The organism is Uliginosibacterium flavum, assembly GCF_040566545.1.
In the GTDB taxonomy this organism is placed as follows: domain Bacteria; phylum Pseudomonadota; class Gammaproteobacteria; order Burkholderiales; family Rhodocyclaceae; genus Uliginosibacterium; species Uliginosibacterium flavum.
In genome coordinates this window covers 115,344-160,332 of the sequence record NZ_JBEWZI010000010.1, presented here as the reverse complement: position 1 = coordinate 160,332, position 44,989 = coordinate 115,344, and the positions used below count along the sequence as shown (strand labels likewise).

Genomic DNA, 44,989 nt, shown 5'->3' with positions numbered 1-44,989 from the left:
CCCGAGTCAGCAGCTTCGCCAGAGGGGCTGAGAAGCTGAAGGCGATTTATGCGTTATGAGTTGTGTGGAATGGTATGGGTTACGCCTGCGGCCAACCCGCCAGACCGGCCCAGACCTCCGCCAAACGCCGCCATTAACTCAGTCCCAAGCCCCTATTTCCCAGTCCTCATGCTCGAACTCACCCTCCGCGTCGCCCTGCGTAACCCGTTGCAACACAAGCTGCGCAGCGTGCTGACGCTGAGCGGCATCGTGATGGCGATTCAGGCGTTCAGCCAGCTCGGCACCATCGCCTCGGCTTGGTATGCGGGGCGACTGCTGGTCCGCGAACACATAGCACTTTAACGGCAATGCCTTCGTCGTCACCGAACAGAGCGGCGACGGCATGTGCCGCGGCTTCCCCGGTGGTGCCTGGCAACTCCCGGCCTATGTCAGCAAGGTGGTGACATAGGACAAGGCCAAGCGCTGAAGCCACTGCGCAAGAGCTGGCTGCAGAGCCGCATCTGGCGGACTTCTGCAGACTGGCATGCTGGACAGGCAAACGGGACGGTCCTCTTCAGGCAGGCATGCTCAAGAGGCATGTCACATGCGGCTTTGCGGGCAGCGGATCACCGAAAAGACGAATTCCACGACTTGCGACTTGCGACTCACGACTCGCGCCACTAAACTAGTCAGATAACTAGTCATCCGAGGTGCATCATGATCGCTTGGCCCGTCCAAGACGCGAAAGCGCGTTTCAGTGAGTTGCTGGATTCCTGCCTGGAAAATGGCCCGCAGGTGCTGACGCGGCGCGGGGTGGAAACCGCCGTGCTGGTGCCGCTGGCTGAATGGCAGCGCCTGAATTCGGCGGCGCGGCCCTCGCTGAAAGCGCTACTGCTGGCCGACACGGCGCGTGCCGAATTGCCGATCCCGGCACGCGGCAGCGCGCAACGCCGCACGCCGCCGGAACTCTGAGATGTATCTGCTCGACACGAATATCATCTCCGAGCTACGCAAACCACGCCCGCATGGTGCGGTGCTGGCCTGGCTGGAGGCGCAGGCTGATGTGGATCTGGCGCTATCAGCCGTGACGCTGGGCGAGATTCAGGCCGGCATCGAAATTACCCGCGAGCAGGACACGCCTAAAGCGGCCGAACTCGACGCTTGGGCCAATCAGCTCGCCGAGGTGTGGAACATCCTGCCGATGGACGCCGCAATTTTCCGGCAATGGGCGCGCCTGATGCACCGCGAATCCAACACGGTATATGAGGACGCGATGATTGCCGCGACGGCGCAGGTGCACAAGCTGACCGTGGTAACCCGCAATGTGCGCGACTTCGCCCGCTTCGGCGTGCCGGTTCTGAATCCGTTTGAGGAGTGAGGGCGCGGAGATCGCAAGTCGCGAGTCGAAAAAACCGACCTGCCCGCGACACCGCGCCTTGCGACTTGCGACTTGCGACAACCCACGAATGAAGCAAACATGAATAGCGACTGGCTGGATTTCAACAATACGGAAGACGAGACGATTGCGCTGATCCGCGCCAACGGCGCCCGTCTGCAAGTCAGCAGGCGCAACTGGATCTGGCCGGCCGCGCTCGTCTGGCTGCTGCTGATTGCGGGCGCCGCCTGGTATGTCGGTGGCAGCAGCAAGACCAGCGACGATATCGCGCTGCCCGTCTTTCTGATCGTCTTCGTCCTCATCGCGCTGGCGCTGCTGCGCAATTACCGTGGGCAATTGCAGCGTGCGGCCAAAGCGACGCCGCGCGAATTCCGTGTGGCGCTGCGCGAGGACGGTCTCGCCATCGAGGCGGAGACCGGCCACAGCCTGACCCACTGGTCGGCCATTGAAGGCATCGAGCGCCACGCCGATGGCATCCGGCTGTATTTGAAGGGTTTGCAGGCCCTGTGGCTGCCCGAGCGCTGCTTTGCCGACGCACACACGGCCACCGACTGCCTCGCCCGCATTGAGCAACACACGGGCCTGCAGGCTGTCGCCCGCATTGCTTTGCCTGCACCCGAAGTGCTCGCCGAGAAGCGGGGCAAACAAGCCCTGCTCGATCTGCTCGCCAATCTGCATGCGGGTCTGCGCTTCCTGCTGTTCAGGGCGAGCGCGCCCGGTTTGCTGCGCGTGTCGGTGCTGCAGATCGTGTTGCTGGTGGCGCTGGGCGTGCTGCTGGAGCTGGCTTTTGATCTGCTGCAGGTGGGCCTGGACGGTCAGTTCTACTGGAATGCTCTGCCCTACCAATTGTTCGCCGTGCCCTGCCTGCTGCTCTGCGCCTGGGCTGTATCCAATTGCGCGCCGTCGCCGCAGCGGATTCCGACGGCCGTGCTCGCAATTCTGACGCCCGCGCTGATCCTGCGCACGCTGTATCTGCTACTGGCGCTGCTACCCAGCACGAGCATGATTTACGTGCAGATTGTGCTGGCGGCTGCGCTGCCTTTCTGGGCAGGCTTTGCGGCCGTGGTGGCGCTGGTGCGCAGCCTCGATCTGGCGGCCGAGCAGCGTCTGGCTGCGGTGCTCGGCGTGCTCTTTCTCTTCGCGATGCCCTCGCTGTTCGAACTCACCCGCGCGCGCCTGTGGCTGCCTCCGTATGACGAGGAAAACAGCGCCAGCATGCGCAACTGGGAACGCGCCACCAAAGAAGCCGTCCTCTACGCCCAACCCGCCCTGCTCGAAGAAAGCCTGACAGCGGTGCGCAAGGGCAAGCCAGGCGTGCCGGAGCTGTATCTGCTGGCGCTGGGTGGTTATGGCTCGCAGGACGTGTTCATGCGTGAAGTCGAGAGTGTGGACAAACTGTTTGGCGAGCGTTTCGATACGCAGAACCGCAGCGTGGTGCTGATCAATAATCCGGCCACGGTGGAAGAGCGGCCGATGGCGACAACGATTGCCCTGCAACGCACGCTTGCCGAGATCGGCCGCAAGATGAACAAGGAGGAGGACGTGCTCTTCCTGTTCATGACCTCGCACGGCGCTGAGGATCACAAGTTCTCGCTGGAATTGTGGCCCTACAAGTTTGGCGAGCTGACCCCGCAAAGCCTGCGCGCCCAGCTGGATGCAGCGGGCATTCAGAACCGGGTGATCGTGGTGTCGGCGTGTTATTCGGGCGGCTTCATCGAGCCGTTGTCTGACCCGCACACGCTGGTGATGTCGGCCTCGCGCGCCGACCGCAACTCGCACGGCTGCAGCCACGAGGCGGACTGGACCTTCTTCGGCAAAGCCTATTTCGATGAAGCCCTGCGCGGCACGCGTTCATTTGAAGCTGCCTTTGCCAAGGCCAGCGCCGCACTGGCGACACGCGAGGCGGATGAAGGACTGACCGCATCGGAACCACAGATTGCCGTGGGCAGCGCCATCCGCCCGATTCTGCAGGCGATGGAACGTGGCTTGCCGCCAGAGGCCAAGGGGAATTGAGCTGAAGCAGAGCAAGCTGAAGAGCCGCATCGGGCGGGCCTCTTCAGCCAGCCTGCCCGAAGAAATCCGCCCGATGCGGCTCTACAGCCTGCCGTCAGCAGCGACCCGACCCTCTCCCCAACCCTCTCCCTGCCAGGGAGAGGGAGCCATCCGGGGCCGCGCAAGGGGTTTGCGACTTGCGACTTGCGACTTGCGACTTGCGACTTGCGACTTGCGACTTGCGAAGATTTACCAGTCCGCCATCTGCACGCCAATCCCCAGCGTGTTTTGATAGTGGTTGTAATCCATCAGGCTCTCGCCATAGCCGCTGAACCACTGCACGTAGCCACGCAACTGCGGTGAACGCGACAGTGGGAAACTCCAGCCCAATTGCACGGAGCCCCGATTTTCCTGAGTCTTCAGGTTGTTGCGCAATTGCAGATCCAGGCTGTGATTGCCGAATTTACGCCCGACAGCGAGATCGAAGCGGCCCAGGTACTGGCTGATGTCGGGATTGTCATCGTCGGTTTTTTCCTTGATGCGCAACCAGGGCCGCAGCGCCACGGCGTATTCACCGTGCTCGAAGATCAGACCGCCCATGAGGCGATTCCAGCTGCGCGAGTATTCCTGCCCACGCCCGTTGGACTGGTGATTCAGGCCAACGCTGGCACTGACCATGTTCCAGCCCAGAGCGGATCGATTCACCGGGTACTGGTACCAGATTTCAGGCTCGTAATTGGTTTCGCGGAAGGGCCGCGAGGCGTCGCTGTTGTACATCTGCCAGAAAGATCGCTGGGTATAGCCCGCGATCAGATCGCCGTCCGCACCAAAGGCATCGAGCAGCAGCGGAAACTTGAAACTCAGCTGAAATTTGGTTTCGATCTTCTGGGCGCTGACATCGCCCTCTGTCGATTCATTGCGGAAAGTTGCGTTGCTCGGGCGACGCTGATCGTAAGTGAGCGGCAACACGTAATTGAGACGGTGTGGGGTCAGCGCGTAGCGCTTGCCGTAACCGACGGTTTCTTCCTGTATCCGGCGAGTCACCACGGCGGTCTTCGGCGCGTTGCTCGGCGTCGTCTTGCACGCGGCTTTCAGTTCGGCCACGGTCATCGTGTCGCTGGCGCCGGCCAGGCGCTCCATCAGACAGCGATCCAGATCTGCATCAGCGTGTGCAGCCATGCTCATTGACATCAAACCCACACCCAGCAATGCCAGGCCATTCTGCTTGTTCATACCATTCCCTTTTCCAACCACAACCCGATAGTGGCACGAAGTTGGCGGCTCAGGCTGCAAGCCCGGCCGTTTGTCGCAACTAGCCGCCACTGCCCTTCCGGCCCCGGATTGTGGCAGCACAAAATGGCAAAATCACGCGCTTGAGATAACAGCCGGGAAAACCCGCATTTGCGGCGTTTTTACCGCGATTTTCGGGGAATACAACATGCCTCTTGGCAAAAAAGCACTCGTCGCGGCCGCTGCCGCAGTTATCACCCTGAGCGCAGCCGGAGGCTGGTGGTGGAAGGCGCATCGCAGCAGCACTGCCAGCGCGGGCGGCGACGCGGTAATTGCCCAGGCTGACGGGCCGTTTTCTGCCACAGCCTGCCAGCCGCGCCTGTTCGAAGATCAGCCGGCGCTGGCCGTGGTCTTCTCCGAGCCGGTCGAGCGTGGCCAGTCTTTCGACAAGATTCTGCAGGTGGTCGACCTTGGACGCATTGACGGCGCCGGCGAGAGCAGCGAAGAAAAAGCCGCCGCCAAAGTGGATACCGGCAAGAACGCCGCCCAGGTCGGCGACAAGATCGTGGCCGGCAACTGGGTGATCAGCGACAACCCGCGCGTGCTGTACTTCCCCTACATCAAGCCGCAACGCAATTACCGCATCAAGGTGGCCGACAGCCTGAAAGCAGCCAGCGGCACGAAGCTGGCCGAGGCCAAGGAATGCCAGGTCGCCACCGAGGAGATGCCACCTTCCTACTACTTCGCCAGCAAGGGCACGATCCTGCCGGCCAAGCAGAATGGCGGCCTGCCGGTAGTCACAGTGAATGTGGCGGAAATCGACGTGCAGTTCCTGCGCGTAGAGCCAGCGCAGTTGCCGCGCTTTCTGGAAACCGTGGTCGGCACGCGGCCACACGCCAGCGAGGACGAAAACAACGAAGGTGAGTACGACGGCGATTGCTACGACTGCTACAGCGAGAACAAGAAACTCCAGGGCCAGACTTCCAACTGGCAGTTGGACAAGCTGCGCGAGGTCTCCAGCAGCGTGTATGCCGGCCGCTTCCTGACCAGCGACAAGCAGAACGCGCGCAAGGTCACGCATCTGCCGGTCGAATCAATCAAGGAGCTGCAGGAGCCGGGCATCTACATCGCGGTGATGAGCCAGCCGGGGCGTTTCCGCAGCGAATATCAGGTCACCTATTTCTACGTCACCGACATCGGCCTGCACGCACACCGCAACGGCAAACAGATGGACGTATTCACGACCTCGCTGGTCAGCGGCAAGGCCATCAGCGATGTCGAGCTGGAAGTCGTGGATGCCAACGCCAAGAGTCTGGCCAAAGGCAAGCCGGACGGCGACGGCCATGCCGCCCTGAGCGGCGTGCCGGACAGCGCCCACCTGCTGGTCGCGCGACGTGGCAAGGAAATGGCGGTGATCGCGCTGCGCGAGCCGGCCCTGGATCTGTCGGAATTCGAGATCGGCGGCCACCTGCCACGCGACGCCAAGCTCTTCCTGTATTCGGGCCGCGATCTGTATCGCCCCGGCGAGAAGTTTGAAGTCTCGCTGCTGGCCCGCGATGCCGCCGGCCACGTGCTGCCGCCCGCGCCCATCCAGGCCATGCTCAAACGCCCCGATGGCAAGAGCGTATCCACCATGACCTGGCAAGCCGACAGCAAGATTCCTGGCTATCTACGCCGCACGATCAACCTGCCGGCTGATGCGCAGACCGGACGCTGGAGCATCGAGTTGCGCGCCGATCCGGCCGCCAAAGCTGCCGATACGGTATGGACCTTCCAGGTTGAGGAATTCCTGCCCGAGCGCATGAAACTGGACCTGAAGAGCGACAAGAAAGCCTTGAGCGGCAATGCCGAATTCACCGTCGCAGTACAGGGCGATTACCTGTTCGGCTCGCCCGCCGCAGGCAACCGCCTGCTCGGCAGCGTGGCACAGGAACGCGAGATCAATCCTGTCGCCAGCCAGTGGCCGGGCTTCATCTTCGGCGACTTCGCCGATGACAGCCGCAAGAGCCGCAGCGAGATCAGCGAAACCTCGCTGGACGATCAAGGCCATGCCAGTATCGACATTCCCTTCGATGCCAAGGGGGCACGCTCGCCGATGAGCATCCGTGCCGCACTCAGCCTGCTGGAATCCGGCGGCCGCCCGGTGGTGCGTTCGATTGAACGCGTGTGGTGGCCCGCCGCGCAACTGATTGGCGTACGCCCGGAATTCGATAGCAATGTCGCGCGTGAAAACAATCAGGCCAGCTTCGAGCTGATCCGCGTCGGCACGGATGGCAAGTTTGCCCCGGCCAATGAAGCCGCTTTCCGCCTGTACCGCGAAGATCGCCAGTACTACTGGCGCTTCGACGATCAGAAGGGCTGGAACTCCGGCTTCACCGAAACCGAGGAACTGGTGCAATCCGGCAAGGTCGCGCTGAAACAGCGCGGCAAGCTGGCCCTGCCCGTGGGCTGGGGCCGTTACCGCCTCGAAATCGCCGATGCGCAGACAGGCCAGACGCTGCGCTACCGCTTCTACGCGGGCTGGAACGCGCAGGACGCCGAAAGCGTCGGCAACCGCCCGGATCGCGTGCAGCTGAAACTCGAAGGCGCGCCAGTCAAATCCGGCGACAGCGTGAAGCTCAACATCGTGCCGCCGCATGATGGCGAGGCGCTGATCGTGGTCGAAGCTGACAAGGTGTTGTGGACCAAGCGCGTGTCCGTCTCGACATCGGGCACCAGTGTGACGATCCCGGTCGACAAGGCCTGGGGCCGCGCCGATATGTACATTTCGGCCGTGGTGTTCCGCCCGGGCAGTCAGGGCGATCGCGTCACTCCGGCGCGCGCGCTGGGTCTGGTGCATCTGCCACTGCAACGCGAGGATCGACGCCTGAAGGTGCAGCTCACCGCGCCGGACAAGGTGCTGCCCGAGAAGAAGGCCACGGTGAAGGTGAAGGTCGATAATGCCGCTGGCAAGCAGGCCATCGTCACGCTCTCGGCCGTGGATGTGGGCATCCTCAACATCACCCGTTTCAAGACACCGGACGCCTTCGACTTCTTCTTCGGCAAGCATCGCTACGCGCCGGAACTGGTCGACCTCTACGGCAAGCTGATCGAAAAAATGGATGGCGACAAGGGCAAGCTCAAGTGGGGCGGCGACGCCGGCATGCGCGACAGCAAGAGCATGCCGAAGAAGGTCAAGCTGGTCGATCTGTTCTCCGGCCCGGTGGTGCTTAACGATAAGGGTGAAGCCGAAATCACGCTGAACGTGCCGGACTTCAACGGCACCCTGCGCCTGATGGCGGTCGCCTCGACACCGGACAATTACGGTTCGGCCGAGCGCGAAATGGTGGTGGCAGCACCCATCGTCGCCGAACTCGCCACGCCGCGTTTCATCTCGGCAGGTGACACTGCGACGATTGCCCTGGACGTAACCAATCTGTCAGGCAGCGCCCAAGACATCAGCATCAAGCTCAGCAGCGAAGATCCGCTGCGCATCAAGGATGGCGAGCGCACCGTATCGCTCAAGGACAAGCAGCGCAGCACCCTGCGCTTCGCGGCCGAGCCGACCGATGCCTACGGCCTGGCGCGCATCCGTCTGGAAGTGAAAGGCAGCGGAGCCAAGCCGATCAGCATCGTGCGCGAATCGGCCCTGCAGGTGCAGCCGCCAGTGCCCCTAGTGCGTGAAGTGCGCCGCGCCAAGATCGAACCGGACGGCAGCTTCAAGCTGGACGCTACGCTGATCGACAAGTACTTCAAGGCCTCCAGCACGGTATCGGTGACGGTTTCCAACAAGCCGCCGTTGAATGTGGGCAGCATCGTCAAGGGACTCCTCAACTACCCGTATGGTTGTCTGGAGCAGACCACCAGCGCGGCCTATCCGCACCTCTTCATTGATGAAGCGACAGCCAAAGCCATGGGCATCGAGGGACGCACGCGTGAACAACGCGCGGCCTTCATTGAGGGCGCCATCGGCCGCATCGCCGGCATGCAGGGCGCCAAGGGCGGCTTCACACTGTGGGGCAGCGGGCCGTATGAAACCTGGCTGACGCCGTATGTCAGCGGCTTCCTGATGGATGCACGGGCACAAGGCTTCAACGTGCCGGATCCAATGGTCAAACGCACCCAGGAATGGATGCTGGCGACGCTGCAGACCGCGCCGAACAACTTCCCGAGCGTACCTGCCACGCTCAAGGCCGATGAGCAGGGCCGTTACAAGTCGCAGGATTACGAACTGCTGCGCAACGGTCATCAGCGCTTCGCCGAGATGGCGCACATCGCCTTCATGCTCGCCCGCGACCAGAAGGCGCCGCTCGCCACACTGCGCATCCTCCATGACCAGTTCCGTGATCGCGCCAAATCACCGCTGCCGCTGGTGCACCTGTCGCTGGCGCTGCAGATGATGGGCGACTCGGCCCGCGCCAAGGTCGCGCTGGACGACGCCATGACGCGCCGCTACGGCATCCAGCCCGAAAACCTCAGTTACTGGGGCGAATGGCTCGGCGACTACGGCAGCCGCACGCGTGATCTGGCGCTGTCCTACGCCCTGCTCACCCAGTACAAGGTCAAGCATCCGCGTGTGGAGAATGTGCTCTTCGATCTGGTCGACGGCTTGGGCAATCGCTCATGGCTATCCACGCAGGAACGTCTGGCTTTGTTCATGGCTGCCAACGCGCAGGGAGTCGGTGACGCAAAAGCCGAATGGACGGCAATCCTCAAGCAGGGCGAAGCCGCCGCGACGATGACTTCGCGCAGCAGCGAGATCCGCAGCATCAGCGTCGCCGCGCTGGCCAAGGGCGTCAGTCTGGATAACAAGAGCAGCATTCCGCTCTTCGTCGAGATCGAAGCCGCAGGCTACCCGCTCAAGTCACCCGTACCGAAGAACGACGTGATCGAGCTTGCCCGTGACTGGTTCAACACCGACGGCAGCGCCTGGCGTGGCGGCCCGCTCAAGGTCGGCGACATGCTGATCGCCCGTGTTTCCGCCACGGCCAAACAGGCCATCGAAGACGGCATGGTCATCGACCACATCCCGGCCGGGCTGGAGGTCGAGAACCTGAATCTGTCGCAAGGCCCGCAGGCCGGTGAATTCACGATTGGCGGCGTCAATATCGAGCAGGCCATGAACGACGAGCGCATCAAGCACCGCGAGTACCGCGACGACCGCTTCGTGGCCGCCGCCAAACTCGGGCCGCAGAAGCTGAACCTGTTCTACATGCTGCGCGTGGTTACGCCGGGTGTTTATACCGTGCCGGCCAGCTACGCTGAGGATATGTATCGGCCGGAATTGCGCGGGGTGGGCACAAGCGCCGCGAACATCACAGTGACGGACCCCAAGAACGCCAAACAATAAGAAGGAATAGCGAAGGGAGCCAGGGCCGCAAGAACCAGACTTTTGGTCAATAGAGCCCTGCCCCATTCGACACATGCGGAGCTTGCTCAGGCAATGGATACTACAGAGAACCCGGTTTTCGTGACGCAGTTGGCATCAGGTAGAAGTCAGCGCTTCAAGCGACAACCTCTCGTCGGTAATCACTGTCATCGCCCCCAAGGTATCGGGAAAATAGAATCCATAAATACCCAAGGGCTTTGATTCAGCTCCGCCCCGGGCTTCAGTACAAGGAAGAATGAAATGGGAATTTTCGACCAACTCCGCTCCATCCTCGGCAAGTCCGAGCCCAGCGCGGCGAACGCCAATGCCAATGCCAATGCCAATGCCGACACGGACATCACGCCAATCCCCCTGGAGCGCCGCTGCCGGCCACGCGTGAATGCACGCGAAGGCACGCGCGTGCTGGTAATCGATGATTCGCCGACCATCGTTGCCGTGTTCCGCAAGATCCTGCGCACTGCCGGTTATGTCACGCTGGAAGCGATGGATGCCGAGCGCGGCGTGGAAATCGCCCGTAGCGACCGTCCTGACCTGATTTTTCTGGATATCGTGCTGCCCGGCATGAACGGCTTCGCCGCCCTGCGCCATCTGCGCCGTGACCCGCAGACGCGTGATATTCCGATCATCATGATCAGCGGCAACGAACAGGCGACCGAGCAGTTCTTCGGCACGCGCATCGGTGCGGATGATTTCATGAAAAAGCCCTTCTCGCGCTTCGAGATCTTCGCGCGCATCGAACGCCTGCTCGACGAAAACCTGATCCCGCGCCGGGCACTACCGAATCTGGAAGCGCCGCCAGTTGCCGCTCCGCCGGCGAATGTGCCGCATCAGCAAAGCGCCTGAGATTGCTTCGCACTGCAGTATTGATGATCGAGCAGATACGACGAGCCTTCGCCAGCGAACTGGTAACGCCGTATCTGACGCCGGAATTCATTGAGCAACACCCGAATCTCATGGAAATTCGGGGCGCCGCGCCCGACGTCATGAGCACAGTTCCTGCCTATATGCTGTGGTGTGCCGCGCATCCAGGCGATACAAGTCTGATCACAGACTGGACAGTCAACGCGCTGGCAGAATTCGGCCGCAGCAAAGATCCGCAGAGTGCCTGGCTGAATTTTCGATTCCGTTGCACACAGGAGCAGAGGCAAGTCGTTGTCTGTTTTCTCGAATGGAGCTTGAACGAAACCCCGTTTTTGAACGAAAAACAGATTGAGCGCGCACGCCGAAACTGGCAACACGCGTCCTGAAGCCTATTCCAGCCAAATCAGTGAAGCCTGCCGCCCGGACTGAGTTCCGTCGCGACGCGCCGAGAAGAAGCTATCCGCCTCGCGAAACGTACAGCGATCCCCGCCGTAAATCTGCGTCACGCCCGCAGCCAGCAGACGCTGGCGCGCGAGCCGATACAGGTCGGCCTGCCACTTGCCCTCGGCTTTGCCCGCGACAAAAGCCGACGCGGCTTCGACAGAGTGCGCAAGGAAAGCCGCGCGCACATCCTCGCCGACTTCAAACGCGTCCTGCGAAATGGCCGGTCCGAGCCAGGCCATGACTTCCACAGCGGGCACCTGCATGCTTTTCAGCGAGTTTTCCAGCACACCACCGGCCAACCCCCGCCAGCCCGCGTGCGCAGCCACCACGGCCGTGCCATTGATGTCGCACAGCAGCACCGGCAGACAATCCGCCGTCATCACCGTACAGATGCGATAAGCCATGCGTGCCACGGCCGCATCGGCCTGCGCATCCGGACAGGTGCAGGCCGCATTCACCACTGTTGCGCCATGCACTTGCTGCAGCCACAGCGGCTCCATCGGCAGATGTTTACCGAGCAACTCGCGGTTCTGCTGCACAGACTCAGGCACATCGCCGACGTGTTTGGCGAGGTTCAGCGCGGAGTAAGCGCCGGCGCTGACGCCACCGTGACGGGTCGTCGAGAAAGCACGCACGTTTTTGGGGGCAGGCCAGTCGGGCGTGATGAGGTGCAGATCGGACATGGCGAGAAATCCGGTTTCGTAGGTGCGACTTCGGTCGCACGTCACGCTCGGCTGGCCGACTGAAGTCGGCCCTACAGAGACGTCGCTTCGATAATGCAAGGAGCGTCTATTTGCGGTATTCCGCCGAGCGCGCGTGTGCCTGCAGGCCTTCACCGTAGGCCAGCGTGGCAGCAATCGGCGCCAGTTCAGCCGCGCCAGCAGGCGACATGTGGATGATGCTGGTGCGCTTCTGGAAGTCATAGACGCCCAGCGGCGAGGAGAAGCGCGCACTGCGCATGGTCGGCAGCACGTGATTCGGACCCGCACAGTAATCACCCAGCGACTCGACCGAGCAATGCCCGACGAAAATCGCGCCAGCATGGCGGATTTTGGCGACCCAGGGCTCGGCGTCTTCGACAGCCAATTCCAGATGCTCAGGCGCGATGCGATTGGCGATCACGCAGGCTTCATCCAGATCGGCGACCTTGATCAGCGCGCCACGATTCTTCAGCGAGGCGGCAATGATGTCCTTGCGCGGCATCTCAGGCAGCAGCCTCGTGATCGACTCAGCCACCGCTTCAATGAATGCCACATCGGTACATAACAGAATGGATTGCGCCACTTCATCATGCTCGGCCTGGGCGAAGAGATCCATTGCTACCCAGTCCGGATTGCCCGTGCCGTCGGAGATGATCAGCACTTCGGATGGCCCGGCGATCATGTCGATCCCCACCGTGCCGAACACGCGGCGCTTGGCTTCAGCCACATAGGCGTTGCCGGGGCCGACGATCTTGTCGACCTGCGGAATGCTCTGCGTGCCATAGGCCAATGCGCCAACCGCCTGCGCGCCGCCGATGGTGAACACACGATCTACGCCGGTAATCGCCGCAGCTGCCAGCACCAGCGGATTGCGCTGGCCGTGCGGAGTCGGCGTGACCATGATCAGTTCGCTCACGCCCGCCACCTTGGCCGGAATCGCGTTCATCAGCACCGAGCTCGGGTAACTCGCCTTGCCGCCCGGCACGTACAGCCCGGCGCGATCCAGCGGCGTCACCTTCTGGCCCAGACGCGTGCCATTGGCTTCCGTGTAGCTCCAGGATTCAAGCACTTGCCGCTGGTGATAGTTGCGCACCCTGTCGGCCGCACACTCAAGCGCAGCGCGGCTCTCCGAGGGCAGGCCTTCGAGAGCGGCCAGCAGCGCGGCTCTTGGAAGCTCCAGTGCAGAAATATCCGCCACGCCCAGGTTATCAAAGCGATTGGTGTAATCCACTACGGCTGCATCGCCATGCATGCGTACGTCGCGCAGGATCTGCACCACGGCCTGATGCACATCATCGGAGGTGCTGCCGTCATAGCGCAAAAGCGTATCCAGCGCCTCGTCGAAATCCGGCGCAGCGGAGTTCATGTAGCCGATTGTGTTTGCCTGAATCATGGCTTCACGGCTCCGGCAAAAGCCTCGATCACCGGCTGCAGCAGTTCGCGCTTCATCTTCAGCGCAGCCTGATTCACGATCAGGCGCGAACTGATCTGCATGATTTCCTCAACCTCGACCAGATGATTGGCGCGCAGCGTGCCGCCCGTGGATACCAGATCCACGATGGCATCAGCCAGGCCGACCAGCGGGGCGAGTTCCATCGAGCCATACAGCTTGATCAGATCGACGTGCATGCCTTTGGTGGCGAAGTGCTCGCGCGCAATCTTGATGTATTTGGAGGCCACGCGGATGCGCGCGCCGCGCTGCACGGCAGCGACGTAGTCGAAATCAGCCCGCACCGCGACACTCATGCGGCACTTGGCAATGTTCAGATCCACCGGCTGGTACAAGCCGGCGCCGCCATGCTCGATCAGAGTGTCTTTGCCGGCAATGCCCAGATCGGCCGCGCCGTATTGCACATAGGTCGGCGTATCCGAGGCGCGCACGATCACCAGGCGCACTTCCGGGCGATTGGTGTCGATGATCAGCTTGCGCGAGGACTCGGGGTTCTCGGCCGGCTCGATGCCCGCGGCTGCGAGCAGCGGCAGGGTTTCCTCGAAGATGCGGCCCTTCGACAAGGCCAGGGTAATGCCGGTAAATCCACTCACAATTGCCATCCTCAGTTCGTGCGGCGCACGCGCGCGCCCAGTGCGGCCAACTTCTCTTCCAGCCGCTCGTAACCACGATCCAAGTGGTAGATGCGATCCACGATGGTTTCGCCTTCTGCCACCAGACCGGCAATCACCAGACTGGCCGAGGCACGCAGATCGGTGGCCATTACCGTGGCGCCCTGCAGTTTCTCGACGCCCGTCACGAAGGCCGTGCTGCCGTCAATCTTGATGTTGGCGCCCAGGCGCTGCAGCTCCACGGCGTGCATGTAGCGGTTTTCGAAAATCGTCTCGCGGATGATCGCCGAGCCCTCGGCCACGCAGTTGAGGGCCATGAACTGCGCCTGCATGTCGGTCGGGAAGGCCGGATACGGCGAGGTGCGCAGGCTCACGGCCTTCAGACGCGCCGGCGCCTTGAGGCGGATCGCATTGCGCTCGCAGGTGATGTCACAGCCCGCATCCATCAGCTTGTCGATCACCGAATCGATATAGGCCGAAGAGGTCTGGGTGACGCGTACATCACCACCAGTGACCGCAGCCGCGCACAGGTAAGTGCCGGTCTCGATGCGGTCCGGCATGATGCGATGGGTGGCGCCGTGCAATTTCTCAACACCCTTGATGCGGATCACGTCGGTGCCCGCGCCCGAAATCTGCGCGCCCATGGCGACCAGACAACTGGCCAGATCGACCACTTCGGGCTCGCGCGCGGCGTTTTCGATCACCGTCACGCCCTCGGCCAGACAGGCCGCCATCATCAGATTCTCGGTGCCGGTCACGGTCACCATGTCGGTGAACAGGCGCGCGCCCTGCAGGCGCGGCGACTTGGCCAGCACATAGCCATGCTCCACACTGACCTCGGCGCCCATGGCCTGCAAGCCCTTGATGTGTTGATCCACCGGACGCGCGCCAATCGCACAACCGCCGGGCAGACTCACCTTGGTCTCGCCGCAACGCGCCACCAGCGGGCCGAGCACGAGGATCGCCGCGCGCATGGTCTTGACCAGCTCGTAGGAGGCGACCGGATTGGTGATCTCGGCGGCATTCAGGGTGACCGTGTCACCACTGCGCTCGACCTTCACGCCCATGTCGGCGAGCAGATGCAGCAGCGTGCCGATGTCTTTCAACTGCGGCACATTGGTGAAGGTCATCGGTTCGGCGGTGAGTAGCGCCGCACACAGAATCGGCAGGGCCGCATTTTTCGCGCCGGAAATACTGACTTCACCACTCAGGCGGTAACCGCCTTCAATCAAAAGCTTATCCATGACGACTCAATCAAAGGGTTTTCTGGAACTCGGCCCACTGGGCCGGGGTATAGGTAGTGAGCTGCAGGGCGTGAATCTCGTTGCCCATCAGGCTGCCCAGCGTGGCATACACGGCCTGATGCTGGCGCACGCGCATCTTGCCTTCGAATGCGGCGCTGACGACGATGCCGGAGAAATGCACGCCATCTTCGCCTTCGATGATGACGGCTTCGCAGGACAGGCCCTGCTCGATCAAACGCTGAATTTCACTGGCTTGGAACATTTTTCAACCTCTTAATTTATAGCCGCTGCGCAGCATCTTCAAACACAGCCCCGCTACCCCCACAAACGCTCCACTCACCACAGCAAGGCTCAACCAGGGCGAGGCGTCAGAGGCGCCAAAAACACCGTAGCGAAAGCCGTCGATCATGAAGAAGAAGGGGTTGAAGTGCGAAAGTGTTTGCCAGAAAACCGGCAGGGAATGAATGGAGTAGAACACGCCGGAGAGCATGGTCAGCGGCATGATCAGGAAATTCTGGAAGGCACCCAGCTGGTCGAATTTATCCGCCCAGATGCCGCCGATCACACCCAGAGTGCCCAGCAGTGCGGCGCCTAAAACTACAAAGACCAGTGCCCACAGCGGATGCGCAATACCGGTCCAGCTGAAGAACAGGGATGCCAGCCACACACCACTGCCCACGACCACACCGCGCACGATGGAGGCGATGACGTAGGCGCCATAGAACTCCAGCCAGGAAATCGGCGGTAGCAGCACGAAGATGATGTTGCCATTGATCTTGCTCTGGATCAGCGAGGAGGAGCTGTTGGCGAAGGCATTCTGCAGCACGCTCATCATCACCAGACCGGGCACCAGAAAACTCGTATAGGTCACGCCCTCGAAAGGCTGGAGCCGCCCTTCCAGCACATGGCCGAAGATCATCAGATACAGCACCGAACTCAGCACCGGCGCGGCGACGGTCTGGAAACTGACTTTCCAGAAACGCAGCATTTCCTTGTAGAGCAAGGTTGTGAAGGCGGCGCTCATGCCGCGGCTCCCTGCATGATCTCGACGAACGCCTGTTCCAGATCCGGCCTGGCAATTTCAAGGTCGAGGATTTCAGCGCCGGCCTCGCGCACACTCGCCAGCAGGCTTTCGACCTGAGAATGGCTCGCAAAGGGAATCTCCAGCACCCCTGCCTGAAGAACCCCACCCAGCGCGGCTAGCGAGACAGGCAGATTGGAGAGGCCCGCCACGCGCAGCTTCAGCGCATGGTGGCTGACACGACCCAGAATGTTCGGCGTGGTATCGAGCGCCACGACGCGACCGGCCTTGAGCATGGCGATGCGCCCGCACAGCTCTTCGGCCTCTTCCAGATAATGCGTGGTCAGCACGATAGTGTGACCGGCTTCGTTGAGCTTGCGAATGAAGGCCCACAGGGTCTGGCGCAGCTCGACATCAACGCCGGCCGTCGGCTCATCCAGCACGATCACCGGCGGCTTGTGCACCAAGGCCTGCGCGACCAGCACGCGACGCTTCATGCCGCCGGAGAGTTGGCGCATGTTGGTATCGGCCTTGTTGCTCAGATCGAGGTTCGCGAGCAGCTCGTCGATCCAGTCGTCGTTGCGACGGATGCCGAAATAGCCGGACTGGATGCGCAGCAGTTCGCGCACCGAGAAAAAGGGATCAAACACCAGTTCCTGCGGCACCACGCCGAGAGCTTGTCGGGCCTGACGATAGTCGCTCGCAACATCGTGGCCCATCACGCGGATCGAACCGGACGTGAGACGCAGCAAACCGGCGAGCGCAGAGATCAGCGTGGTTTTACCGGCGCCATTGGGGCCGAGCAGGCCGAAGAATTCGCCCGGCTGGATATCGAGGTCTACACCAGCCAGAGCCTGCAGCGCGCCAAACTGCTTGACGGCCCCGCGCACCTGGATGGCGGGAGAGTCAATGCTGGACACTGGCGTCGCGATCCGTCTCGGAAGGAAAAAGAATCGGTGCCACACCGTACAGGCTGGCGAGACTCACAAAGGCGCCAGGAGCTTCAACAATATGCAAGGTCTTGCCGGCAGCCTGTGCCGCACGCAGCCAGCCCAGCAACACAGCCAGCGCAGACGAATCCACAGCCGTGATGCCCGACAGATTCACGATCCGATCAGCGGCAGCCATCAAGGGCTCGCCAGCCGGCAGCAAGGCCGGAGCGGTCTGCTGATTCATTGCGCCCTCGATGAAGAGCTGGCCGTTGCGTTCGCTGATCATTATTTTTTGGCTTCGAGTTGCTTGTTTTTCTCGCGCAAACTCTTGATCAGGCCATCAACACCTCCCGCCTTGATTTCCTGCGCGAATGTTTCGCGGTAATTGGTTACCAAGCTGACGCCCGCCACCATCACGTCATAGACCTTCCAGCCCTCGGTTTTCTTCTCCATGTCGTAATCGATCGCAACCGGCTTGGCGCCCGGCTGCTTTATTTCGGTCCGCACAATCACATCAGTTTCCTCCGGCTTCATGCGCAGCGGTTTGAAATCGATGGTCTGGTTCTTGTACTGCGCCAGTGCATTCGAATAGCTGCGCACCAGCAGGGTCTGGAATTCGGCTGTCAACGCGGTCTTCTGCTCGGCGCTGGCATTGCGCCATTCTCGCCCCATAGCCAGTGCTGTCATGTGAGTAAAGTCGAAATGTTTGACGACCTTGGTCTCGACCAGTTCGAAAATCTTTTTTTGATCACCAGCCTGAATCGCCTTGTCCGTCTTGACGATTTCCAGCACCTCGCTCATCACCGTGCGTGCCAGCACGTCCGGCGCCTCCTGCGCCATCGCCTGAATCGCAAACACACTCAACAATACACACAGCAAGGGCTTGAACATTGTGATTCCTTTGTCAGAACTCATTCACTATCGACCGGAGCCTGAGTTTGCACATCCACCAGCACCAGATCAAACAGACCCGGCTGATCGAGCGCGCCCAGACTTTGCACAGGCATGCCTGGCGCCAGACCGAAATCCTCTTTTTCACGCGGCGGGTTGCCATCAAAAATCTGGCTGCGGCGACGCTGCAGATAGAAATTGCGCATGAACACATACTTGTCGAGGGAGGCTTCATCCAGTGCGTTTTCGGCACCCAGATACTGGGAGCGGGTGTTGACCAGTTTGGTTCCGGTCAAACTGTTGCGCACTGCCACGCGCGGGATCAACGAGTTCGGGTTGTAAGCCAGTCGATCCACAATCAACCCCCCGGTATCGCGCACAGTACTAGGCCCGAACAGGGGCAACACCATGTAAGGCCCACTGCCCACGCCCCAACTTCCCAGCGTCTGGCCGAAGTCTTCATCGTGCTTTTCCAGCCCGAATTCACTGGCGATATCGAAGAAGCCCAGAATCCCGATAGTCGAATTCACCGCAAAACGGCCAAAATCACCGGCGCCATCCTTCGGCTTGCCTTGCAGCAGATTATTCACACCAATCCACAGATCCTCGACGTTACCGAAGAAGTTGGAAATAGTCGTCCGTACCGGCAAAGGCGTTGCCGCCTTGTAGCCTTGAGCCACGGGTTTAAGTGCGTAGGTATCCACCTTGTCGTTGAACACGAAAACCTTGCGATTCACGCCCTCCCACGGATCGGCCGGGTTGCCACCGGTCGACGCACAACCGCCCGTCAACAAGGAGAAAAGAAACAGAAAGACCAAACCGCTAGTTTTCACGCAAACATCCTCTGAGTTACTTGTCGCTCGCAGCGCCTTTTTCGGCAGCGCTAAACATGAACTGACTGATCAGCTTCTCCAGCACTACGGCTGACTGGGTCTTCTTGATGACCCCCCCCGGCTCGATAGTTGCCGTGTCTCCACCGGGCTCCAGCCCGATGTACTGCTCGCCAAGCAGGCCGGAGGTGTTGATCGTCGCAAACGTATCCTTGGGAAACCGGTACCGATCATCCATATTCATGGTCACCAGCGCCTGATAATTCTCGGCATCCAGCGTGATCGAACTGATCCGGCCGACCACTACACCGGCACTCTTGATAGGCGCACGTGCCTTGAGGCCGCCGATATTGTCGAAGCGCGCTTGCAGTACGTATGGATTTTGCAATTTGCTGCTACCCAGATTACCCACGCGCATGGCCAGAAACAACAACGCCAGCAGACCGGCCACCACAAAAACACCCACCCAGATATCAATAATCGTGCGACGCATGTCATCAGCCCCTGAACATCAGCGAGGTCAAAATAAAATCCAGCCCGAGAATGGCCAGCGAAGAAGTCACCACTGTCCGAGTGGTAGCGCGCGACACGCCTTCGGCGGTCGCATCAGAATCGTAACCTTCAAAAACCGCAATCCATGACACGGCAATCCCGAACACCACGCTCTTGATCACGCCATTCAGAATGTCGCGTTGAAAGTCCACCGAGGCCTGCATCTGCCCCCAGAAACTACCTGAGTCCGTACCAATCATCACTACGCCGACCAGATAACCGCCCAGCACGCCCATTGCCGAAAACAGCGCCGCCAGCAGCGGCATCGACAACACCCCGCCCCAAAAACGCGGAGCCACCACACGGGCGATCGGATTCACCGCCATCATATCCATTGCATCGAGCTGCTCGGTCGCCTTCATCAAACCGATTTCGGCGGTAATCGCCGAACCGGCCCGGCTGGCAAACAACAAGCCGGCCACCACGGGCCCCAGCTCACGCACCAGCGACAGCGCCACCAGCACGCCCAGCGCCTCTTCCGAACCATAGCGCGCCAGCGTGTCGTAGCCCTGCAAGCCCAGCACCATGCCGACAAACAAGCCCGACACCATGATGATGATCAGCGACATCACACCGGAAAAATAGACTTCGCGCAGGGTCAGATTGACCCGGCGGAAGCTGCTACCGGAGAGCAGCAGCAACATGCCGAAGAAGCGCGCAGCAAAGCCCAGACGCCACACGGCAGCGATCGCGCGTTCGCCAATGAAGCCGAAAAAAGACAGAAAACGATCAAGCACCCTGATCTCCCAGTAAAGCTTGCTCGTAGGTATTGTTGGTGGCGTACTGGAAAGGAACCGGGCCGTCGGCCTCGCCCCACATGAACTGATGCACCCACGGGTCGGTCGAGGCCTGGATTTCAGCCGGTGTCCCCTCGGCAACCACCTTGCCTTCGGACAGGAAATAGATGTAGTCGACGATCTTCAGGGATTCCTGCACATCGTGAGTCACCACGATGGAGCTCGCCCCCAGCGCATCGTTAAGCCTGCGGATCAGCTGCCCGATCACCCCCAGCGAGATCGGATCAAGACCGGCAAAGGGCTCGTCATACAACATTAATTCAGGATCGAGAGCAACGGCACGCGCCAAGGCCACGCGCCGCGCCATGCCTCCGGACAATTCGCTGGGCATCAACTGCGCCGCGCCGCGCAGACCTACCGCATGCAGCTTCATCGACACCAGATCGCGAATGATCACCTCGGGCAACTCGGTGTGCTCGCGCATCGGAAAGGCGACGTTGTCGAACACCGACATGTCGGTGAACAAGGCGCCAAACTGGAACAGCATGCTCATGCGCCGACGCAGCGCGTACAGACCAGTACGATCCAGTTCCGGCACGCTTTCGCCGCACACCGTAAGCTGCCCGCTCTTGGGTTTGAGCTGGCCACCGATCAGGCGCATCAGGGTCGTCTTGCCACAGCCCGAACCGCCCATGATGGCCACAACCTTGCCGCGCGGCACCTTGAGGGTCACGCCATGCAATACGTCAGTTGCGCCATAGCCAAAACGCAAGTCACGCAAATCCACCAGGGAAGAGGCATTACTTGGGGTATTCAAGATTTTCTTATTCCGACGAACGCAACTCGATTGGAGGCGGATTTTAGCATGCCATCACTTCACCAATGACTGGCGCGTCGTGCACACAACGACGTGACGTGATCTGCTCTGAAGCAAAATATACATACATTCGTGCATGTATGTAAATCTCTTTGAACAAATTTGATCCAACGGAGAACGTTGCAATCAAATCACCCGGCCGCTCCAAAACCAATCACACATCAACGCATCGTTGAGATACATGCCGCCAGCACTCCAGCCTTCGCAGCAACACCGTAGCCGGATGCGCTACACTGCGCCGCAAGCACTGAAAACACTAAGGGACCGCACGCTGCCGCATGACATCCGCCTCACGCCCAAGTCTGCTCATCGTCGATGACGACCCGCTGATCCAGAACAGTCTGGCTTACCTGCTCGCACGGGATTTTGAACTCGTCGTCGCCAGCGACCGCCCGCAAGCCCTGGCGCTGCTACAAAGCGCCGGCGCGCCCGATCTGGCCTTGCTGGATCTGGGCCTGCCACCCCACGTGAATCGTGCTGACGAAGGCCTGGCGCTGATCAGCGAGCTGCTGGCGCTCGACCCGTTATGCAAGATCATCGTCCTCTCCGGTCAGGACGAAGAAGCCCACGCCCGCCACGCCCTCACCCTGGGCGCACTGGAATTCCTCGCCAAGCCGGTCGCCCCCGAACAACTGCGCGCGGCCTTGACGCGTGCCCTCAGCCTGCGCCAACAGGAAAGCCGGGAGCTGCTGCAAAGCGCCGCCCTGCCGCGCATTCTGGGTCAGAGCGCGCCCATCCTGGCTGCCCGTGAACAACTCCAGCACTACGCCGCCACGCGCTTCCCAGTGCTGATCGAGGGCGAATCGGGTACCGGCAAGGAAATCGCTGCGCGCGCCCTGCACGAACTCGGACCACAGCGCGACAAGCCCTTCGTCGCCCTGAATTGCGCTGCAATTGCTGCCGGCCTGATCGAAGCCACCCTGTTCGGCCATGCCCGCGGCGCCTTTACCGGCGCGGTCGGCGCGCAAGCCGGCTACTTCGAGGAAGCTGGCGAAGGCAGCCTGTTCCTCGACGAGATTGGCGAATTGCCGCTGGATCTGCAGCCCAAGCTGCTGCGCGTACTCGAGTCGGGCGAATATCAGCGCGTGGGCGAAACTCAAACCCGCAAGACTCACGCCCGCGTGATCGCCGCCACCAACCGCGATTTGCGTTTCGACGCCCGCGCCGGGCGCTTTCGCGCCGACCTGTTCCACCGCCTCAGCGTGCTGCGCGTGGCCATGCCGCCGCTGCGCAGTCTGGGCGATGATCGCAGCCTGCTGCTCGAACATTTTCTGAACGACTACACCCGCCAGATGGCGGTCAGCCCGTGCCGGCTGGATACGGAAGCCCAAGCCTGCTGGTTGGCCTATGACTTCCCCGGTAACGTGCGCGAGCTGCGCAACATCGTCGTGCGCCTGCTCAGCCGCCACGCCGGCCAGCTGGTCGGGCGCGCCGCACTGGAGGCTGAACTGGATGCCGACAGCCTGCCGGAGACGCCTGCCCAGCAAGCTTCTCCAGCCATTCAAAGCGGAGATCTGGCCGCGCAGATCCAGGCTTCCGGCGGCATCGTGCTGGACGAAGCCTTGCGCCGCGTCGAACGCGACTACATTGCCGCCGCCCTGCGCGCCGCACGCGGCAACATGGCCCAGGCCGCCCGCCTGCTCGGTCTCAACCGCTCCACCTTATACAACCGCATCGAAACCCTGGCCCGCTACGGCGAAGCCATTTTCCCGTCTGACACGCTTTCGGACTGAAACCATGTACCGCGAACACTTCGGACTCCAGCAAGCCCCTTTCCGCATCACGCCGCAAACCGAGTATTTCTACGCCGGAGCGCAGCGCGGCCCGCTGCTCGACGCCCTGCTCTTCGCCCTGGAAAGCGACGAAGGCATCATCCGCATCAGCGGCGAAGTCGGCACCGGCAAGACCATGCTGTGTCGCATGCTCATCGAACGCCTGCCGCCCGAAACACTGATCATCTATATCGCCAACCCCAGCCTTAGCCCGGCCGAACTGATCGCCACCGTGGGCCACGAACTGGAGATTGACACCGCGGACGGTCACGGCCTGCTGCGCCAGATCGAACATCGCCTGATTGGTCTCTACGGCGAAGGCCGCCGCGTCATCGCCATCATCGACGAAGCGCACGCCATGCCGCGCGAATCGCTCGACCAGATCCGCCTGCTCTCCAACCTGGAGACGGGCACGCGCAAGCTCATGCAGATCGTGCTCTTCGGTCAGCCGGAGCTCGACGAAATCCTTGAAGAGCGTGCCATGCGCTCGCTCCGAGAACGCATCACTCAGAGCTTTTTCCTGAAACCACTGGATCACCATCAGATCCGCGACTACGTCGATTTCCGCCTGCGCGCCGCCGGCTATCGCGGGCCGGACCTGTTCAATACCCAGGCGCTGGAACGGATTGCGCGCGCTTCCAAGGGGCTGACCCGGCGCGTCAACATCCTGGCCGACAAAACCCTGCTCGCCGCCTTTGCCGAAAATACCCACACCATCACTGACAAACACGTCAGCGCCGCCATCCGTGACGCCAACTATCGCAATGCCGAACTACCCGTACGCAAGATCCTGATGAGCCTGGGCGGCCTCGCCCTGTTCAGCGTCAGCGCCCTGGTCGCCTGGCAAATGATTCCGGCAGAGACACGCGAGGCCGCACCAAGCAGTGCGCCCTCATCCGCAACGCCTGATGCAAGCAGCGAAGGACAGAACTCCAACCCTCCTGTAGAGCCGCACACGGCAACGATCTTCGAGCAGACGGCCGCAACACGCACGCCCATCAAGGCTCTTCAGCCTGCCACCCCGCAGACACCCGCCAGTAGCTCCTCTCCAGCCAGGATCATTAGCAGCGCGCCGCCCACTGCCAGCAACCCGGAACGCTACGCCCCGATTCCCGAACAACTTGGCCCGATTGCGCGCGAACGCCTGCTCGCCTCACGCGCCGACATGGACAAGATCGCCGACACGCAATGGTTCATCCAGTTGCGCTCGATTCCGGCCTCCAATGCGCCGACACTGGAAAGTTTCATCCCCAGCGCCAACAAAGCCATCGACCCGGCGCAGCTGCGCCTCTTCGTGGTGAAGAATGACCCGAAGCAAACTATCGGCGTGATCTATGGCGCTTACGCGAATGCGCAGGAAGCCTATGTCGGCTTGGCCAAGCTCCCCGCCTGGATCAAGGCCGGTGGCGCCTTCGCGAGGCCTTACAAGGCACTGCGCGCAGACAGCAAAAAGGCCAGCGCAAATGCGGTGGCCTCGGGTCCGGCAAACGGGAAGTAAACTTACTGAGTCTGTTCCGACGGCAAAGCCAGCAGCGGCGGAGGCGTCAGCGGCGCGGCTTGCGCTTCGGAAACCAGACGGCGCCCGCCGTTAAAACGCTTCATCCAGTAACTCTGATCCATGGCTTCCACGCGTACCGCGCTACCACGCGCTGGCGCATGCAGAAACTTGTTATCACCCAGATAGATGCCAACGTGCGAGAAGGCGCGGCGCATGGTGTTGAAGAAGACCAGATCGCCGGGCTTCAGATCCGGCGTGCCAACCTTGTCACCGAGCCGCGCCATTTCGGCCGCCGTGCGCGGCAGATTCAGGCCCAGCGCATCGCCAAAGACCTTGCGCACCAGCCCGCTGCAATCGAAGCCGCCGGTTTCCGGGCTGTTGCCACCAAAGCGGTAACGCACGCCGAGATAACCGAAACCCTTGTCGATCAGGGTGCTGACCTTGCCTGCAGACGCCTCGGCCGGCTGCGTTGCGGCAGGCTCGTCGGCTTGTACCACTTGTGTGGCAATCAGCAGGCAAAACGTCATCAGGAGGCGGGAGGGCAAAAAGTGCATGGGCCGGACTATAACCTTCGTATCGCCGAAGTGTAAACCTTCGCCAGCCGAAGATCGGCCATTAGCCCGGCTTATCCTCGCCAATCCGCATGCTGCCTTGCTCTTCAGGCATGCAGCCTGAAAAGCAAAGCGGGGCAAGCGTCTCCAGACCGCTCGCCCCGCAGAGGCTTTATTCACGCCGCACAGCCAAACATCTTGCCGTCCGGCGACCTGATCAAAGGATTTCCGCAGCGTAATCCGCGAGGCGCGAACGCTCGCCACGCTGCAGCGTGATATGCCCGCTGTGCTCCCAGCCCTTGAAGCGATCCACCACGTAAGTGATCCCGGAACTGCCCTCGGTGAGATAAGGCGTATCGATCTGCGCAATATTGCCCAGACAGACCACCTTGGTGCCGGGGCCGGCGCGGGTGATCAGCGTTTTCATCTGTTTGGAGGTCAGATTCTGCGCCTCATCAATGATCAGGAATTTGTTGAGGAAGGTGCGCCCGCGCATGAAATTCAGGCTCTTGATCTTGATCCGAGTGCGGATCAGATCGCGCGTCGCCGCCCGGCCCCACTCGCCGCCGTAGCCGCCGCCATCTTCCGGGCTGCCATTGAGGACTTCGAGGTTGTCTTCCAGCGCGCCCATCCACGGCCCCATCTTCTCTTCCTCGGTGCCGGGCAGGAAGCCGATGTCTTCGCCCACCGGCACGGTCACCCGGGTCATGATGATCTCGGCGTAGCGCTTGGTTTCCAGCACCTGTGTCAGGGCCGCAGCCAGGGTCAGCAAGGTCTTACCAGTGCCGGCCTGACCGAGCAGGGAGACGAAATCCACTTCCGGATTCATCAACAGGTTCAGCGCGAAGTTCTGTTCGCGATTGCGCGCCACGATGCCCCAGACATTGTTCTTCTGGTGCGCGTAATCGATCAGCGATTCGAGCACCACCGCCGGGCCATCCTTCTGCTTGACGATGGAGTAGAAGGGTTTGTCGCCCTCCTGATAGACCAGCTCATTGACCACCATTTCGGCGCACAGCGGGCCACGCACCTTGTAATACGCGCGTCCGGCCTCTTTCCAGGACTCCATATCCTTGCCGTGGGTATCCCAGAAATTCTCGGGCAGCTCGGTCATGCCGGTGTAGAGGAGGTCCGTATCCTCCAGCACCTTGTCGTTGAAATAGTCCTGCGCCTCCAGATCCAGCGCACGCGCCTTGATGCGCATATTGATGTCTTTGGACACCAGGATCACATGCCGATCCTTGCGCGTTTCGGTAAGGAACATCACCACCGACAGGATCAGGTTATCCGCTTTGGCCGTCGGCACGCTGGCCGGCAGGGTCGCGTTGATCGCCTGGGTCTGCAGGAATAGCCGGCCGGAAGCTTGTCCGCGCGAGGGCACGGTCAGCGGAATACCCTGATCGATGTGATGCTCGCAGGTGGTGACCACCTCGTCCATCGTTCGGCTAGCCTGGCGCGCATTGCGCGAGACTTCGGACATGCCCTTCTTGTTGTTGTCGAGTTCTTCCAGCGTCATCATCGGCACGAAAATATCGTGCTCCTGAAACCGGTACAGGCTGGTTGGATCGTGCATCAGCACGTTGGTATCGAGCACAAACAGTTTGGTCGGCGGGATTTTCACTGCGGCTTTGCGGGTGGCCATGTCTGCTTTCTTCAAAGATAGAGGAATGGGGTCCAGCAGGGCGAAACATCCGCCCAAAACCAACTACAAACTACGGGTGAACTCCAGAACTTCCTGCACGTGGCCATCTACCTTGACCCCGCGCCATTCGCGCGCCAACTTGCCGGCCGCATCGAATACGAAGGTGCTGCGCTCGATGCCGCGCACCTGTTTGCCGTACATATTTTTCAACTTCATCACGCCAAAGGCGTCACAGAGTTGCTCGTCCTCATCCGCGAGCAGTTCAAAAGGAAACTCGAACTTGCACTTGAAGCCATCGTGAGACTTCACGCTGTCGCGCGAGACGCCGAAAACCACCGCGCCAGCGGCCACAAAGTCAGGATGCAGGCGCGCGAAGTCGATGCCTTCCGTGGTACAGCCAGGAGTGTTGTCCTTAGGATAGAAATACACGACGAGCTTTTTGCCTTGTTGCGCCGCCAGTGAGATGGACGCGCCGCCGGTGGCCGGCAGACTCAGATCGGGGGCGAGCATTTGTGTCATTTTTTTGCTCCTGAGCATCGGGGTAAAACAAACAACGGCTCAAGCGTATCGGCATTTTCAGGGCCTCGCAACAGCCCTGCAGACCAGTACTGCCAAGCCCTTGATTCCTCAGACAGAAGCTTCAAGCAGAAGTGCCGCCGCCACCTTGCGCCCCTCGCCAGCCAGCAGGTTATAAGTGCGACAGGCCGAGCCGGAATCCATGATCTCGAAGCCAATGCGCGCCTCGATCAAGGGCCGCAAGATCGCCGGTGCGGGAAAGTGCTGGCGCGCACCGGTACCGATCAGCACCAGCGCCGGCTTCAAGGCACACACCGCCTCCAGGCTTTCCGCCGTCAGTGCGGCGAAACCACGCAGCGGCCAGTCCTGCACCGACTCCGGCGTCAGGATCAGGCTGCTCTCGTGGCGCTGGCCGTTGATGGTGAAAGACGTGGCGTCGTAAGACGCAATCAGGAGCAGGTCGGAGATGATTTCGCGGTTCAGTTTCATACATTAACCCAGGTTATCCGTTAGGCAGCCCTTCGGGCCTGCGCGAGCGCTGGCGGGCGGTTTGCGGCCTTTTTTGCAGCTTGCTCGGCGTCCATGGAAACAACCATGGACTTCCCCCAAGCCACAAAACTGGCTCGCAACCTGCCTCGCCATCATCTCGCGCCCTAATGAATAATCTGGGTTAAAAGTGTATTGGCAAAAGGGCCGCGCCAGTCCTTCCAGCTTGCCGCTTCGGGGTTTGACGAGGTTTCGCTATCATAGGAGGTTTACGGGGGATTTTCCCCGCCACAGGAGCATGGAGCAGCATCATGAAACACGGCCAGAACTTGCACGTCGCGACCCACGAAACGCACCGGACTTCTGCTGAAGCCCCGGCCCGCGCCGTCGCGAAGTCTGCCAAGCTGGCCAATGTCTGCTACGAAATCCGTGGCCCGGTGTTGGAACGCGCGCGCCAGATGGAAGAAGAAGGTCATCGCATCATCAAGCTGAACACCGGCAACCCGGCCGCTTTCGGCTTCGAAGCGCCCGAAGAGATCACTCAGGACATGATCCGCAACATGGGCAATGCGGCCGGCTACGTTGACTCCAAGGGAATCTTCCCGGCGCGCAAGGCGATCATGCATTACACGCAGGAGAAGAAGATTGCCAATGTGCATGTCGACGACATTTACATCGGCAATGGCGCCTCCGAGCTGATCGTGATGGCGATGCAGGCCCTGCTCAACAACGACGACGAAGTGCTGGTGCCGGCGCCCGATTATCCGCTGTGGACTGCCGCCGTGAATCTGTCCGGCGGCAAGGCGCGGCATTACCTGTGCGACCCGAACAACGGCTGGCTGCCCGCGATTGACGACATCAAGAAAAAGATCACGCCGCGCACCAAGGCCATCGTCGTGATCAACCCGAATAACCCGACCGGCGCCGTGTATCCGGATGACGTGCTGCAGGCCATCATCGAACTCGCCCGCCAACACAATCTGGTGGTCTGTTCCGACGAGATCTACGACAAGGTGCTCTACGACGGCGTGACCCACACTTCGATGGCTGCGCTGGCCGACGACGTGCTGTTCCTCACCTTCAACGGCCTCTCCAAGAACTATCGCGCCTGCGGTTATCGCGCCGGCTGGATGGTGGTGTCTGGTGAAAAGCGTTACGCCGCCGACTACATCGAAGGCCTGAACATCCTCGCCACGATGCGCCTGTGCGCCAACGTGCCGGCGCAGTACGGTATCCAGACCGCACTCGGCGGTTACCAGTCGATCAACGATCTTGTCAAGCCGACCGGCCGCCTCACACGTCAGCGAGACATCGCCTACGAGGCCTTGAGTTCGATGCCCGGCGTCAGCGTCGTCAAGCCCAAGGGCGCGCTCTACATGTTCCCGCGCTTCGATCCGAAGATGTACCCGATCGTGGACGACCAGCAATTCGTGCTCGAACTGCTCGAAGCCGAGCGCGTGCTGCTGGTGCAGGGCACCGGCTTCAACTGGGCCACGCCGGATCGCATCCGTGTGGTCTTCCTGCCGAACTCCGACGATCTCACCGAAGTCATGGGCCGCATCGCCCGTTTCCTCGACGGCTACCGCAAACGTCACGGCCGCTAAACATGGCTGCCGGACAATCAAACACTCCCGACAATCTCAAACGAAAAGAATCAGCATGAAACCGATCAATGTAGGCCTGCTTGGCATTGGCACCGTAGGTGGTGGTACCTGGACCGTTCTCTCCCGCAACGCCGAGGAAATCGCGCGCCGTGCCGGTCGCCCGATCCGCATCACGGCCGTGGCTGACCGCGATGTCGCCCTGGCCCAACGTGTCACCGGCGGCGCAGCCCGCATCACGGCCGATGCCTTCGAACTGGTGCGCGACCCGGAGATCGACGTCGTTGTCGAGCTGATCGGTGGCTACGGCATCGCCAAGGATCTGGTGCTGACCGCTATCGAGAACGGCAAGCACGTTGTCACCGCCAATAAGGCGCTCCTCGCCGTGCATGGCAAGGAAATTTTCGCGGCCGCGCAAGCCAAAGGCGTCACCGTCGCCTTCGAAGCCGCTGTCGCCGGGGGCATCCCGATTATCAAGGCGCTGCGCGAAGGCCTCTCGGCCAACCGCATCGAATGGGTGGCCGGCATCATCAATGGCACCACCAACTTCATCCTCTCCGAGATGCGCGACAAAGGCCTGCCTTTTGCCGACGTGCTCAAACAGGCACAAGCCCTCGGCTATGCCGAAGCCGACCCGACCTTCGACATCGAAGGCGTGGACGCCGCCCACAAGATCACCTTGATGAGCGCGCTCGCCTTCGGCATCCCGGTGCAATTCGACAAGGCTTACGTCGAAGGCATCACCAAGCTCGAAGCCACCGATATCAAATACGCCGAACAGCTCGGCTACCGCATCAAGCTGCTGGGCATCGCGCGTCGCCGCCAAGCCGGCATCGAGTTGCGCGTGCACCCGACCCTGATCCCCACCAAGCGCCTGATCGCCAACGTGGAAGGCGCCATGAACGCCGTACTGGTGCAGGCCGACGCCGTCGGTTCCACGCTGTACTACGGCAAGGGCGCGGGCGCCGAGCCCACGGCCTCAGCCGTGATCGCCGATCTGGTGGACATCACCCGTCTGGCTACCGCCGGCGCCGAGCACCGCGTGCCGCACCTCGCCTTCCAGGCCGACCAGCTCGTCGACCTGCCGATCCTGCCGATCGAAGAAGTGCAGACCGCCTACTACCTGCGCATGCGCGTGGAAGACAAAACCGGCGTGCTCGCCGACATCACCCGCATCCTCGCTGACGGCAAGATCTCCATCGACGCCATGCTGCAGAAGGAGCCGGGCGAAGGCGAATCGCAGACCGACATCATCCTGCTGACCCATCTGGCGATTGAAGGCCAGGTCAATGCGGCGATTGCGCGGATTGAAGGGCTGGCGACTGTGGTCGGCAAGGTCACGCGGATTCGTTTGGAAGAGCTGAACTGATTTGAAATCATGCGTGGGCTCTCCGAGCCCACCCTACACGAGCACACCATGCAATACCTCTCCACCCGCGGCAACAGTCCGCAAACGACTTTCTCCGACATCCTGCTCGGCGGTTTGATGCAGGACGGCGGCCTGTCGCTGCCTGCTGAATATCCTCAGATCACGGATGCCGAACTGACGGCGATGCGCAGCATGAGCTACGCCGAGCTGGCCTTCACCCTGCTGTCGAAATTCGCCACCGACATTCCGGTGGAAGATCTGCGCGCGCTGACCGCCAAGACTTACACCGCCGAGGTGTACTGCAACGGTCGGCCGGATTCGGATGCGCAGCAGATCACGCCGCTGCGCAAGCTTGAGACAAATCTGTATCTGCAGGAGCTGTCGAACGGCCCGACCCTGGCCTTCAAGGACATGGCGATGCAGTTGCTCGGCAACCTGTTCGAGTACGTGCTGGCCAAGCGCGGCGAGGAGATCAACATCCTCGGCGCGACTTCGGGCGACACCGGCTCGGCGGCCGAATACGCGATGCGCGGCAAGCAAGGCGTGCGCGTTTTCATGCTCTCGCCGGATGGGGCGATGAGCGCCTTCCAGCGCGCTCAGATGTATTCGCTGCAGGACGCGAACATCTTCAACATCGCCGTGCGCGGCATGTTCGACGACGCGCAGGACATCGTCAAAGCCGTCTCCAACGATCTGGATTTCAAGGCCCAGCACAAGATCGGCGCGGTGAATTCGATCAACTGGGGCCGCGTCGCCGCGCAGATCATTTACTACTTCAAGGGCTATCTGGCGGCCACCACGTCGAACGACCAGGAAGTGAATTTCGCTGTGCCTTCGGGCAATTTCGGCAACATCTGCGCCGGCCACATCGCGCGCATGATGGGCCTGCCGATCCGCAAGCTGATCCTGGCGACCAACGAAAACAACGTGCTCGACGAATTCTTCCGCACCGGCGCCTACAAACCGCGCAAGACCACCGATGTGAAGGTGACCTCCAGCCCGTCGATGGACATTTCCAAGGCCTCGAACTTCGAGCGCTTCATCTTCGATCTGGTCGGCCGCGACCCGAAGGTGGTGGCCGAGCTGTGGAAGGCCGTCGATTCCGGCGGCTACTTCGACCTGTCCGCCACGCCTTACTGGGCGCGCATCGAAGAGTTCGGTTTCGTCTCCGGCGCCAGCAGCCACGCTGACCGCCTCGCCACGATCCGCCGCGTCTACAAGGACTACGGCCTGATGATCGACACCCACACGGCGGACGGCATCAAGGTGGCGATGGAACATCGCGATGCCGACATCCCGACCATCGTGCTGGAAACCGCCCTGCCCGCGAAGTTCGAAGAGACCATCATCGAAGCGCTGGGCGAGAAACCCTGGCGTCCGGCCAGCATGCAGAACATCGAAGCCCTGCCGCAGCGCGTCGAAGTGATGGACGTGAATGTGCAGGCAGTGAAGGACTTCGTCGTCAAACACGCAAGCTGAGGAGCCGCACTGGACGGGCATCTTTGGGCGGGCAGTCCGAAGATGCACACCAGCATTGGCGATACAGCCAGAATACCTGAAGAACCAATACAGGTGCGGCTCTACAGGCATACGAATCAGAAAACCAAAACACCAAGGGCCGCAATTTGCGGCCCTTGGTGTTTTATTGCGTGCGGGAATAATCAGGTTTCCAGCACGTAAGTCCCGGGCGCGGCGCCCAGCCTGTGTTTCGACAGTTTGCCTGGTTCAGGCGCCGCCACCAGCTCGCCGGACTGCGGCGCCAGCCAGGCCACCCAGTCTTCCCACCAGGAACCCGGCGTCGATTCGACATTCGCCAGCCAATTGTCCGCACAATCGGTGCGATGCGCCTGCTCGGCGCGGAATGTCCGCTTGGGCGGATTCACCACCGGATTGATGATGCCGAAGATGTGACCGGAACTGGACAGCACATAGCGCTTGGGTCCACGCACCAGATTCATCACACGGAAAGTCTGGCGCCAGGGCGCAATGTGATCGTCCTCTGCGCCCACGGCGTAAAGCGGTTGCTCAATGCGCTCCAGATCAATCGCCTGTCCGGCGATGCTCAGGGCGTCGCGCTCGATCAGGCGATTATGCAGATATAGTTCCTTCAGATACCAGGAGTGCATCTCGGCCGGCATGCGCGTGGTGTCCATGTTCCAGAACAGCACATCGAAAGCCGGCGGCTTTTCGCCATACAAGTAGCCGTGCACGTAATAGTGCCAGATCAGGGTGTTGGAGCGCAGCAAGCGGAAAGCCGAGGCCATTTCCTTGCCTTCGAGAATCCCTTTTTTCTTCATCGACTCGGTCAGATACGCCACGCTGCCTTCGTCGATGAACACCTCGATATCGCCTGGCTCGGCAAAGTCTACCAAGGTGGTCAACAGTGTCCAGCAGGCCACCGGCTGTTTATCGGCGGGATACTGGCGCGTTGCCCAGGCCATGTAAATACTCAGCGCCGTGCCGCCAATACAATATCCGGCGGCAGTAACCTGATCGGCCTTGGAAAGCGTGCGTGCTGTACTGACTGCGAAATCGACACCTTCGGTGATGTAATCCTCAAAGCGGACATCCTTCATCGAGATGTCCGGATTCTTCCAGCTGGTGATATAGACGTCAAAACCCTGATCAAGCAGATAGCGCACCATGCTCTTCTTGGCCGTCAGATCAAGGACGTAGAACTTGTTGATCCAGGGCGTGACGATCACGATCGGCTTGGTGTGCAGCTTGGGCTGGGTCGGCGCGTACCGAATCACCTCCAGCATGCGATTGCGTGCCACGACCACGCCCGGCGTCGTTGCCAGATTCTCGCCAACCTTGAAGTCATCGGGATTGGTCATGCGGATATCACCAGCGATCACATCGTCGATGAAATTCTTCATCCCCGCACGCGCGGAAGCGCCGTGCGTCTCGACCGCCAGACGCAAGGCGGCCGGGTTGCTCCACAGGAAATTGGTCGGAGCAACCGAGTTCAGATACTTCCTCCACCAGAAGGCAGCACGCCGGCGCTCATTGTCCGCCTGACCCGGCGTCTGATAGAGCATGTCCTGAATGCGGCGCGTGACCAGCAGGTACCACTCCTTGGAAATGTCCCAACTCGCATGATCTGTCCATGCAGGGTCCGAAAAACGGGAATCATCAGGCTGCGGCGCAATCGGATCTTCACTTGGCATACCCACAGCGCGCCGGGTCGCATGCTCGGCAACTGCCATAACATCGGAGGAAAACCCAATGAGATGCTCAATCAACTCCTGCGGATGCAGCATCCAGGCCAACTGAGCATGCGCCAAAGGCACGAACATGCCCAAAGGATCAATCCGGGAGTCAATCTTCTTGTTCCACTCACGATAAAACGGCCGTACAGATCCGGGAGCAGATCCATCCTGACTGGCATTCATTTCTTGCCTCCTTCCAGAAAAGCCTAAAATGAATCATGGCAGAAGGGTTTCTGCTAAGCGAGCTGACCTTAGGGTGGCATCGCATCGGCAGGCAAGCCTAAATACAGCAACCAACTCAGGAGGCCCTATGTACAAGCATCTATTGATCCCGACTGATGGCTCCGAACTATCGAATCGCGCTGTTGCCAGCGCTATTGAGTTTGCTCGCAGTCTCAAGGCCAAGATCACCTTTCTGTATGTGCAGCCGGAGTTTCCGCTGCCCATCGCGGGCGAGGGCGCAATGCTCGCCCCGGAAAGTCGCGATGAGTTTGCGCAAAGCACCCGCGAACAGGCTGAGCGGATTCTTGCCGAGGCTGCCGTTACAGCAAAAGCCGCCGGACTTGAAACCAGCACGACAACCGAAGTCAGCGACATCCCCTATCAAGTCATCATCAACACGGCCCAGAATCGGGGCTGTGATCTGGTCTTCATGGCTTCGCACGGACGCAAGGGTTTGGCAGGCCTGTTGCTTGGCTCGGAAACCCATAAAGTACTGACTCACTGCAAGGTGCCAGTACTCGTCTATCGATGAAAGACAGGGAATGAATGTAATAAAAAGGCCGCTTCATCAGCGGCCTTTTTCACAATCCCGAGTCTCCGGGAAGATTGATATTTTCGCTTGTCCGGGCAAAAAACAGCGTGGCTGCCGAAGTAGTGGCACACAAAGCCCAGAACATCAAAAAACCCACTGAATACGTTGTAGTACTTGAGTAATGCACGGGCTGACCAAGCAAATAGAGCTCCTGCGGATTAACCAGAGTGAAGAATATGATTTCTGCCACACCGGCAAGCAAAAAAGAAGGCCACAGAATCAGGATCAAACGGTTCGTCAGCGTTACCGCCATTACGCAGCTCCTTTGTCAGTTAATCAGGGCTTAAGGTGAACAGGCTCCGCCAAGGGAAGACTGGTTTCGGCAAACAACTGCCAGACACCCCCCTCGTCTTCCAGCTTAACATTCCATCGCCCCTCCCGAACAGACCCTAGCTCGCCAGTGTAGACGGCACCTTCACGCTGCAGCAACAACTCGCGATCAAGGTCTGCCCGCGCCGGATTAATCAGACTCAAACGAAGCTGTGCGGCAGGTTCAATCTCGCGACTCGACTCCAGTGTCAGGATCAGGTGGCCTCCTGACTGCCGCAAGCTCGCACCGAGCCCCAGCTGGGCTGCACGCTCCTGACGCGCGAGCACACGATTGATGGTCAACCCTTTTTTATAATAATCCTGCGCCACCAAACCATCATCAGTACGAGAGGCTAGCGCCCAGGTAGCCAGGCCTGCCACCACCGCCGTCATCGGCAGGCTCATCAACAACCACGGCCATGGCTCCCTGTACCAGGGGCGAAGGGGCAGGACGGCTTGTATCGGTCGGCTCATTTTTACTTTCCAGGGGCGATAAATACAGCTTTTTCATGCACGCGCAACTTCGCGTCATCTTCAGCCTGAAGATCGAAATAGACAGGATGGGCGCCCTTTTCCAGCGTATCCATCGGAACTCTGACACGCACCATCAAGGTCTTCTTCTGGGCAGGGGCTATCGTCAGGTCGGACTCTCCATCCAGCAATACGCCCTCAATCCCCGACACGCTCAAGTGCACGCGGCGTGACTGCTCGGCCATGTTCATCACATGCAGGATGTAAACGTTCTCGAGCAAGGATCCTTCCACTTCACGCACGAGAACCGTACGATCCTTGATCACATCCATCCGCAAGGGCTTGCGCGTCACGACGCCCCAGACCAAAGCAATACACAGCGCGCACAGCACGGTCACATAGATCAGGATGCGTGGCCGCAGTACATGCCGAATGATGTCGCTGCGCCCCCAGTGCTTCTTGAGCGCATTTTCAGTGGAGTAACGAATCAGACCGCGCGGCAATTCGATCTTGTCCATCACCTGATCGCACGCATCAATACACGCGGCACAACCGATGCATTCGTACTGCAAGCCCTTGCGGATATCGATACCCGTCGGGCAGACCTGCACGCAAATACCACAATCGACACAATCACCCTGCCCGGCAGCATCGGCGCCCTTGCGACGCGGACCGCGCGGCTCGCCTCGCTCCTGATCGTAGGTGATGACCAGGGTATCCGGGTCAAACATCACGCTCTGGAAACGCGCGTAGGGACACATGTATTTGCACACCTGCTCTCGCATCACCCCAGCCATCAAATAGGTGAAGCCGCCGTAAAACAGGACCCAGAATAATTCCCAGCCACCCAACGAGGCATTCACAAGCTTCGGCATCAATTCGGCGATGGGCGAGAAATAGCCTACGAACGTGATGCCCGTCCAGAATGAAATCAGGATCCACACCGCGTACTTTGCCGACTTGAGTAAAAACTTGCGGCCACTGGTCGCGCCGGCATCAAGCTTCATGCGCTTGGCGCGATCACCCTCGATGACTTTTTCAACCCAGAGAAAAATCTGCGTATAGACCGTCTGCGGACAGGCATAGCCACACCACAGGCGCCCTGCCACAGCGGTAAACAGAAACAGGGAGAGGGCCGAGATGATCAGGATAACCGCCAGATAAAACACATCCTGCGGCCAGAATACCCAGCCAAACACGTAAAACTTCCGCTCGGCCAGATTGAAGAGGACGGCTTGGCGTCCATTCCAGGGCAGCCAGGCCAAACCGTAAAATACAATCTGGGTGAACCACACCAGCGCCCAGCGCCACGCGGCAAAGAGCCCGGTCACTGCGCGCGGATAAACTTTTTGACGAACTTCGTAGAGCGAATCCAGATCTTCAGCGGCACGCGCGCGTGCATGCACCCTGACTACCTGCGCAGCAACATTCAGCCTGGCCTCAGAGTCGGCGTTGGCATCGGAATGACTGTTTTCGTGACTCATGCTGCGCTCTCCGCACGCAGCCATATCAGCTGCAAATGCTTGCCCCGAAAGGCAAAACCGGGGCGCCTTGCGCGCCCCGGCAAATCCTTATTCCAATTCAAGATAGAGACGAGACGCTAAGACGAACCGCAGACAGTGCTATGGCACGGCAAGGCGAAGTCAACAAAGTATCGTTTCTATCAGGAATTGGAATTACTTGTTTTGATTCTTCGACAGACTCAATACATACGCGGACAGTATATGGATCTTGTCTTCACCCAAGAACTCTTTGAATACAGGCATCTGATTCTGACGCCCCTTGCTGATAGTTTCGGTCAGCGCAGTCTCCGAGGAACCCCACAACCAGGTACGGTCGGTAAGATTTGGGGCACCAAGAGCAGGATTACCCTTGCCTTCTGCGCCATGACAAGCCACGCAATTCTGCATGTACGCAGCCTTGCCGCGCTGCGCGCGAATCGAATCACTGGCCAGAGCAGACAATGAACGAACGTAATGGACGACATCCCGGGTGCCATCAGCCCCCAACACAGCCCCCCACGCCGGCATCACGCCCTGGCGCCCGGCAGTGATCGTCGCCTTGATCGTTTCCGGCTCACCACCATACAACCAGTCATTGTCAGCCAGATTCGGAAAGCCTTTGGCACCACGCGCATCGGCACCATGGCATTGCGAGCAATAGGTCAGGAACAGGCGCTGTCCCATGGCCTGCGCCTCGGGATCTGCCGCCACCGCAATCAGATCCTGCTTGGCGTACTTGGCGTAAATCGGTTTGAACTTGGCCTCGGCAGCCTTCACCTCGGCTTCGTACTCCGCCTTCTCGCTCCAGCCCCAGTAACCCTTATATGCGCCAAGGCCGGGAAATAGCAGCAGATACGCGACGGCAAACACCAGCGTCATCCAGAACAGATACAGCCACCAGCGAGGCAGTGGGTGGTTATATTCCTGAAGATCCTCATCCCAGATGTGGTGATGCAGGGTGACAGGCCCTTTCTCACGCTTGGTCATGTTGGAAATGAGAATCCAGGCACAGAAAGCCAAGCTTAAACCTACCAGCACCACAATGTAGTAATGCCAGAAATCGCTGACGAAATCACTCATGATGCTTACCCCTGAGTATGCGAGCGAGAAGCAGGCTGGCTGCCCACTTCATCATCTTCTTGAAATGGCAACATGGCGGCCTCATCGAAACCCTTCTTGGCTGAGTGGCTGTATGCCCACAACGCAATGGCCACGAAACACCCGAAACCAAGAGCAGTCATCAATGAACGTACGCTATCGATATCCATGATCGCCTCCGGAGCTCAGTTGTTGTTCTTGATGGCCGTGCCCAAACCCTGAAGGTAGGCAATCAGCACATCAAGCTCGGTCTTGCCCTTGACCTGTTCGGGCGCAGCAGCAATTTCCGCATCGGTATAGGGCACACCGACCATGCGCAAGGCCTTCATGCGCGCCTGAACGTCGTCCACCTGCGCAGGACGATCCAGCCAGGCAAACGCTGGCATGTTCGATTCCGGCACCACATCACGCGGGTTGAGCATATGAGTGCGGTGCCAAACATCAGAATAACGTCCGCCAACACGCGCCAGATCCGGCCCTGTGCGTTTGGAACCCCACTGGAACGGATGGTCATACACAAACTCACCGGCCACAGAATAGTGACCGTAACGCTCGGTTTCAGCCCGGAAGGGGCGAATCATCTGCGAGTGACAGTTGTAACAACCCTCACGGATATAAATGTCGCGGCCCAGCAAGCGCGCCGGATCGTAGGGCATGACACCCTCCACGGCTACCGTTGTCGACTTCTGGAAGAACAGCGGGACAATTTCCACCAAACCACCCACGCTGATCACCAACAAGGTCAGCACGACCAAGAGGGGGACGCTCTTTTCGATCAATTCATTATTCAGTTTCATGTCGAATCCCCTCAGTGTGCCGCAGCCGGAGCCAGCACCGGTGCGTTCACAGCCTTCTGGCCGGCAATCGTGCGCACCATGTTATAGAACATGATGAACATGCCACCCAAATAGAGCAGACCTCCCAGGAAGCGGACAATCCAGTACGGATAAGTTTCCTTGACCACTTCGATGAAAGCCCACTTGAGCGTGCCATCGACGTTCATGTCACGCCACATCATCCCTTGCATCACCCCGGCGATCCACATTGACGATATGTAGAGAACGATGCCGATAGTCGCAATCCAGAAATGCAGGGTAATCAAGCGCGTCGAATACATCTCGGTCTTGCCATACAGGCGCGGCAGCAGATAGTAGATCGCACCGATGGACACCATCCCGACCCAGCCCAAAGCGCCCGAGTGCACATGACCAATCGTCCAGTCGGTGTAGTGAGACAAGGCATTCACCGTCTTGATCGACATCATCGGGCCTTCAAAGGTCGACATGCCATAAAAAGACAGCGAGGTGACGAGGAATTTCAGGATCGGATCGGTGCGCAATTTGTCCCAGGCACCCGACATTGTCATGATCCCGTTGATCATGCCGCCCCAGCTTGGCGCAAGCAGAACCAGAGAAAACACCATACCTACCGACTGAGCCCAGTCAGGCAGGGCGGTGTAGTGCAGATGGTGCGGACCGGCCCACATGTAAGTGAAGATCAGTGCCCAGAAGTGCACCACCGACAGTCGGTACGAGTACACCGGCCGGCCGGCCTGCTTGGGCACGAAGTAATACATCATCCCGAGGAAGCCTGCGGTCAGGAAGAAGCCCACCGCATTGTGACCATACCACCACTGGATCATCGCATCCTGCACCCCCGCGTAAGCGGAGTAGGACTTCATCATCGAGAATGGCACTTCAGCTGAATTAACGATGTGCAACACTGCCACGGTCAGGATGAAGGCACCGTAAAACCAATTGGCAACGTAAATATGCGGCGTTTTGCGCTTGACCAGCGTACCGAAGAACACCACCGCATAGGAGACCCAGACAACCGCAATCAGGATGTCGATAGGCCATTCCAGTTCGGCGTACTCCTTGCCGGAGGTATAGCCCAGCGGCAGGGTAATGGCTGCCAGCACAATGACCAACTGCCAGCCCCAGAACACAAAGGAAGCCAACCTGGGCAAAAAGAGACTGGTGTGGCAGGTTCGCTGCACGACATAAAACGATGTCGCCATCAGCGCACAGCCCCCGAACGCAAAAATGACCGCGTTGGTGTGCAGCGGGCGCAAACGCCCGAAGTGCAGATACTCGTGAATATTCAGATCGGGCCAGACAAGCTGTGCGGCGATAATCACGCCCACCAGCATGCCAACGATGCCCCAAACAACCGTCATGATCGCGAACTGTCGCACGACCTGATAGTCGTAAGTCGCCTGGGTTTGCATAAGACCACCTCGCATTAGAGAAGGAACCCAGCGCCTGCCACCCCGAAACCGAACGGAGCATCGATCCGGTGACGCAGCCGTGAAGCCAGACAGCTACAGCGGCACCACCGAGATCAACAGGAGGGTTTATCCTTGCCCTCTTGGCCCACTTTTGATCAACATCAAGTGAGTTTTTGCGCTGGCGCAAATTCTAGCACGATGAGAAGGGTTTCTAGCTCGCGGCTCCCGATTTCAGGGCGAAAAAAAGGGTGCGACAAGCGCACCCCCAACCCCAACAGAGAGACTTCACGAGCCGAAAACCTGACCATTGCGGCTGATTTTCTTCTCGCCGCCGACGCCCCCGTCGGCTTGAACGAAGTATGCCTTGGCGCCTGCTACGAGGCTTGACCAGGATCAAGCGCACTACACCAAAGTCTTATTTTCTTGCTCGGGCACGATTTTGTCTGGCTGCGCAGGCGGCGCATCTTCATCCATCAGAACACGAAAACCGGGCCCCTCCAGGTCATCAAACTGACCGCTGCGCACCGACCACCAGAAAATCAGGCCGATCACGAAGACCAGCAAAACCGAAAGCGGGATCAGAATGTAGAGGCTATTTTCCATGCACGTTATTTTACGCGCGCAATTCGCAGTGCATTCAACACCACCAGCAAGGAGCTTGCACCCATGCCAAGCCCCGCAATCCACGGCGTCACCCAGCCCGCCATCGCCGCCGGGATTGCCAGCAGGTTATAAGCCAGAGCCCAAGCCAGATTCTCGCGAATCACCGCCAAAGTCTTGCGTGCCAGACGGCGGCCGAGCAGCAAGCGATCCAGCGCATCATTCAGCAACACAATATCCGCCTGGTTGCGCGCCAGATCCGTGCCGCCCGCCATTGCAATCGACACATGCGCCTGCGCCAGTACCGGCGCATCATTGATCCCGTCGCCGACCATCGCCACGATCGCGCTGCTGGCCTGCAATTCGCGTAGAGCCGCGTGCTTGCCCTCGGGCGTCAGTCCGGCCCGGGCATCCGCAACCCCAAGCACACTCGCCACCGCAGCCACGACCGGCGCCGCGTCACCACTTAAGATACTGACTCCACAGCCAGCATCCCGCAACCCGGCCACCAGACCAGCGGCCTCAGGACGCAAGCTGTCGCCCAGCACCAGCGCCGCCAGCCATTGCCCCCGCCGCGCCAGATACACCACCGTCCGATCACCAGCAAACACCAGCTGAAGAGGCAATGCAGACGCGGCACACGGAGCAACATGCTCGTAGCGGCCCAGCACATGCGGCTCTCCAGCCACCTTGCCCGCAACGCCTTGCCCGATGCGGATCTCCACATCACTCGCGGCGTGAATACTACTACCGGCAGCCACCACGATGGCGCGCGCGATCGCGTGTTCGGAATGCGTCTCCAACGCCGCCGCCAGGGCCAAGGCCTGTGCCGGCTCCACGCCCTCCGCACAAACCACCTCTTCCACACGCAGTACGCCTGTCGTCAAGGTACCTGTCTTGTCAAACACAAAGTGGCTGGCATGCGCCAGCGTTTCGATGGCATGCCCGCGCGTCACCAATAAACCGGCTTGAGCAAACGCGTCCGTCGCCACGGTTAGCGCCACCGGCGTTGCCAGCGACAAAGCGCACGGACAACTCACCACCAGCACCGCCACAAATATCGGCATGGCCCGCACCGCATCGACCTGCCACCAATACACCCCGGCTAGCACAGCCAGCCCGAGCAAGACCAGCGTAAACACGCCCGCCACCCGATCCGCCTGCTCCACGATTCTCGGTCGTTCAGCCGCCGCACGCTCCATCAAACGTCGAATCGTCGCCAGCCGGGTCGCCTCGCCCACCTGGCACGCCTCCACCTCCAGCGCACCAGCACCATTCAGACTGCCACCCAGCACCGCATCGCCAACCACTTTGGCCACCAGCGCGCTCTCACCCGTCAGCCAGGCCTCATTCACCTCACTGCGCCCAGCCAGCACCAGGCCATCCACCACAATCGTCTCGCCCGGCCGGATCAGCACACGATCTCCCGCCACCAGCTGGCTAGCGGGCACTCGCTCCTCAACCAGACCATCCGCACTCAGGCGCCGCGCAAAACTCGGCAGCAGGCGTCCCAGCGTCTCGGCCCCGCGCGTGGCACGCTGGCGCGCCAGCAGCTCCAGATAACGGCCTCCGAGCAGAAAAAACACGAACATCGACACAGAATCAAAATACACCTCGCCCGAGGCCATCAGCGTCGCCCACACACTCGCCGCAAACGCAAAACCCACGCCCAACGCCACCGGCACATCCATTCCCGCCCGGCGCAAACGCAAATCCCGCCAGGCGCGCTGAAAGAAGGGTGCCGCCGAATAGAACACCACCGGCAGGGTCAGCAAGAGGCTCGCCCAGTGCATCAGGGACAACACACTGGCACTCATGTCGCCGTCGCTTATGTATACAGGCAGCGCATACATCATCACCTGCATCATCCCGAAGCCTGCCACGAACAGACGCCACAAGGCAGCACGCCGCTCGCGCTGAGCCAGCTCTTCGGAACGCAAGGGGTCGTAAGGATGGGCGCGATAACCGATGGACGTCACCGCCATCAAAATCGCCGAAAGCTGGATTTCGTCCGCATGCCAACGGATGCGCGCACGTCGCGTCGCATAGTTAACCTGCACTGCCGTCACGCCTGGCAACTGCATCAGATGGCGTTCATTCAGCCACACACATGCTGCGCACGTGATGCCTTCCAGAATCAGATCCGCCTCACGCTCATCACCTTCCAGAGGCCGCACAAAACCCTGCTGAAAGTCCGGGTGATCGAACAAACCCAAATCCGCCAAAGCCTGTGGCAAAGCCACTTCCGCAGCCTCGGGCAAGGCGGAACGGTGACTGTAATAATCGGTCAAACCGTTCGCTAGGATCGCCTCGCATACCGCCTGACACCCAAGGCAGCACATCTGTCGCGGCTGACCGTCCACTGGCACAAACAGCCCTAGCCCCGGCGGCACAGGCTGACCACAATGGAAACAAGAAGGTTCGGCTGAGGGCTGTAAATCGGAAGTCACGATGGCCTGAGCGGAGAAAGAAATGACGATTCTACAACGCAGCACCAGCCAGGATTGGCTGAGCGACAGACAAGAAAAAAGGGCTGTGTCGAAGACACAACCCTTTTCCCAAACTGGTGCTGCTGACCGGAATCGAACTGGTGACCTACTGATTACGAATCAGTTGCTCTACCAACTGAGCTACAGCAGCGAAGGACGCGCATTGTATGCGAACAATTGGAATACCTCAACAGGCAAAGCGTTCAAGCAATGCGCAGCGTCTGTCGTTAGCCACAAGCGTGACGTATTTCACACTCACTCAAACAATCCGTCCACCCGTCCCTACAGGATTTCCTCTCATCGCGAAATTGTTGAATTTGGCAAATTTATCAATCAGGCTGCAATCATGAAAAAACTCAGCGGCTTCACTCTCATTGAACTGATGATCACGATCGCGGTTGGCGCCATCCTGATGGCGATCGCGGTCCCCAGCTTCAAGGATTTCATCCAGAATCAGCAGACGACCTCCGAGGCCAACACCCTGCTCGGTTCGCTCATGACCGCCAGAAGCAAAGCCATGCACGGAGATGTGACTTTTGCTCCCGCCAACGGCGTCAGCTTTGCCAGCGGCTGGATTGTCACAACCACAGGTACCAATGGCGTAGCCGTTACCATCCTCCAGCATGAGCCCCTCGAACGTCTCACCGCCAGCCCTGCAGCAGCCATTGTATTCAAACAGGGTATGGGGGAAGTAACCCTGCCCGTCAGCTTCGTCCTGACCCCTAAAGACTGTGGTGTTGGCGCAGACCGCCAGCGCACATTGACTGTCGCACTCAATGGCAGTAGCCGAATCACTCGAACCCTTTGCCCCTGAACCGAGCCTCGCCATGCAAACACATCCGCACAAATTCAAAAGACGCGCTCATCTCGGCTTCTCACTGATCGAAGTCTTGGTGGCCATGGTCGTACTGTCACTTGGCTTACTCGGCTTGGCGGCGCTGCAGATGACCTCACTACGGTTCAACCAGAGCTCCCAGATGCGCACCCAGGCGACCATCCTGGCCAGCGATATTTTTGACTGCATGCGCGCCAACCGTGACGCAGCAGCGATCGGACAATACGCCACGGCCTTTACAGCCGCCCCTCCCGGCGGGGCGACCGTTCATGAACAGGATCTGAGAAACTGGAAAAACCGTATTACCGGCCTGCTCGGTGCCACCGCCCAAGGAGAAGCTGCGGGACCGGATGCCGAAGGCAAATACAGAGTCACCATCCGCTGGAGTGACGCAGGCGACATCAACTCCGGGCGCACCCTGCAAGACTTCGTTTATCTCGCTCGCCCTTAACGGACGTCCGCTCATCATGATCAAACATTTACCCTCTCCTCCGCGCCAAACAGGCATGACGCTCATCGAACTGATGATCGCAATGATCCTCGGGCTCATCATCGTCGCCGGTGTGCTGTATGTATTCCAGGGCAGCAGCAAGACATTTCGCACCAGTGATGCGCTGGCCCGCGTGCAGGAAAACGGACGCTTCGGTCTTGAGGCAATCGCCAGTGACATACGCATGGCCAGCTACTCCGGCTGCGGCGCCATCCAGAATATAACTCCGCAATCAGTCGTCACGGAACTGGGTACTCTCGACCTGTTCGACGATAGCAACGTATTGCGTGGCTACACCTATACGGTTGGCGCCCCAATAGTCGGGGCGATCGTAGGCACACAAGGGGTAGTGGGCAGCGATGTTTTCATCGCCCGACACCTGTCTGAA

General features: G+C 60.2%; 44 protein-coding genes and 1 tRNA gene (1 of these 45 running past the window's edge). 16 read left to right on the top strand and 29 right to left on the bottom strand.

Annotated elements, in window-relative coordinates:
* The first annotated feature begins 168 nt into the window (after positions 1 to 168).
* The 4 genes from ABXR19_RS11200 (at position 169) to ABXR19_RS11185 (ending at position 3,388) form a co-directional block, all read left to right on the top strand.
* Positions 169 to 342: a hypothetical protein gene (locus tag ABXR19_RS11200; RefSeq protein ID WP_354601210.1), complete on the top strand. Its 174-nt coding sequence runs from the start codon at positions 169 to 171 to the stop codon at positions 340 to 342.
* A gap of 354 nt (positions 343 to 696) precedes the next feature.
* Positions 697 to 951 (top strand): type II toxin-antitoxin system Phd/YefM family antitoxin, encoded by a 255-nt coding sequence (locus tag ABXR19_RS11195; protein WP_354601209.1) that lies wholly within the window; start codon positions 697 to 699, stop codon positions 949 to 951.
* A gap of 1 nt (position 952) precedes the next feature.
* The gene (locus ABXR19_RS11190) at positions 953 to 1,357 is read left to right on the top strand and encodes a type II toxin-antitoxin system VapC family toxin (protein WP_354601208.1); all 405 of its coding nucleotides are present in this window, start codon (positions 953 to 955) and stop codon (positions 1,355 to 1,357) included.
* A gap of 99 nt (positions 1,358 to 1,456) precedes the next feature.
* A complete protein-coding gene (locus ABXR19_RS11185) occupies positions 1,457 to 3,388 on the top strand; it encodes a C13 family peptidase (RefSeq protein WP_354601207.1) in 1,932 nt (643 codons plus the stop codon).
* Between the two features lie 228 nt (positions 3,389 to 3,616).
* Here the strand turns inward: ABXR19_RS11185 and ABXR19_RS11180 are convergent, their stop codons facing one another.
* Entirely contained in the window at positions 3,617 to 4,600 is a 984-nt protein-coding gene (locus ABXR19_RS11180) for a phospholipase A (protein WP_354601206.1), read from the bottom strand.
* A 205-nt stretch (positions 4,601 to 4,805) separates the two neighbouring features.
* Here ABXR19_RS11180 and ABXR19_RS11175 point away from each other — a divergent pair, with 205 nt between their 5' ends.
* The 3 genes from ABXR19_RS11175 to ABXR19_RS11165 all read left to right on the top strand — a co-directional run bounded on the left by ABXR19_RS11175 (position 4,806) and on the right by ABXR19_RS11165 (position 11,212).
* Complete coding sequence (locus ABXR19_RS11175) at positions 4,806 to 9,926, top strand: alpha-2-macroglobulin family protein (RefSeq protein WP_354601205.1); 5,121 nt, start codon at positions 4,806 to 4,808, stop codon at positions 9,924 to 9,926.
* Positions 9,927 to 10,205: 279 nt separating this feature from the next.
* Positions 10,206 to 10,808 carry a response regulator gene (locus ABXR19_RS11170; protein WP_354601204.1) on the top strand — a complete coding sequence of 201 codons (603 nt, stop codon included), beginning with the start codon at positions 10,206 to 10,208 and terminating at the stop codon, positions 10,806 to 10,808.
* Between the two features lie 23 nt (positions 10,809 to 10,831).
* A complete protein-coding gene (locus ABXR19_RS11165) occupies positions 10,832 to 11,212 on the top strand; it encodes a hypothetical protein (RefSeq protein WP_354601203.1) in 381 nt (126 codons plus the stop codon).
* Between the two features lie 3 nt (positions 11,213 to 11,215).
* Here ABXR19_RS11165 and pgeF read toward each other — a convergent pair whose 3' ends face one another.
* From pgeF to ABXR19_RS11100, 13 genes are all read right to left on the bottom strand, one after another.
* Positions 11,216 to 11,953, bottom strand: coding sequence for a peptidoglycan editing factor PgeF (pgeF, locus tag ABXR19_RS11160; protein ID WP_354601202.1), 738 nt, complete (start codon positions 11,951 to 11,953; stop codon positions 11,216 to 11,218).
* 106 nt (positions 11,954 to 12,059) lie between these two features.
* Positions 12,060 to 13,364 (bottom strand): histidinol dehydrogenase, encoded by a 1,305-nt coding sequence (gene hisD / locus ABXR19_RS11155; RefSeq protein WP_354601201.1) that lies wholly within the window; start codon positions 13,362 to 13,364, stop codon positions 12,060 to 12,062.
* Complete coding sequence (hisG, locus tag ABXR19_RS11150) at positions 13,361 to 14,023, bottom strand: ATP phosphoribosyltransferase (protein WP_354601200.1); 663 nt, start codon at positions 14,021 to 14,023, stop codon at positions 13,361 to 13,363. The genes hisD and hisG overlap by 4 nt, the downstream gene beginning before the upstream one ends.
* 2 nt (positions 14,024 to 14,025) lie before the next feature.
* A complete protein-coding gene (murA, locus tag ABXR19_RS11145) occupies positions 14,026 to 15,276 on the bottom strand; it encodes a UDP-N-acetylglucosamine 1-carboxyvinyltransferase (RefSeq protein ID WP_354601199.1) in 1,251 nt (416 codons plus the stop codon).
* Between the two features lie 10 nt (positions 15,277 to 15,286).
* The gene (locus tag ABXR19_RS11140) at positions 15,287 to 15,538 is read right to left on the bottom strand and encodes a BolA family protein (RefSeq protein WP_354601198.1); all 252 of its coding nucleotides are present in this window, start codon (positions 15,536 to 15,538) and stop codon (positions 15,287 to 15,289) included.
* 3 nt (positions 15,539 to 15,541) lie between these two features.
* The gene (locus ABXR19_RS11135; protein ID WP_354601197.1) at positions 15,542 to 16,300 is read right to left on the bottom strand and encodes an ABC transporter permease; all 759 of its coding nucleotides are present in this window, start codon (positions 16,298 to 16,300) and stop codon (positions 15,542 to 15,544) included.
* Positions 16,297 to 17,208, bottom strand: coding sequence for an ABC transporter ATP-binding protein (locus tag ABXR19_RS11130; RefSeq protein ID WP_354601218.1), 912 nt, complete (start codon positions 17,206 to 17,208; stop codon positions 16,297 to 16,299). The genes ABXR19_RS11135 and ABXR19_RS11130 overlap by 4 nt, the downstream gene beginning before the upstream one ends.
* Complete coding sequence (locus ABXR19_RS11125; protein WP_354601196.1) at positions 17,204 to 17,515, bottom strand: STAS domain-containing protein; 312 nt, start codon at positions 17,513 to 17,515, stop codon at positions 17,204 to 17,206. Before ABXR19_RS11125 ends, ABXR19_RS11130 begins: the two co-directional genes overlap by 5 nt.
* Entirely contained in the window at positions 17,515 to 18,120 is a 606-nt protein-coding gene (locus ABXR19_RS11120; RefSeq protein ID WP_354601195.1) for an MlaC/ttg2D family ABC transporter substrate-binding protein, read from the bottom strand. Before ABXR19_RS11120 ends, ABXR19_RS11125 begins: the two co-directional genes overlap by 1 nt.
* A 20-nt stretch (positions 18,121 to 18,140) precedes the next feature.
* Positions 18,141 to 18,953 carry an MlaA family lipoprotein gene (locus ABXR19_RS11115; protein WP_354601194.1) on the bottom strand — a complete coding sequence of 271 codons (813 nt, stop codon included), beginning with the start codon at positions 18,951 to 18,953 and terminating at the stop codon, positions 18,141 to 18,143.
* Between the two features lie 16 nt (positions 18,954 to 18,969).
* Positions 18,970 to 19,443 carry an outer membrane lipid asymmetry maintenance protein MlaD gene (mlaD, locus tag ABXR19_RS11110; RefSeq protein WP_354601193.1) on the bottom strand — a complete coding sequence of 158 codons (474 nt, stop codon included), beginning with the start codon at positions 19,441 to 19,443 and terminating at the stop codon, positions 18,970 to 18,972.
* 4 nt (positions 19,444 to 19,447) lie between these two features.
* Positions 19,448 to 20,239, bottom strand: a complete 792-nt coding sequence (gene mlaE / locus ABXR19_RS11105; RefSeq protein WP_354601192.1) for a lipid asymmetry maintenance ABC transporter permease subunit MlaE — start codon at positions 20,237 to 20,239, stop codon at positions 19,448 to 19,450.
* A complete protein-coding gene (locus tag ABXR19_RS11100; protein WP_354601191.1) occupies positions 20,232 to 21,056 on the bottom strand; it encodes an ABC transporter ATP-binding protein in 825 nt (274 codons plus the stop codon). The genes mlaE and ABXR19_RS11100 overlap by 8 nt, the downstream gene beginning before the upstream one ends.
* A 338-nt stretch (positions 21,057 to 21,394) precedes the next feature.
* On the opposite strand from ABXR19_RS11100, the gene ABXR19_RS11095 reads away from it, so the two are divergent.
* Both ABXR19_RS11095 and ABXR19_RS11090 read left to right on the top strand, forming a co-directional pair.
* Positions 21,395 to 22,849 carry a sigma-54-dependent transcriptional regulator gene (locus ABXR19_RS11095; RefSeq protein ID WP_354601190.1) on the top strand — a complete coding sequence of 485 codons (1,455 nt, stop codon included), beginning with the start codon at positions 21,395 to 21,397 and terminating at the stop codon, positions 22,847 to 22,849.
* A gap of 4 nt (positions 22,850 to 22,853) precedes the next feature.
* On the top strand, positions 22,854 to 24,386 hold the full coding sequence (locus ABXR19_RS11090) for an AAA family ATPase (RefSeq protein WP_354601189.1): 1,533 nt from the start codon (positions 22,854 to 22,856) through the stop codon (positions 24,384 to 24,386).
* Positions 24,387 to 24,388: 2 nt separating this feature from the next.
* Here the strand turns inward: ABXR19_RS11090 and ABXR19_RS11085 are convergent, their stop codons facing one another.
* From ABXR19_RS11085 to ABXR19_RS11070, 4 genes are all read right to left on the bottom strand, one after another.
* Positions 24,389 to 24,913 carry a C40 family peptidase gene (locus tag ABXR19_RS11085; RefSeq protein ID WP_354601188.1) on the bottom strand — a complete coding sequence of 175 codons (525 nt, stop codon included), beginning with the start codon at positions 24,911 to 24,913 and terminating at the stop codon, positions 24,389 to 24,391.
* Between the two features lie 241 nt (positions 24,914 to 25,154).
* Complete coding sequence (locus ABXR19_RS11080) at positions 25,155 to 26,579, bottom strand: PhoH family protein (RefSeq protein ID WP_354601187.1); 1,425 nt, start codon at positions 26,577 to 26,579, stop codon at positions 25,155 to 25,157.
* Positions 26,580 to 26,642: 63 nt separating this feature from the next.
* Entirely contained in the window at positions 26,643 to 27,098 is a 456-nt protein-coding gene (locus ABXR19_RS11075; protein WP_354601186.1) for a peroxiredoxin, read from the bottom strand.
* 108 nt (positions 27,099 to 27,206) lie between these two features.
* Complete coding sequence (locus tag ABXR19_RS11070; RefSeq protein ID WP_354601185.1) at positions 27,207 to 27,584, bottom strand: Mth938-like domain-containing protein; 378 nt, start codon at positions 27,582 to 27,584, stop codon at positions 27,207 to 27,209.
* Positions 27,585 to 27,892: 308 nt separating this feature from the next.
* Here ABXR19_RS11070 and ABXR19_RS11065 point away from each other — a divergent pair, with 308 nt between their 5' ends.
* From ABXR19_RS11065 to thrC, 3 genes are read left to right on the top strand one after another with little or no spacing between them, the layout of a single operon-like run.
* Positions 27,893 to 29,185, top strand: coding sequence for a pyridoxal phosphate-dependent aminotransferase (locus tag ABXR19_RS11065; RefSeq protein ID WP_354601184.1), 1,293 nt, complete (start codon positions 27,893 to 27,895; stop codon positions 29,183 to 29,185).
* A gap of 55 nt (positions 29,186 to 29,240) precedes the next feature.
* The gene (locus tag ABXR19_RS11060) at positions 29,241 to 30,551 is read left to right on the top strand and encodes a homoserine dehydrogenase (protein WP_354601183.1); all 1,311 of its coding nucleotides are present in this window, start codon (positions 29,241 to 29,243) and stop codon (positions 30,549 to 30,551) included.
* 48 nt (positions 30,552 to 30,599) lie between these two features.
* A complete protein-coding gene (gene thrC, locus ABXR19_RS11055) occupies positions 30,600 to 32,030 on the top strand; it encodes a threonine synthase (RefSeq protein WP_354601182.1) in 1,431 nt (476 codons plus the stop codon).
* A 182-nt stretch (positions 32,031 to 32,212) separates the two neighbouring features.
* Here the strand turns inward: thrC and ABXR19_RS11050 are convergent, their stop codons facing one another.
* Positions 32,213 to 33,946: a PHA/PHB synthase family protein gene (locus ABXR19_RS11050; protein ID WP_435594320.1), complete on the bottom strand. Its 1,734-nt coding sequence runs from the start codon at positions 33,944 to 33,946 to the stop codon at positions 32,213 to 32,215.
* Positions 33,947 to 34,073: 127 nt separating this feature from the next.
* Between ABXR19_RS11050 and ABXR19_RS11045 the strand changes: the two genes are divergently transcribed.
* Entirely contained in the window at positions 34,074 to 34,517 is a 444-nt protein-coding gene (locus ABXR19_RS11045; protein ID WP_354601181.1) for a universal stress protein, read from the top strand.
* Between the two features lie 49 nt (positions 34,518 to 34,566).
* On the opposite strand, the gene ABXR19_RS11040 is transcribed toward ABXR19_RS11045, so the two are convergent.
* From ABXR19_RS11040 to ABXR19_RS10995, 10 genes are all read right to left on the bottom strand, one after another.
* Entirely contained in the window at positions 34,567 to 34,830 is a 264-nt protein-coding gene (locus ABXR19_RS11040; protein WP_354601180.1) for a hypothetical protein, read from the bottom strand.
* A 23-nt stretch (positions 34,831 to 34,853) separates the two neighbouring features.
* Complete coding sequence (locus ABXR19_RS11035; RefSeq protein ID WP_354601179.1) at positions 34,854 to 35,360, bottom strand: FixH family protein; 507 nt, start codon at positions 35,358 to 35,360, stop codon at positions 34,854 to 34,856.
* A gap of 2 nt (positions 35,361 to 35,362) precedes the next feature.
* The gene (gene ccoG, locus ABXR19_RS11030) at positions 35,363 to 36,841 is read right to left on the bottom strand and encodes a cytochrome c oxidase accessory protein CcoG (protein ID WP_354601178.1); all 1,479 of its coding nucleotides are present in this window, start codon (positions 36,839 to 36,841) and stop codon (positions 35,363 to 35,365) included.
* A 192-nt stretch (positions 36,842 to 37,033) separates the two neighbouring features.
* Complete coding sequence (gene ccoP, locus ABXR19_RS11025; protein WP_354601177.1) at positions 37,034 to 37,939, bottom strand: cytochrome-c oxidase, cbb3-type subunit III; 906 nt, start codon at positions 37,937 to 37,939, stop codon at positions 37,034 to 37,036.
* A 5-nt stretch (positions 37,940 to 37,944) separates the two neighbouring features.
* Positions 37,945 to 38,127 carry a cbb3-type cytochrome oxidase subunit 3 gene (locus ABXR19_RS11020; protein ID WP_354601176.1) on the bottom strand — a complete coding sequence of 61 codons (183 nt, stop codon included), beginning with the start codon at positions 38,125 to 38,127 and terminating at the stop codon, positions 37,945 to 37,947.
* Positions 38,128 to 38,142: 15 nt separating this feature from the next.
* Positions 38,143 to 38,754, bottom strand: a complete 612-nt coding sequence (gene ccoO, locus ABXR19_RS11015; protein ID WP_435594319.1) for a cytochrome-c oxidase, cbb3-type subunit II — start codon at positions 38,752 to 38,754, stop codon at positions 38,143 to 38,145.
* A gap of 11 nt (positions 38,755 to 38,765) precedes the next feature.
* Positions 38,766 to 40,187, bottom strand: a complete 1,422-nt coding sequence (gene ccoN / locus ABXR19_RS11010) for a cytochrome-c oxidase, cbb3-type subunit I (RefSeq protein WP_354601175.1) — start codon at positions 40,185 to 40,187, stop codon at positions 38,766 to 38,768.
* 402 nt (positions 40,188 to 40,589) lie between these two features.
* Entirely contained in the window at positions 40,590 to 40,790 is a 201-nt protein-coding gene (gene ccoS, locus ABXR19_RS11005) for a cbb3-type cytochrome oxidase assembly protein CcoS (protein WP_354601174.1), read from the bottom strand.
* Positions 40,791 to 40,795: 5 nt separating this feature from the next.
* Positions 40,796 to 43,237 (bottom strand): heavy metal translocating P-type ATPase, encoded by a 2,442-nt coding sequence (locus tag ABXR19_RS11000; protein ID WP_354601173.1) that lies wholly within the window; start codon positions 43,235 to 43,237, stop codon positions 40,796 to 40,798.
* 114 nt (positions 43,238 to 43,351) lie between these two features.
* A tRNA-Thr gene (locus ABXR19_RS10995) sits at positions 43,352 to 43,427 on the bottom strand.
* Positions 43,428 to 43,622: 195 nt separating this feature from the next.
* Between ABXR19_RS10995 and ABXR19_RS10990 the strand changes: the two genes are divergently transcribed.
* The 3 genes in view from ABXR19_RS10990 to ABXR19_RS10980 are tightly spaced (at most 13 nt apart) and all read left to right on the top strand, a layout consistent with a single transcriptional unit that may run on beyond the window.
* On the top strand, positions 43,623 to 44,090 hold the full coding sequence (locus tag ABXR19_RS10990; protein WP_354601172.1) for a GspH/FimT family pseudopilin: 468 nt from the start codon (positions 43,623 to 43,625) through the stop codon (positions 44,088 to 44,090).
* A 13-nt stretch (positions 44,091 to 44,103) separates the two neighbouring features.
* The gene (gene pilV, locus ABXR19_RS10985) at positions 44,104 to 44,562 is read left to right on the top strand and encodes a type IV pilus modification protein PilV (RefSeq protein ID WP_354601171.1); all 459 of its coding nucleotides are present in this window, start codon (positions 44,104 to 44,106) and stop codon (positions 44,560 to 44,562) included.
* Positions 44,462 to 44,989 carry the 5' portion of a PilW family protein gene (locus ABXR19_RS10980; protein WP_354601170.1) on the top strand. The gene runs 672 nt beyond the window's last position, so only the first 528 of its 1,200 coding nucleotides appear in the window; the start codon lies at positions 44,462 to 44,464; its stop codon lies beyond the right edge, outside the window. Before pilV ends, ABXR19_RS10980 begins: the two co-directional genes overlap by 101 nt.

What these genes read in the sequence shown, in the direction of transcription:
- ABXR19_RS10990 (WP_354601172.1), top strand. Translation starts at nt 43,623, where the DNA reads ATGAAAAAACTCAGCGGCTTCACTCTCATTGAACTGATGATCACGATC.
- ABXR19_RS11165 (WP_354601203.1), top strand. Translation starts at nt 10,832, where the DNA reads ATGATCGAGCAGATACGACGAGCCTTCGCCAGCGAACTGGTAACGCCG.
- ABXR19_RS11060 (WP_354601183.1), top strand. Translation starts at nt 29,241, where the DNA reads ATGAAACCGATCAATGTAGGCCTGCTTGGCATTGGCACCGTAGGTGGT.
- pilV (WP_354601171.1), top strand. Translation starts at nt 44,104, where the DNA reads ATGCAAACACATCCGCACAAATTCAAAAGACGCGCTCATCTCGGCTTC.
- ABXR19_RS11040 (WP_354601180.1), bottom strand. Translation starts at nt 34,830, where the DNA reads ATGGCGGTAACGCTGACGAACCGTTTGATCCTGATTCTGTGGCCTTCT.
- ABXR19_RS11050 (WP_435594320.1), bottom strand. Translation starts at nt 33,946, where the DNA reads ATGAATGCCAGTCAGGATGGATCTGCTCCCGGATCTGTACGGCCGTTT.
- ccoP (WP_354601177.1), bottom strand. Translation starts at nt 37,939, where the DNA reads ATGAGTGATTTCGTCAGCGATTTCTGGCATTACTACATTGTGGTGCTG.
- ABXR19_RS11075 (WP_354601186.1), bottom strand. Translation starts at nt 27,098, where the DNA reads ATGACACAAATGCTCGCCCCCGATCTGAGTCTGCCGGCCACCGGCGGC.
- ABXR19_RS11140 (WP_354601198.1), bottom strand. Translation starts at nt 15,538, where the DNA reads ATGTTCCAAGCCAGTGAAATTCAGCGTTTGATCGAGCAGGGCCTGTCC.
- murA (WP_354601199.1), bottom strand. Translation starts at nt 15,276, where the DNA reads ATGGATAAGCTTTTGATTGAAGGCGGTTACCGCCTGAGTGGTGAAGTC.
- ABXR19_RS11175 (WP_354601205.1), top strand. Translation starts at nt 4,806, where the DNA reads ATGCCTCTTGGCAAAAAAGCACTCGTCGCGGCCGCTGCCGCAGTTATC.
- ABXR19_RS11090 (WP_354601189.1), top strand. Translation starts at nt 22,854, where the DNA reads ATGTACCGCGAACACTTCGGACTCCAGCAAGCCCCTTTCCGCATCACG.
- ABXR19_RS11080 (WP_354601187.1), bottom strand. Translation starts at nt 26,579, where the DNA reads ATGGCCACCCGCAAAGCCGCAGTGAAAATCCCGCCGACCAAACTGTTT.
- ccoO (WP_435594319.1), bottom strand. Translation starts at nt 38,754, where the DNA reads ATGAAACTGAATAATGAATTGATCGAAAAGAGCGTCCCCCTCTTGGTC.
- mlaD (WP_354601193.1), bottom strand. Translation starts at nt 19,443, where the DNA reads ATGCGTCGCACGATTATTGATATCTGGGTGGGTGTTTTTGTGGTGGCC.
- hisG (WP_354601200.1), bottom strand. Translation starts at nt 14,023, where the DNA reads ATGGCAATTGTGAGTGGATTTACCGGCATTACCCTGGCCTTGTCGAAG.
- thrC (WP_354601182.1), top strand. Translation starts at nt 30,600, where the DNA reads ATGCAATACCTCTCCACCCGCGGCAACAGTCCGCAAACGACTTTCTCC.
- ABXR19_RS11180 (WP_354601206.1), bottom strand. Translation starts at nt 4,600, where the DNA reads ATGAACAAGCAGAATGGCCTGGCATTGCTGGGTGTGGGTTTGATGTCA.
- ABXR19_RS11170 (WP_354601204.1), top strand. Translation starts at nt 10,206, where the DNA reads ATGGGAATTTTCGACCAACTCCGCTCCATCCTCGGCAAGTCCGAGCCC.
- ABXR19_RS11035 (WP_354601179.1), bottom strand. Translation starts at nt 35,360, where the DNA reads ATGAGCCGACCGATACAAGCCGTCCTGCCCCTTCGCCCCTGGTACAGG.
- ABXR19_RS11085 (WP_354601188.1), bottom strand. Translation starts at nt 24,913, where the DNA reads ATGACGTTTTGCCTGCTGATTGCCACACAAGTGGTACAAGCCGACGAG.
- ABXR19_RS11045 (WP_354601181.1), top strand. Translation starts at nt 34,074, where the DNA reads ATGTACAAGCATCTATTGATCCCGACTGATGGCTCCGAACTATCGAAT.
- ABXR19_RS11200 (WP_354601210.1), top strand. Translation starts at nt 169, where the DNA reads ATGCTCGAACTCACCCTCCGCGTCGCCCTGCGTAACCCGTTGCAACAC.
- ccoG (WP_354601178.1), bottom strand. Translation starts at nt 36,841, where the DNA reads ATGAGTCACGAAAACAGTCATTCCGATGCCAACGCCGACTCTGAGGCC.
- ABXR19_RS11190 (WP_354601208.1), top strand. Translation starts at nt 953, where the DNA reads ATGTATCTGCTCGACACGAATATCATCTCCGAGCTACGCAAACCACGC.
- ABXR19_RS11095 (WP_354601190.1), top strand. Translation starts at nt 21,395, where the DNA reads ATGACATCCGCCTCACGCCCAAGTCTGCTCATCGTCGATGACGACCCG.
- ABXR19_RS11120 (WP_354601195.1), bottom strand. Translation starts at nt 18,120, where the DNA reads ATGTTCAAGCCCTTGCTGTGTGTATTGTTGAGTGTGTTTGCGATTCAG.
- pgeF (WP_354601202.1), bottom strand. Translation starts at nt 11,953, where the DNA reads ATGTCCGATCTGCACCTCATCACGCCCGACTGGCCTGCCCCCAAAAAC.
- ABXR19_RS11065 (WP_354601184.1), top strand. Translation starts at nt 27,893, where the DNA reads ATGAAACACGGCCAGAACTTGCACGTCGCGACCCACGAAACGCACCGG.
- hisD (WP_354601201.1), bottom strand. Translation starts at nt 13,364, where the DNA reads ATGATTCAGGCAAACACAATCGGCTACATGAACTCCGCTGCGCCGGAT.
- ABXR19_RS11135 (WP_354601197.1), bottom strand. Translation starts at nt 16,300, where the DNA reads ATGAGCGCCGCCTTCACAACCTTGCTCTACAAGGAAATGCTGCGTTTC.
- ABXR19_RS11195 (WP_354601209.1), top strand. Translation starts at nt 697, where the DNA reads ATGATCGCTTGGCCCGTCCAAGACGCGAAAGCGCGTTTCAGTGAGTTG.
- ABXR19_RS11125 (WP_354601196.1), bottom strand. Translation starts at nt 17,515, where the DNA reads ATGATCAGCGAACGCAACGGCCAGCTCTTCATCGAGGGCGCAATGAAT.
- ABXR19_RS11185 (WP_354601207.1), top strand. Translation starts at nt 1,457, where the DNA reads ATGAATAGCGACTGGCTGGATTTCAACAATACGGAAGACGAGACGATT.
- ccoS (WP_354601174.1), bottom strand. Translation starts at nt 40,790, where the DNA reads ATGGAAAATAGCCTCTACATTCTGATCCCGCTTTCGGTTTTGCTGGTC.
- ABXR19_RS11070 (WP_354601185.1), bottom strand. Translation starts at nt 27,584, where the DNA reads ATGAAACTGAACCGCGAAATCATCTCCGACCTGCTCCTGATTGCGTCT.
- ABXR19_RS11020 (WP_354601176.1), bottom strand. Translation starts at nt 38,127, where the DNA reads ATGGATATCGATAGCGTACGTTCATTGATGACTGCTCTTGGTTTCGGG.
- ccoN (WP_354601175.1), bottom strand. Translation starts at nt 40,187, where the DNA reads ATGCAAACCCAGGCGACTTACGACTATCAGGTCGTGCGACAGTTCGCG.